The following is a 51098-nucleotide window of genomic DNA, read 5'->3' on the forward strand; positions in this document are numbered from 1 at the left end:
GCCGGCGGCGAGCGCCTCCGGCGTCGCCGCGGCGACGCCGCCCGCCGCCGCGCCGGGCGCGACGCGCAGCGTCGACGGCGTGACCTGGCGCTGGCCGGCCGACGGTCCCCTGCTGTCGCGCTTCCAGAGCGGCGATCCGACGCGGCAGGGCATCGACATCGCCGGCAAGTCCGGCGATGCGGTGCGCGCGGCCGCCGACGGCGTCGTGGTCTACAGCGGCAACGGCCTGATCGGCTACGGCGAGCTGATCATCGTCAAGCACTCGGACAGCTACCTGTCCGCCTACGGCCACAACCGGCGGCGGCTGGTCAAGGAGGGCGACCGCGTCGTCGCCGGGCAGCAGATCGCCGAGATGGGCGCCAGCGGCGCGCCGCGCGACGAGCTGCACTTCGAGGTGCGCCGCGACGGCAAGCCGGTCGACCCGCTCGGCTTCCTGCCGCCGCGCTGAGCGCGGCGCTCAGCCGGCGCCGGTTTCCAGGATGAACGCCGCCACCACGCGGCGGCCCTCGCCGGCCAGCACGTTGTAGGTGCGGCTGGCGGCGGCGTTGTCCATCACCTCGATGCCGACGCGGCGCTGCAGGAACGCCGCCATCACCGCCGCGGCGGGAAAGCGCTGGCGCGCGCCGGTGCCGAGCAGCACCACTTCCGGCCGCAGGGCGAGGATGGCCTCGATGTGCGCCTCGGCGATGGCGCCGACGTCCGCTACCGGCCAATCCTCGAGCAGGGTTTCGCGCGCCAGCACGAAACTGCGCGTCAGCACGCGGTCGACCACGGTGACGCTGCGCGCGTCGCCGCGGCGCACGAACAGGTAGTCGCCCGGGCGTTCGAGGTTCAGTTCCATCGCCAGGCTTCCGTCAGCGCGGCAGCGCCAGCTTCGGCTCGTCGGCGTTGCGGCGGTAGAGGCAGGCGATGTGGCCGATCTGCTGCACCAGCTCGGCGCCGCTGCCCGCGAGCAGCGCCTGCACCTGTGCCGCGCGCGCGGCGCGGTCTTCGCCGGCCAGCTTGACCTTGATCAGCTCGTGATGATCGAGCGCGAGCGAAAGTTCCTTCAGCACCGCCTCGCTGACGCCTTTGGCGCCGAGCAGGATCACCGGCTTGAGCGGATGGGCGAGGCCGCGCAGGTAGCGGCGCTGGGTCGGGGAGAGCGGCATCGTTCAGGTTCGCGATCGCGGCGGCGAAGACGAAAAGGGTATCATGCGGCCGTCCATTCCCGTACGCGTACGTGCGCCCGCCGATCCCATCATGCCGCGCAGCAAGAGCAGCGCCCGCTGGCTGCGGGAGCATTTCGACGACGTCTACGTCAAGCGCGCGCAGGCGCAGGGCCTGCGTTCGCGCGCGGCGTTCAAGCTCGAGGAGCTGATCGAGCGCGACCGTCTGCTGAAGCCGGGCATCACCGTGGTCGACCTCGGCGCCGCGCCCGGCGGCTGGTCGCAGGTGGTGCGCGAGCGGCTCGGCGATCGCGGCCGGGTGATCGCGCTGGACATCCTGCCGATGCAGGGCATCGCCGGCGTGGAATTCCTGCAGGGCGACTTCCGCGAAGACGCCGTGCTGAAACGGCTGGAAGGCCTGCTCGGCGGGCAGAAAGTCGACCTTGTCCTGTCGGACATGGCCCCCAATATGACGGGTGTGGCCGTGGCCGACCAGGCGCGGGCGATGGATCTGGCCGAACTGGCCCTGGACTTTGCCCGCGCCTGGCTGAAGCCGGGCGGGGCGTTCCTGGTGAAGCTGTTCCAGGGGACGGGTTTCGACGATTACCTGCGCAGGTTGCGCGCCGACTTCGAGCGGGTGACCATGCGCAAACCGAAGGCCTCGCGCGCGCGTTCGCGCGAGGTCTACGCGCTGGCGACCGGCCGCCGCGGCTGAATCGCCGGCCTGGAGAGTGAGAGTCCGATGAACGACATGGCCAAGAACGTGCTGCTCTGGTTGATCATCGCGGTCGTGCTGTTGACCGTGTTCCAGAGCTTCAACCCGCGCGGCAGCGCGGCGCAGGACATGCCGTACTCGGAGTTCAAGCAGCAGGTGCAGAACAACAACGTGCAGAGCGTGACGCTGAGCGCCAGCCTGCCGACCACGGTGACCGGCAAGCTGAAGGACGGCACGCCGCTGCGCAGCGTGATCCCGGTCTCCGGCGACGACGAGCTGCAGCCGCTGCTCGACAAGCACGACGTGCAGGTGCGCCAGGAGCCGTCCGACAACGGCGTCTCGCTGCTGCGCATCCTGCTCGACTGGGTGCCGTTCCTGATCTTCATCGGCCTGCTGATCTGGTTCATGCGGCAGATGCAGTCCGGCGCCGGCGGCCGCGGCGCGATGGCGTTCGGCCGCTCGCGCGCGCGCCTGCAGGGCGAGGACCAGGTCAAGGTGACGTTCGCCGACGTGGCCGGTTGCGAGGAGGCCAAGGAGGACGTCAAGGAGCTGGTCGACTTCCTGCGCGATCCGGGCAAGTTCCAGAAGCTCGGCGGCAAGATTCCGCGCGGCGTGCTGATGGTCGGCCCGCCGGGCACCGGCAAGACGCTGCTGGCCAAGGCCATCGCCGGCGAGGCCAAGGTGCCGTTCTTCACCATCTCCGGTTCCGACTTCGTCGAGATGTTCGTCGGCGTCGGCGCCGCGCGCGTGCGCGACATGTTCGAGCAGGCGAAGAAGCACGCGCCCTGCATCATCTTCATCGACGAGATCGACGCCGTCGGCCGGCACCGCGGCGCCGGCCTGGGCGGCGGCCACGACGAGCGCGAGCAGACGCTGAACCAGCTACTGGTCGAGATGGACGGCTTCGAGGGCAGCGAGGGCATCATCGTGATCGCCGCCACCAACCGTCCGGACGTGCTCGACCCGGCGCTGCTGCGCCCGGGCCGTTTCGACCGCCAGGTGGTGGTCGGCCTGCCCGACGTGCGCGGCCGCGAGCAGATCCTCAAGGTGCACATGCGCAAGGTGCCGGTCGCCGCCGACGTCGAGCCGATGGTGATCGCGCGCGGCACGCCGGGCTTCTCCGGCGCGGATCTCGCCAACCTGGTCAACGAGGCGGCGCTGTTCGCCGCGCGCGAGAACGCGCGCGAGGTCGGCATGAGCCACTTCGAGCGCGCCAAGGACAAGATCATGATGGGCGCCGAGCGGCGCTCGCTGGCGATGAGCGAGGAGGAGAAGCGCCTCACCGCCTACCACGAAGCCGGCCACGCCATCGTCGGCCTGTCGGTGCCCGACCACGACCCGGTGCACAAGGTCACCATCATCCCGCGCGGCCGCGCGCTGGGCGTGACCATGTTCCTGCCGGAAAACGACCGCTACAGCCTCAGCAAGACGGCGATCGAGAGCCAGCTCTGCTCGCTGTACGGCGGCCGCGTCGCCGAGGAGCTGATCTTCGGGCCGGAAAAGGTCACCACCGGCGCCTCCAACGACATCGAGCGCGCCACCCGCATGGCGCGCAACATGGTCACCAAGTGGGGCCTGTCCGACGCGATGGGTCCGGTGACCTACGGCGAACAGGACGAGGAGGTGTTCCTCGGCCGCTCGGTGACGCAGCACAAGAACGTCGCCGACGAGACCGCGCGCAAGATCGACGAGGTGGTGCGCGAAATCCTCGACAGCGCCTACCGGCGCACGCGCGAGATCCTCACGCGCGAGATCGGCAAGCTGCACGCGATGGCGCAGGCGCTGCTGCAGTACGAGACCATCGACCGCGAGCAGATCGACGCGATCATGGCCGGCCGCGAGCCCGGCCCGCCGCGCGACTGGCGCGCGCCCAGCGGCGGCGCGGGCAGCGGTAACGGCGGCGCCGCCGGGCGCGAAGCCGGCGGCACGGTCGGCGCTCCCGCCGGACAGCACTGAGCCCGCGCGGCGTCCGCGCAGCCGCGGGCGCCGCCTTCCCCGCGCCGCGCCTCGCCGCATGTTCGACACCACGCCGACCCTCGACTGCGCCGGCCGCCCGCTGGCGCTGGACCGCCCGCGCATCTGCGGCATCCTCAACGTCACTCCCGATTCGTTCTCCGACGGCGGCCGCTATCTCGATCCGGCGCGCGCGCTGGAGCACGCGCTGCGCATGGTCGAGGAGGGCGCCGACCTGATCGACGTCGGCGGCGAGTCCACGCGCCCGGGCGCGGAGGCGGTCGACGCCGCCGCCGAGATCGCGCGCGTGGTGCCGGTGATCGAGGCGGTCGCCGCGCGCGTCGCCGTGCCGGTCGCCGTCGACACCTCCAAGCCGGAGGTGATGCGCGCCGCGGTGGCCGCGGGCGCCGGTCTGATCAACGACGTGTACGCGCTGCGCCGCGAGGGCGCGCTGGATGCCGTGGCGGAGTTGAAGGTGCCGGTGTGCGTGATGCACATGCAGGGCGAGCCGCGCACCATGCAGGAGGCGCCGCGCTACGACGACGTGGTCGCCGAAGTGCACCGCTTCCTGACCGAGCGCCTGTTCGCCTGCGAGATGGCCGGCATCGAGCGCCGGCGCGTGCTGGTCGATCCCGGCTTCGGTTTCGGCAAGACCCTCGAGCACAACCTGGCGCTGCTGCGCGCGCTGGAGCGCTTCCGCGATCTCGGCGCCGGCCTGCTGGTCGGCCTGTCACGCAAGTCGATGATCGGCGCGCTGACCGGCCGTGCCGCGCCGGAACAGCGCGCCGCCGGCTCGGCCGCGGCGGCACTGATCGCGGCGCAGCGCGGCGCCCGCATCGTGCGCGTGCACGACGTCGCCGCCACCCGCGATGCGCTGGCGGTGTGGCAGGCCGTGGCGTCGGGCGAGGCCGCGCCGGCGCGCGCGCCGGCGCCGGCCAAACCGCGCTGGGACGACGACGACTGAGAGGCTGTGAAAAAACGGCCTCTCAGGCGAGCCATGGACGGCTCGCCGCGAAGCGAGCGCGTAAGCGCTTGTTTCGCGGGAGTGAGTCCGGGCATGTGCCGGACACACGACTGAAAAAACTCACAGGACGTGAGTTTTTTCACAAGCGCCGAGCCCGGCTTCGGCCGCGGGGGGGCGCGGCCCGGCCGGCTTGCGCTATCGCGGCCGAAGTCGCCCGCACAAGCGCTATGCTGTTGCACCGGCCCCAGCACCCAAGCCTCGAATCAGCGACCCCATGCCCGAGTCCCGAGTCCCGAATCCCGAGTCCCGCAAATACTTCGGCACCGACGGCATCCGCGGCCGCGTCGGCGAATGGCCGATCACCGCCGAGTTCATGCTGAAGCTGGGCCGCGCCGCGGGCGCCGTGCTGGGCGGCGACGACGGCCGCGCGACCGTGCTGATCGGCAAGGACACGCGCGTATCCGGCTACATGTTCGAATCCGCGCTGGAGGCCGGCCTGGTCGCCGCCGGCGCCGACGTGCGCCTGCTCGGCCCGATGCCGACGCCGGCGGTGGCCTACCTGACCCGCTCGCTGCGCGCCAGCGCCGGCATCGTCATCAGCGCCTCGCACAATCCGCACCAGGACAACGGCATCAAGTTCTTTTCCGCGCAGGGCGAGAAACTGGACGATGCGGTCGAGACGGCGATCGAGCGCGAGGTCGACGCGCCGTTCGTCACCGTGCCGTCCGAGCGCCTCGGCAAGGCGCTGCGCGTGGCCGACGCGCCGGCGCGCTACGTCGAGTACTGCAAGGCCACGGTGCCCGCGGGTTTCAGCCTGCGCGGCACGAAGCTGGTGCTCGACTGCGCGCACGGCGCCACCTACCAGGTGGCGCCGCGCGTGTTCGCCGAACTGGGCGCCGAAGTGACGACGATCGGCTGCGCGCCGGACGGCTTCAACATCAACCGCGACGTCGGTTCGACCCGCCCGAGCGCGCTGATGCGCGCGGTGCGCGAGCAGGGCGCCGACCTCGGCATCGCCTTCGACGGCGACGGCGACCGCGTGCAGATGGTCGACCACGCCGGCGCGCTCGCCGACGGCGACGACCTGCTGTACGTGCTCGCCTGCGACTGGCATGCGCGCGGCCTGCTGCGCGGTCCGCTGGTCGGCACGCTGATGAGCAACTACGGCCTGGAGCGCGCGCTGGCGCGCATGGGCGTGCCGTTCCTGCGCGCCAAGGTCGGCGACCGCTACGTGCTGCAGCTGCTGCGCGAGCACGGCGGCGTGCTCGGCGGCGAAACCTCGGGCCACATCCTCTGCCTCGACCGCGCCAGCACCGGCGACGGCATCGTCAGCGCGCTGGCGGTGCTCGACGCGCTGCAACGCGGCGGGCGCACGCTGGCGGAGGCGCGCGAGGGCCTGCGCAAGCTGCCGCAGACCACGGTCAACGTCGCCGCCGCCGGCGGCGCGGCGCTGGTGGCGGACGTCGGGGTGCAGCAGGCGCTGGGCGAGGCGCAGCGCGCGCTGGAGGGGCGCGGCCGCGTCGTGCTGCGCCCGTCCGGCACCGAGCCGGTGGTGCGCGTCACCGTCGAGGCGACGGACGCGGAGGAAGTGCGGCAACTGGTCGCCAGGCTCGCGGACGCCGTCCGCAGCGCGGCGCGTGCGCAGGCGCAGACGGCATGAGCATGCGGCAGGTCCCGACCCTCGACATCCGCCGCTACGACGGCGACCGCGCGGCCTTCGTCGCCGAGCTCGGCGCCGCCTACCGCGAGTTCGGCTTCTGCTGCATCAGCGGGCACGGCATCCCGGCCGCGCTGATCGACGGCGCCTACGACGCCTTCAAGCGCTTCTTCGCGCTGCCCGTCGACGTGAAGATGAAGTACCACGTGCCCGGCGGCGGCGGCGCGCGCGGCTACACGCCGTTCGGCGTGGAGACGGCCAAGGACAGCCGCTATCCCGACCTCAAGGAGTTCTGGCACATCGGCCGCGAGATCCCGCGCGATTCGCGCTACGCCGGCATCATGGCGCCCAACCTGTGGCCGGCGGAAGTGCCCGGCTTCCGCGAGCACGGCTACGGCCTGTACCAGGCGCTGGACCGGCTCGGCTCGCGCGTGCTGCGCGCGCTGGCCCTGCACATCGGCCTGCCGGAACGCTGGTTCGACGACAAGACCGACTTCGGCAACTCCATCCTGCGCCCGATCCACTACCCGCCGATCGAACGGGGCGACGTGCCCAACGTGCGCGCCGGCGCGCACGAGGACATCAACCTGATCACGCTGCTGGTCGGCGCCAGTGCGGAAGGGCTCGAGGTGCTGACCCGCGAGGGCCGCTGGCTGCCGATCACCACGCAGGGCGACGCCATCGTGGTCAACATCGGCGACATGCTGCAGCGCCTGACCAACCACGTGTACCCGTCGACCACGCATCGCGTGGTCAACCCGCCGGGCGACGGCGCGCGCAAGCCGCGCTATTCGGTGCCGTTCTTCCTGCATCCGAACCCGGACTTCGTGATCGACGTGCTGCCGTCCTGCGTCAGCGCGGACAACCCCAGCCGCTATCCCGAGCCGATTACCGCGCACGGCTACCTGCAGCAGCGCCTGCGCGAGATCCGCCTGATCTGAGGCGGGATCAGTCGAGCACGCGGAAATCGCGCGAGCGGCGCGCGATCAGCTTAAGCGCGAGATCGTCGGGCAGCAGCTTGAACAGCGTCTTGATCGCGCGGTTGACGCGGCCGTTGACGTACACGACGTCGCCGCGTTCGACCGCATCCAGCCCCTGCGCGGCGACCGTATCGGCGTCCATCCACATGTAGCGCGGCATCTTCGACACCAGCGCGCGGGCGCCGGTGACGTCGTGGAACTCGCTGTAGGTGAAACCGGGGCAGAGCGCGCAGACGTGCACGCCGCGCGCACGGTTCTCCAGCGCCAGCGACTGCGAGAACCGGATCAGGTAGGCCTTCGACGCCGCATAGAGCGTGTGGCCGGTCGAACCGGGCAGGTGGCCGGCCAGCGAGGCGACGTTGACGATGCGGCCGTAGCCGCGCGCGCGCATGCCGGGCAGCAGGCGGTGCGCCAGTTCGGTGGGCGCGGTGATCAGCACCTGGATGAAATCGGCGTGGCGCTGCCAGGGGCTGGCCTCGAACGTGCCCGGCACGCCGTAGCCGGCGTTGTTGATCAGCACGTCGATCGGCAGATCGCGGCGCTGCAGTTCCGCGAGCAGCCGCGCCGGCGCCTGCGGATCGGCCAGGTCGGCGGGCAGCGCGACGGCGTCGATGCCGTGACGTTCGCGCAGCTCCGCGGCCAGCGCGTCGAGGCGCTCGGCGCGGCGCGCGGTCAGCACCAGCGCGTGGCCGCGCGCGGCGAGCGCGCGGGCGAAGGCCGCGCCGATGCCGGCGGAGGCGCCGGTGACGAGGGCGCGGCGCGGCGGCGAAGCCGCCGTCCGCGGCGCCGCGCCGCGGTCCGTCTGCGTTGCGTGCCGCGGCGGCGCGCCGTTATCCTCTGCGGTCTTTGCCAAGCCGGATGCCCTCGATGCGCAGGAAATTCGTCGCCGGGAACTGGAAGATGCACGGCTCGCGCAAGCAGGCCGCCGCGCTGGTCGCGGAGATCCTGGCGGGCATGCCGGACGGTCCCGAGATCGCGGTGTTCCCGCCGTTCCCCTATCTTGCGGAGCTGGCTGCGGCCTGTGCAAGCCGCGGGCTCGGCTTCGGCGGCCAGGACGTCAGCGAACACGCGGGGCAGGGCGCCTACACCGGCGAGGTGGCGGCGGCGATGCTCGCCGACGTCGGCTGCGCCTACGCGCTGGCCGGGCACTCCGAGCGCCGCCAGTATCACGGCGAAAGCGATGCGCGGGTGGCCGCCAAGGTCGAGGCGGCGCTGGGCGCCGGCCTGGTGCCGGTGCTGTGCGTCGGCGAGACGCTGGAGGAACGCGAAGCGGGCCGCACGGAGGCGGTGGTCGCACGCCAGCTCGCCGCGGCGGTGGAGCGCTGCGGCATCGCCGCGTTCGAGCGCGTCGTGGTGGCCTACGAGCCGGTATGGGCGATCGGCACCGGCCGCACCGCGAGCCCCGCGCAGGCGCAGGAGGTGCATGCCTTCGTCCGTAGCCAATTGGCGAAAGCCGATGCTAGAATTTCGAAGCTGACCCGCATCCTCTACGGCGGCAGCGTCAAGCCCGCGAATGCCGCGGACCTGTTCGCGCAGCCCGACGTGGATGGCGGCCTGATCGGCGGCGCCTCGCTGGCGGCGGCCGATTTCCTTGCGATCTGTCAGGCTGCGCGCTGAACGCGCGACCGGCAGGGAAGAACATGATCACCATCTTCAGCGTCTTCTACATCCTGATCGCCGCGGCGATGATCGTGCTGATCCTGATCCAGCGCGGCGCCGGGGCGGACGCGGGTTCCGGTTTCGGCGGCGGCGCCTCGGCCACCGTGTTCGGCGCGCGCGGTTCCACCAATTTCCTCACCCGCACGACGTGGGTGCTGGCGGGTTTGTTCTTGCTGCTCAGCCTCGGCATGGGCATCTACGTCGGCCGTACGGGCGTCAGCAAGCCCGCCGACGACCTCGGCGTGATGTCCGGCGCGGCGACGCCTTCCGCTCCGGCCAAGCCGGCCGCGCCGGCGGCGGGCGGCAGCGAGGTGCCGCAGGCGACGGCGCCGCCGGCGGCCAATGCCGGCGTGCCCGCGCCGCAGGCGGCGCCGGCCGCGTCCGCGGCGGGCAAGCCCGGTGCAAGCGGGCCCGCGAAGAACGATTGATCGAGTGACCATGCCCAGGTGGCGGAATTGGTAGACGCACTACCTTGAGGTGGTAGCGACGCAAGTCGTGGAGGTTCGAGTCCTCTCCTGGGCACCACTGCTGCAATCGGCCGCGCGAGCGGCCGCTGATGCGCCCCGCGGCGCGGAGGTTCGCTGAGCCGTGCTAGCCGAATACTGGCCTGTCCTGCTGTTTCTGCTCGTCGCCACCGGCATCGGCGTCGCGCTGCTGATCGCCGGCAGCCTGCTCGGGCCGAAACGCCCGGATGCCGAGAAGCTCTCGCCCTACGAGTGCGGCTTCGAGGCGTTCGAGGACGCGCGCATGAAGTTCGACGTGCGCTACTACCTGATCGCGATCCTGTTCATCATCTTCGATCTCGAGATCGCGTTCCTGTTCCCGTGGGCGGTCGTGTTCACCAAGATCGGCCTGATCGCGCTGATCGAGATGGCGCTGTTCCTCGCCCTGCTGGTGGTCGGCTTCGTCTACATCTGGAAGAAGGGAGCGCTCGAATGGGAGTGATCTCCAGGCTCGATCGGGTGATGCACAACCCGATGCCGCTGGAGCAGGTGGACGACATCCTGCGTCCGGCCGGCGACAACCCGGTGATCGAGCGCGGCTTCGTCACCACCCAGCTCGACGCGCTGATCAACTGGGCACGCACCGGCTCGATGTGGCCGGTGACCTTCGGCCTGGCCTGCTGCGCGGTCGAGATGATGCACGCCAGCGCGGCGCGTCTGGACCTCGACCGCTACGGCGTGATCTACCGCCCCTCGCCGCGCCAGTCCGACGTGATGATCGTGGCCGGCACGCTGGTCAACAAGATGGCGCCGGCGTTGCGCAAGGTCTACGACCAGATGCCCGAGCCGAAGTGGGTGATCTCGATGGGCTCGTGCGCGAACGGCGGCGGCTACTACCACTATTCCTATTCGGTGGTGCGCGGCTGCGACCGCATCGTGCCGGTGGACGTGTACGTGCCGGGCTGCCCGCCGACGGCGGAAGCGCTGATCCACGGCATCCTGCAGCTGCAGAAGAAGATCCGCCGCACCAACACCATCGCGCGCTGAGTGACCCGCCATGAGTGAAGCCACGCCCGCCCCCGCGGCGCCGAGCATCCTGGCCGAGCGCCTCGCCGCGCGCTTCGGCGGCCGCATCGCCGGCATCGTCACCCGCCTCGGCGAGACCACCATCGAGGTCGCCGCCGACGACCTCGTCGGCATCGCCACCGCGCTGCGCGACGATCCCGATTTTCGTTTCGAGCAGCTCGTCGACCTCTGCGGCGTCGACTACCTCGGCTACGGCGAGGACGAGTGGCGCACTTCGCAGGAGACCACCGGCACCGGCTTCTCCCGCGGCGTCGAGGGGCAAGGTCCCGGGCGCTTCAAGTGGGACGAGCGGCCGCGCGACGTCGCCATCCCGCGCCGCTTCGCGGTGGTGGTGCACCTGCTGTCGATCAGCCACAACCGCCGTCTGCGCGTGCGCTGCTTCTGCCCGGACGACGCGCTGCCGGTGGTGCCCTCGCTGACCGGCGTCTGGCCCGGCGCCAACTGGTTCGAGCGCGAAGCGTTCGACCTGTTCGGCATCGTCTTCGAGGGGCACCCGGACCTGCGCCGCATCCTCACCGACTACGGTTTCGTCGGTCATCCGTTCCGCAAGGACTTCCCGCTGATCGGCAACGTCGAGGTGCGCTATGACCCCGAGCAGAAGCGCGTGGTCTACCAGCCGGTGTCGATCGAGCCGCGCGTCAACGTCGCCCGCGTGATCCGCGAGGACGCGCGCTGGGCGCAGGCGCGCGCCGAGGAAGCGGACCAGTGGCAGGAGAACTGAGCATGGCCGGCGGGGAGATCCGCAACTACACGATGAACTTCGGCCCGCAGCATCCGGCCGCGCACGGCGTGCTGCGCCTGGTGCTGGAGCTGGACGGCGAGGTAGTGGTGCGCGCCGACCCGCACGTCGGCCTGCTGCATCGCGCCACCGAGAAGCTGGCGGAGTCCAAGCCGTACAACCAGTCGATCGGCTACATGGACCGCCTCGACTACGTCTCGATGATGTGCAACGAACACGGCTACGTGCGCGCCATCGAGAAGCTGATGGGCATCGAGGCGCCGATCCGCGCGCAGTACATCCGCACGATGTTCGACGAGATCACGCGCATCCTGAACCACCTGATGTGGATCGGGTCGAACGCGCTCGACCTCGGCGCGATGGCGGTGTTCCTGTACGCGTTCCGCGAACGCGAGGAGCTGATGGACTGCTACGAGGCGGTCTCCGGCGCGCGCATGCACGCGACCTACTACCGTCCGGGCGGCGTCTACCGCGACCTGCCGGACCGCATGCCGCAGTACCGCGAGTCACCGTGGCACAAGGGCAAGGACCTGAAGCGCCTGAATGCCTGGCGCGAGGGCTCCATGCTCGACTTCCTCGACGCCTTCACCGACGACTTCCCGCGCCGCGTCGACGAGTACGAGGAGCTGCTCACCACCAATCGCATCTGGAAGCAGCGCACGGTCGGCATCGGCGTGGTCAGCCCGGAGCAGGCGCTGGCCTGGAGCATGTCCGGGCCGATGCTGCGCGGCTCCGGCATCGAGTGGGACCTGCGCAAGAAGCAGCCGTACGCGGCCTACGCCGACGTCGACTTCGACATCCCGGTCGGCGCCAACGGCGACTGCTACGACCGCTACCTGGTGCGCGTCGAGGAGATGCGCCAGTCCAACCGCATCATCAAGCAGTGCGTCGCCTGGCTGCGGCAGAACCCGGGCCCGGTGATCGTCGACAACTTCAAGGTGGCGCCGCCGCCGCGCGCCGAGATGAAGCGCGACATGGAAGCGCTGATCCACCACTTCAAGCTGTTCACCGAAGGCTACTGCGTCCCGGCGGGCGAGGCCTACGCCGCCGTCGAGGCGCCGAAGGGCGAGTTCGGCGTGTACCTGGTCTCGGACGGCGCCAACAAGCCGTTCCGCCTGAAGGTGCGCGCGCCGGGCTTCCCGCACCTGTCTTCGATCGACGAGATCGTGAAGGGGCACATGCTGCCCGACGTCGTGGCGATGATCGGCACCTACGACATCGTGTTCGGAGAGATAGACCGATGAAGGCCACCGGCAATTTCGACAAGGTCAAGGACGTCGACCCGCAGGCCGTCCTCACCGAGCAGACGCGCCGGCACATCGAGCACTGGCTGGCGAAGTTCCCGCCGGACCGGCGCCGCTCGGCGGTGATCCAGGGCCTGATGGCCGCGCAGGAGCAGAACGGCGGCTCGCTGACCGACGAGCTGATCGCCGCGGTGGCGAAGTACATCGGCATCCCGCCGCTGTGGGCCTACGAGGTGGCGACGTTCTATTCGATGTTCGAGCTGGCGCCGGTCGGCCGCCACAACGTGGCGATCTGCACCAACATCTCGTGCTGGCTGAACGGCGCCGACGGGATCGTCCGCCATTGCGAGAAGAAGCTCGGCATCAAGCTCGGCGAGTCGACGCCGGACGGCCGCATCTACCTCAAGAAGGAAGAGGAATGCCTGGCCGCCTGCTGCGGCGCGCCGATGATGGTGGTGGACGGGCATTACCACGAGAAGCTGACCCCCGAGCAGGTGGACCGGATTCTCGACGAACTGGAATAGGTGCCTGCCGCGGCGAACGCGCCGCGCCGGTTCTGCTCCGTTGAACGATGCGGTCGCGGCCGAGGCCGCTCCGGCAGAGAGTGACTACGCATATGGCATACGGCCCTGCGCCCAAGGAACACCAGGTCGTCTACACCACGCTGCACTTCGACGTGCCGTGGGCGTTCGACAACTACGTGAAGACCGGCGGCTACGAGGCCTGGAAGAAGATCCTCGCCGAGAAGCCGGATCCGGCGTCGATCATCGAAGAGGTGAAGAAGAGCGCGCTGCGCGGCCGCGGCGGCGCCGGCTTCCCGACCGGCCTGAAGTGGTCGTTCATGCCGCGCAACGCGCCGGGCCAGAAGTACATCCTGTGCAATTCGGACGAGTCCGAGCCGGGCACCTGCAAGGACCGCGACATCCTGCGCTTCAACCCGCACGCGGTGATCGAGGGCATGGCGATCGCCTGCTACGCCACCGGTTCCACCGTCGCCTACAACTACCTGCGCGGCGAGTTCCACCACGAGCCGTTCGAGCGCTTCGAGCAGGCGCTGCAGGAGGCCTACGCGGCCGGCCTGCTCGGCAAGAACATCCAGGGCTCGGGCATCGACGTGGACATCCACGCGGCGCTCGGCGCCGGCGCCTACATCTGCGGCGAGGAAACCGCGCTGATGGAGTCGCTGGAGGGCAAGAAGGGCTGGCCGCGCTACAAGCCGCCGTTTCCGGCCAACTTCGGCCTGTTCGGCCGTCCGACCACGATCAACAACACCGAGACCTACGCCTCGGTGCCGGCGATCATCCGCAACGGCGCCGACTGGTTCCTCAACCTCGGCAAGCCGAACAACGGCGGCCCGAAGATCTTCTCGGTGTCCGGCCACGTCAACCGCCCGGGCAACTACGAGATCCGCCTCGGCACGCCGTTCGCCGAGCTGCTGGAGATGGCCGGCGGCGTGCGCAACGGCCACAAGCTGAAGGCGGTGATCCCGGGCGGCTCGTCGATGCCGGTGCTGCCGGGCGAGACGATGATGGCCTGCACGATGGACTACGACTCGCTGCAGAAGGCCGGCTCCGGCCTCGGCTCGGGCGCGGTGATCGTGATGGACGAGACCACCTGCATGGTGCGCGCCTGCGAGCGCATCAGCCAGTTCTACCACATGGAATCCTGCGGCCAGTGCACGCCGTGCCGCGAGGGCACCGGCTGGATGCACCGCGTGCTGACGCGCATCGTCGCCGGCCAGGGCAGCCTCGACGACCTGCACCGCCTGAAGGCGGTCGCCGGGCAGATCGAGGGCCACACCATCTGCGCGTTCGGCGAGGCCGCCGCGTGGCCGGTGCAAGGCTTCCTGCGCCACTTCTGGCACGAATTCGAGTACTACGTCGAGCACGGGCGCTCGATGGTCGAGGACAAGCTTGGAGTCGCCGCATGAGCGCGCAGCCGACCCAGAACGCCGCGCCGGATCTGGTCAACATCGAGGTCGACGGCAAGCCGATCCAGGTACCGAAGGGCTCGATGATCATCGAGGCCACCGACAAGGCCGGCATCCCGATTCCGCGCTTCTGCTACCACCGCAAGCTGCCGATCGCGGCGAGCTGCCGGCAGTGCCTGGTCGAGGTGGAGAAAATGCCCAAGCCGACGCCGGCCTGCGCCACGCCGGTGATGGAGGGCATGAAGGTCTTCACGCGCTCGGAAAAGGCGCTGAAGGCGCAGCGCAACGTGATGGAGTTCCTGCTGATCAACCATCCGCTCGACTGCCCGATCTGCGACCAGGGCGGCGAGTGCGAACTGCAGGACCTGGCGATGGGCTACGGCCGCTCGGTCAGCCGCTTCACCGAGCGCAAGCGCGTGGTCGCCGACGAAGACATCGGCCCGCTGGTGGCGACCGAGATGACGCGCTGCATCCACTGCACGCGCTGCGTCCGCTTCGTCGGCGAGATCGCCGGCACCCACGAGCTGGGCAGCATGGACCGCGGCGACCGCCACGTGATCGGCACCTACATCGGCAAGAGCATCGACAGCGAGCTGAGCGGCAACATCATCGACGTCTGCCCGGTCGGCGCGCTGACCGACAAGGTGTTCCGCTTCAAGGCGCGCGCCTGGGAAATGGTCGCGCGGCCGTCCGGCGCCTACCACGACGCGCTCGGCTCCAACCTGTGGCTGCACACGCGCCGCGGCGAGGTGCTGCGCGTGGTGCCGCGCGACAACGAGGCGGTCAACGAGTGCTGGCTGTCCGACCGCGACCGCTACAGCCACCAGGGCCTCGGCGCGGCGGACCGCGCGACGAAGCCGATGGTCCGCCGCGACGGCCGCTGGCTCGAGACCGACTGGGAAGACGCGCTGGGCACGGTCGCCGCGCGGCTCGGCGCGTTCACCGGCGCCGACATCGGCGCCCTGGTGCAGCCGTCCACCTCCAGCGAGGAAGGCGCGCTGATCGCCCGCCTGATGCGCGCGCTGGGCAGCGTCCACTTCGACCATCGCCTGCGCACGCTGGACTTCGCCGGCGCCGCCGGCGGTGTCGCGTTCGAGCTGCCGGTCGCGCAGATGGAGCGCGTCGGCGCGGCGCTGCTGGTCGGCTCCGACCTGCGCCACGAGGTGCCGCTGCTGAACCACCGCCTGCGCCAGGCGTGGAAGCGCGGCGCCAAGGTCTACGCGGTCAATCCCGCGCGCTTCGATTTCAATTACGAACTCGCCGGCCAGTTCATCGCGCCGCCGCAGAAGCTGGTCGACGAGCTGCTGGTGCTGGCCAAGGCCGCGGCCGAACTGGGCGCGGCGCCGGCCGACCGCGCGCTCGCCGACGCGCTCGCCGCGGTGCAGGCCAGCGACGCCGCGCGCGCCGCGGTGAAGGCGCTGAAGGACGCCTCCAGCGCGCTGGTGCTGCTGGGCGACGCCGGCGCGCGCCATCCCGAGGCATCCTGGCTGCGCGCCATCGCGCGCTACATCGCCACCGCCACCGGCAGCGCGCTGAACGTGCTGCCCGACGGCGCCAACGGCGTCGGCCTGGCCCGCGTCGGCGTGCTGCCGGGGCAGGGCGGGCTGGACGCGCAGGCGATGCTGGCGCAGCCGCGCCGCGCCTACCTGCTGTACGGCGCCGAGCCGCCGCACGACTTCGCCGACGGCGCCGCCGCCGGTCTGGCGCTGCAGCAGGCCGAGTTCGTGGTCGCGTTCTCCGCCTACGCGGACGAGGCGCTGAAGCGCATCGCCCACGTGATCCTGCCGATCGGCCTGACGCCGGAGATCGACGCCACGCTGGTCAACGTCGACGGCACCGCGCAGGCCTTCGCCGCCGGCGCCCGCCTGCCGGGCGACGCGCGCCCGGGTTGGAAGGTGCTGCGCGCGCTGGGCGGCCTGTTGAAGGCGCCGGGCTTCGAGTTCGTCACGCTGGCCGAGCTGCGCGCGGAGATCGCGCCGGCGCTGGCGCGGGCGCCGCAGGCGATCGCGCCCCCGCTGGCCGCGCGTCGCGCCGGCGCGGCGCTGGCGCGGCTGGCGACCGTGCCGATCTACCGCGCCGACGCCGTGCTGCGCCGTTGCGCCGCGCTGAACGCGCATCCGCTGGCGCGGTCGGTCGCGGTGCGGCTGAACGCCGCCGATGCGGCGGCGCGCGGTCTCGCCGACGGCGACCGCGCGCGGCTCGCCGACGGCAGCACGCTGCCGGTGGCGATCGACGCGTCGGTGCCGGCGGGCGCCGCCTGGATCGAGGCCGCGCACGCCGAAACCGCCGCGCTGCCGCCCTACGGCGCGGCCATCGAACTGACCAAGGCATAACGACATGCACGCCGATCTGCTGCTTGCCGCGTGGACCCTGGCCAAGATCCTGGCCATCTCGGTGCCGCTGATCATCGCCGTGGCGATGTACTCCTACTGGGAGCGCAAGGTCATCGGCTGGATGCACGTGCGCATGGGACCGAACAAGATCGGTCCGTGGGGCCTGCTGCAGGCCTTCGCCGACGTCTTCAAGCTGCTGTTCAAGGAAATCGTCGTCCCGGCCAACGCCGACAAGCCGCTGTTCTACCTGGCGCCCGTGCTGGCGGTGGCGCCGGCGTTCGCCGCCTGGGCGGTGATCCCGTTCGACCAGGGCGTGGTGCTGGCCAACCTCAACGTCGGCCTGCTGTACCTGCTGGCGATGACCTCGATGGGCGTGTACGGCATCATCCTCGCCGGCTGGGCCTCCAACTCGCGCTACGCACTGCTCGGCGCGATGCGCTCGGCCGCGCAGGTGGTGTCCTACGAGATCGCGATGGGCATGGCGCTGGTGTGCGTACTGGTGCTCGCCGGCAGCCTCAACCTCACCGACATCGTCAACGCGCAGGCCGGCGGCAAGGGCCTGCTGGACTGGTTCTGGCTGCCGCTGCTGCCGGTGTTCGTCATCTACTTCGTGGCGGGCGTCGCCGAGACCAACCGCGCGCCGTTCGACGTCGCCGAGGGCGAGTCGGAAATCGTCGCCGGCTTCCACGTCGAGTACTCGGGCTCCGCGTTCGCGGTGTTCTTCCTCGCCGAGTACGCGAACATGATCCTGATCAGCTTCCTCGCCTCGGTGATGTTCCTGGGCGGCTGGCTGTCGCCGTTCCCGGCCTCGTGGGGCCTGATCGGCCAAGGCAGCTGGATCTGGCTGTTCGCCAAGGCCTTCGCATTCGCCTTCATGTACCTGTGGTTCCGCGCCACCTTCCCGCGCTACCGCTACGACCAGATCATGCGCCTGGGCTGGAAGGTGTTCATTCCGATCACGATCGTGTGGGTGCTGGTGGCCGGGTGCATGAAGTACTTCGGCTGGATCACCGCGGGCGCCTGAGGCAAGACCATGACGAGCGTCGTCAACTATTTCCGCAGCCTGCTGCTCGGCGAACTGCTGCAGGGCATGGGCCTGACCATGCGCTACATGTTCAGGCCGAAGTACACGATGCGCTACCCGATGGAGCACATCCCGAAGTCGAACCGCTTCCGCGGCCTGCACGCGCTGCGCCGTTACCCCAACGGCGAGGAGCGCTGCATCGCCTGCAAGCTGTGCGAGGCGGTGTGCCCTGCGCTGGCGATCACCATCGATTCGGCGCCGCGCGAGGACGGTTCGCGCCGCACCACGCGCTACGACATCGACCTGTTCAAGTGCATCTACTGCGGCTTCTGCGAGGAGAGCTGCCCGGTCGACTCGATCGTGGAGACGCACGTGCACGAGTACCACTTCGAGCATCGCGGCGAGAACGTCGTCACCAAGCCGCAGCTGCTGGCGATCGGCGACCGCTTCGAGGCCGAGATCGCCGCCGCCCGCGCGCAGGACGCGCCGTACCGCTGAGAGCGCAGGGGACCCGCCGATGACCTTCCAACTGCTCTGCTTCTACGCCTTCGCGGCGGTGACCACGCTGGCCGCGCTCGGCGTGATCACGCTGCGCAACTCCGTGCACGCGGTGCTGTGCCTGGTGCTGACCTTCTTCAGCACCGCGGCGATCTGGCTGCTGGCCGAGGCCGAATTCCTGGCCGTCGCGCTGGTGGTGGTGTACGTGGGCGCGGTGATGGTGCTGTTCCTGTTCGTGGTGATGATGCTCGACATCAAGCAGGAGCCGCTGCGCGAGGGCTTCATCCGCTATCTGCCGGTCGGCATCGCCGTCGCCGCGGTGATGTTGGCGGAAATGCTGGCGCTGATCGGCGTGCGCGCGATGGCGCAGGTGCCGGCGCCGGCCAACCCGGCCGGCGACTCCAACATCGCCTGGCTGGGCGAGACGCTGTTCACCCGCTTCCTGTTGCCGTTCGAGATCGCCGCGCTGATCCTCACCGTCGGCATCATCGCCGCGGTGGCGCTGACCCTGCGCCGTCGCGAAGGCGTGCGCCACCAGGATCCGGCGCGCCAGGTGGCGGTGGATCCGCGCACGCGCGTGCGCGTCGTCAAGATGGCCGCCGAGCGCGGCCAGGAGCCCGCGGCATGATCACGCTCTCGCACTACATCGTGCTCGGCACGATCCTGTTCTGCCTGTCGGTGGCGGGCGTCTTCATCAACCGCAAGAACGTGATCGTGCTGCTGATGGCGATCGAGCTGATGCTGCTCGCCGTCAACGTCAATTTCGTCGCCTTCTCGCGCTTCCTCGGCGATGCCTCGGGGCAGGTGTTCGTGTTCTTCATCCTCACCGTGGCGGCCGCCGAATCCGCCATCGGCCTGGCGATCCTGACCCTGCTGTTCCGCAACCGCAGCACGATCAACGTCGCCGAAATCGATTCGATGAAAGGCTGAGGAGCGCCCGCCGATGACGCTTTCCCAAGGAATCCTGCTGACCATCGTGCTGGCGCCGCTGGCCGGCTCGCTGCTGGCCGGCCTGTTCGGGCGCCAGATCGGCCGCGCGGGCGCGCACACCGTCACCATCCTCGGCGTGGCGCTGTCCTGCGCGCTGTCGTGCTACGTGCTTTACCAGCTGGTGTGGGGCGGGGCGCCGACCTACGACCAGAACGTCTACACCTGGTTCGAGGTCGGGCAGCTCAGCGCCCACGTCGGCTTTCTGGTCGACCGCCTGACCGCGATGATGATGGTGGTGGTCACCTTCGTCTCGCTGATGGTGCACGTCTACACCATCGGCTACATGGCCGACGACGACGGCTACCAGCGCTTCTTCAGCTACATCGCCCTGTTCACCTTCTCGATGCTCATGCTGGTCATGAGCAACAACTTCCTGCAGCTGTTCTTCGGCTGGGAGGCGGTCGGCCTGGTGTCCTACCTGCTGATCGGCTTCTGGTACAAGCGGCCGAGCGCGATCTACGCCAACCTGAAGGCGTTCCTGGTCAACCGCGTCGGCGACTTCGGCTTCATCCTCGGCATCGCCGCGGTGCTGTACTGGCTGGGTTCGCTGGACTACGCGCAGGCGTTCCAGCAGGCCGGCCGCCTCGAAGACCTGACGCTGACCCTGGTTCCCGGCCATCCGTGGCACGCGGCGACGGTGATCGGCGTGCTGCTGTTCATCGGCGCGATGGGCAAGTCGGCGCAGGTGCCGCTGCACGTGTGGCTGCCCGATTCGATGGAAGGCCCGACGCCGATCTCCGCGCTGATCCACGCGGCGACCATGGTCACCGCCGGCATCTTCATGGTCGCGCGCATGTCGCCGCTGTACGAGCTGTCGGAGACGGCGCTCAGCTTCGTGCTGGTGATCGGCGCCACCACCGCGCTGTTCACCGGCCTGATCGGCATCGTGCAGAACGACATCAAGCGCGTGGTCGCCTACTCGACGCTGTCGCAGCTCGGCTACATGACCGTGGCGCTGGGCGTGTCGGCGTATTCCGGCGCGGTGTACCACCTGATGACGCACGCCTTCTTCAAGGCGCTGCTGTTCCTCGGCGCCGGCTCGGTGATCATCGCCATGCACCACGAGCAGGACATGCGCTACATGGGCGGCCTGCGCAAGTACATGCCGGTCACCTACATCACCATGTGGATCGGCTCGCTGGCGCTGGCCGGCATGCCGGGCTTCGCCGGCTTCTTCTCCAAGGACGCGATCATCGAGGCGGTGGGCGCGTCGCAGCGCGCCGGTTCCGGCTACGCCTACTTCTGCGTGATGGCCGGCGTGTTCGTCACCGCGCTGTACAGCTTCCGCCTGCTGTACCTGACCTTCCACGGCAAGGAGCGCTTCACCGTCAAGGCCGGCCACGGCGCGCACCACGACGACCATCACCACGAACCGGGCGTGCTGGCGCATCCGCCGCACGAGTCGCCGTGGGTGGTGACGTTGCCGCTGGTGATGCTGGCGATCCCCTCGCTGCTGATCGGCTGGCCGACGATCGGGCCGATGCTGTTCGGCGACTACTTCGGACGCTCGATCGTGGTTGGCGAGGCCCACGACGTGCTCGGCGAGCTGGGCGCCGAGTTCCACGGCCCGTTGGCGATGGTGCTGCACGGCTTCACGCAGTGGCCGTTCTGGATCGCCTTCGCCGGTTTCGCCGTGGCGACCTACGTCTACCTGATCGATCCGGCCGCCGCCGACCGCGTCAGGCGCGCGCTGAAGCCGGTCCACGAACTGCTGTCGCACAAGTACTGGATCGACGAGCTGTACTACGCCGTGTTCGCCAAGGGCGGCGTCCGGCTGGGCCGGGCGTTCTGGCGCGGCGGCGACGCGGCGGTGATCGACGGCGCGATCGACGGCAGCGCGGCGCTGGTCGCGCGCGCGGCGGCGACGCTGCGCGGCCTGCAGTCCGGATTCCTGTACCACTACGCCTTCGCGATGATCTTCGGCCTGGTCCTGCTGCTGGCCGGGTTCTGGCTGTTCGGCCACGTCTGAGTCCCAGGGAAGCGAGCCCCCACGATGTCGAATCTGCCCTTGCTGAGCCTGCTGATCTGGGTGCCGATCGTCGGCGCGGTGCCGGTGCTGCTGGCCGGCGCCGGCCGTCCCAACGCCGCGCGCTGGCTGGCGCTGCTGGTGTCGGTCGCGGCTTTCGTGCTGAGCCTGCTGGCGCTGCCGGCGTACGACGCCGCCAGCCCGGCGATGCAGCTGGTCGAGAACCACCCCTGGATCGAGACGCTGCGGGTGAACTACCACCTCGGCGCCGACGGCATCTCGCTGGCGCTGATCCTGCTGACCACCTTCACCACGATCCTGGTGGTCGTCGGCGCCTGGGAGGTGATCCAGGACAAGGTCCACCAGTACATGGCCGCGATGCTGGTGCTGGAAGGGCTGATGGTCGGCGTGTTCTGCGCGATGGACGCGCTGCTGTTCTACGTGTTCTTCGAGGGCATGCTGATCCCGATGTTCATCATCATCGGCATGTGGGGCGGCCCGCGGCGCGTGTACGCCACCCTGAAGTTCTTCATCTACACCTTCCTCGGCTCGATCTTCATGCTGGTCGGGCTGATCTACCTGTACTTCAAGGCCGGCACCTTCGACTTGGCGACGCTGGCCTCGCTGCCGCTCGGCATGCGCGAGCAGACCTGGCTGTTCTTCGCCTTCCTGATCGCCTTCGCGATCAAGGTGCCGATGGTGCCGGTGCACACCTGGCTGCCGGATGCGCACGTCGAGGCGCCGACCGGCGGCTCGGTGGTGCTGGCCGCGGTGATGCTGAAGGTGGGCGGATACGGCTTCCTGCGCTTCTCGCTGCCGATCGTGCCGGACGCCTCGCAGGCGTATGCCTGGGTGGTGATCGCGCTGTCGCTGATCGCGATCGTCTACATCGGCTACGTGGCGCTGGTGCAGGAGGACATGAAGAAGCTGATCGCGTACTCCTCGGTCGCGCACATGGGCTTCGTCACCCTCGGCACCTTCATCGCCTTCGCGCTGGTGCGCGAGGCCAACGACGTGCAGATGGCCAAGCTGGGCATGCAGGGCGCGATGGTGCAGATGATCTCGCACGGCTTCGTCTCCGGCGCGATGTTCACCTGCATCGGCGTGATGTACGACCGCCTGCACACGCGCATGATCAAGGATTACGGCGGCCTGGTGAACGTGATGCCGTGGTTCGCCGCCTTCATGGTGCTGTTCGCCATGGCCAACTGCGGCCTGCCGGGCACCTCCGGTTTCGTCGGCGAGTTCATGGTGATCCTGGCGAGCTTCGCGGCGAATGCGTGGATCGCGCTGTTCGCCGCCTTCACCCTGATCATCGGCGCCGGCTACACGCTGTGGCTGGTCAAGCGCGTGATCTGGGGCGACGTCGCCAATCCCCACGTGGCCGAGATGAAGGACATCAACGCGCGCGAGGCCTTCGTGCTCGGCGCGTTCGCGCTGGCGGTACTGGCGCTGGGCGTGTGGCCGTGGCCGCTGACCCATCTGATGGACGCCTCGATCGGGCAGCTGGTCGAGAAGCTCGTGGTGACCAAGGTCTGAGGAACGCGCATGCCGACCCTGAACGACATCCTGACCCTGTTGCCGGAGCTGTACCTGACCGGCGCGGTGTGCATGCTGCTGCTGATCGACGTGTTCCTGCAGGCGGACCAGCGCTGGGTCACGCACTGGCTGGCGGTCCTGGTGCTGGCGGTGACCGGCTGGCTGGTGGTCAGCGGGCAGCCGACGGCGCCGACGACGGCGTTCGGCGGCATGTTCGTGCGCGACGGCGTCGCCGAGGTGCTGAAGGTGTTCGCGCTGCTGGCCAGCGGCATCGTGCTGGTGCTGTCGCGCCCGTACCTGCGCGACCGCGAGCTGCACCTCGGCGAGTTCTACACGCTGATCCTGTTCGCCACGCTCGGCATCATGCTGCTGGTCTCGGCCGGCAGCCTGGTGATGATCTACCTCGGCCTCGAGCTGCTGACGTTGTCTTCCTACGCATTGGTCGCGCTGAACCGCGACTCGCGGCTGTCCTCGGAGGCGGCGATCAAGTACTTCGTGCTGGGCGCGCTGGCCTCGGGCATGTTGCTGTACGGCATGTCGATGATCTACGGCGCCACCGGTACGCTCGACCTCGGCTCGATCCGCGCCGCTTCCGCCACCAGCGCGCATCCGACCCTGCTGCTGTTCGGCCTGGTGTTCCTGATCGTCGGCATCGGCTTCAAGTTCGGCGCCGCGCCGTTCCACATGTGGCTGCCGGACGTCTACCAGGGCGCACCCACCGCGGTGACCACATTCATCGGCTCGGCGCCCAAGCTGGCCGCGTTCGGCATGGCCTACCGTCTGCTCGATTCGGGCATGGGCGGGCTGCTCGTGCACTGGCAGGAAATGCTGGCCGTGCTGGCGGTGCTGTCGCTGGCGATCGGCAACATCGTCGCCATCGCGCAGAAGAACCTGAAGCGCATGCTGGCCTACTCGACCATCTCGCACATGGGCTACCTGTTCCTCGGCCTGGCCAACGGCACGCCGGCGGGTTACTCGGCGGCGATGTTCTACGCGATCTGCTACGCGCTGATGGCCACCGCCTCCTTCGGCATCATCCTGGCGCTGGCGCGCACCGGCTTCGAGGCGGAGGAGATCGCCGATCTCAAGGGCTTGAACCAGCGCTCGCCGTGGTTCGCCGGCCTGATGGCGCTGGCGATGTTCTCGCTGGCCGGCGTGCCGCCGCTGTTCGGCTTCTTCGCCAAGGTGCTGGTGCTGAAGGCGGCCATCGACGCCGGCATGCTGTGGCTCGCCATCGTGGCGATCCTCGCCGCCATCGTCGGCCTGTACTACTACCTGCAAGTCGTCAAGGTGATGTACTTCGACAAGCCGGAAGGCGAGCCGCTGCGCGCGCAGGTCGACCCGTCGCTGCGCGTGGTGCTGTCGGCCAATGCCCTGGCCCTGCTGGTGCTGGGGCTGTGGTGGGGGCCGCTGCTGGCGTGGTGCCAGCGCGCATTCGCCGGCTGACGAGGCTTGCACAAAGCCGGCTAGGCCGGTATATTTCACGGACTCTGTTGCGGGGTGGAGCAGTCTGGCAGCTCGTCGGGCTCATAACCCGAAGGTCGCAGGTTCGAATCCTGCCCCCGCTACCAGATTCCTTTCTGACAAGAAAGCCTCCTCGTGAGGCTTTTTTGTTGGCCGCAGGGAAGCGGGCTGGCGCCGGCGTCGGGACGCGACACAACGGCGACGATGGAATGGGCCGGCTGCGCCCATTTTTTGTTTGCAGGTACCGTATCGACTTGGACACGCACGCGCTCACCGCCCGACTCGCCCCGGCGCTGGCCGATCTCGGCCTGGAATGCCTGGGCGTGGAATGGAACCCCGGCCGCGGGGAGAGCCTGCTGCGCGTCTACATCGACGCCTCCGACCATGCGGTGACGCTGGACGACTGCGAGGCGGCCAGCCGCGAGATTTCCGCGCTGCTGGACGTCGAGGACCCGATTCCGGGCCGCTACGTGCTCGAGGTGTCCTCGCCCGGCGTGGACCGGCCGCTGTTCAGCGCCGCGCAGTTCGCGCGTCACGTCGGCGCCGAGGCGCGCATCACGCTGAAGCTGCCGCTGACCGGCGGGCGCCGTCGCCTGCGCGGCAGGATCGTCGCGGTCGAGGGCGATCGCGTGACCGTCGAGCACGACGGCGCGCGCACCGTCCTCGAGCACGCCAACATCGAAGGCGCGCGCCTGGTGCCGGACTGGGAGGCGCTGGGCATCGGCCCGGCGCCGAAGCCCGGCAAGGGCAAGGCGAAGCCCGGCAAGGGCAGAATCAAGCAGTGAATCGACGATCCGGGGCGGGAGCGCGCCCGGAGGAGCATCAGGCCATGAGCAAAGAACTTCTGCTGGTCGTGGACGCGGTGGCGAACGAGAAGGGCGTGCCGCGCGGAGTGATCTTCGAGGCGATGGAGGCGGCGCTCGCTTCCGCGGCGAAGAAGCGCTACCCCGATCAGGACGTGTCGATCCGCGTCTCCATCGACCGCGATACCGGCGAATACGAGACCTTCCGCCGCTGGGAGGTGGTCGCCGACGACGTCGAGATGGAGTCGCCGGACCGCCAGATCCGCCTGATGGACGCGGTCGACGAGCGCGCGGACGCGCAGGTCGGCGAATACATCGAGCAGCAGATCGAGAACGCCGAATTCGGCCGCATCGCCGCCCAGGCCGCCAAGCAGGTGATCGTGCAGCGCGTGCGCGAGGCCGAGCGCGCGCTGGTGGTCGACGCGTTCAAGGACCGCGTCGGCGAGCTGGTCACCGGCATCGTCAAGCGCGTCGAGCGCGGCAACATCTATCTCGACCTCGGCAGCAACGCCGAGGCGTTCGTGCCGCGCGACCGCGCCATCCCGCGCGAGGCCGTGCGCGTCGGCGACCGCCTGCGCGGCTACCTGTACGACGTGCGTTCGGAAGTGCGCGGTCCGCAATTGTTCGTCTCGCGCACGGCGCCGGAGTTCATGATCGAGCTGTTCAAGCTCGAGGTACCGGAAGTCGGCCAGGGCCTGGTCGAGATCAAGGCCTGCGCGCGCGATCCGGGCGACCGCGCCAAGATCGCCGTGCTGGCGCACGACAGCCGCACCGACCCGATCGGCGCCTGCATCGGCATGCGCGGTTCGCGCGTGCAGGCGGTGTCGAACGAACTGAACGGCGAGCGCATCGACATCGTGCTGTGGAACGACAACCCGGCGCAGTTCGTGATCAACGCGATGGCGCCGGCGGAAGTGCAGTCCATCATCATGGACGAGGAAAAGCACTCCATGGACATCGCGGTGGCCGAAGACAAGCTGTCGCAGGCGATCGGCCGCGGCGGCCAGAACGTGCGCCTGGCCAGCAAGCTGACCGGCTGGCAGCTCAACGTGATGACCCAGGACCAGGTGCAGGCGAAGAGCGAGGCCGAGCAGGAGGCCGCGCGCCAGCTGTTCATGGACAAACTCGAGGTCGACCAGGAAATCGCCAACATCCTCGTGCAGGAGGGTTTCTCCACGGTCGAGGAAATCGCCTACGTGCCGAGCGCGGAGCTGCTGGCGGTCGAAGGCTTCGACGAGGACATCGTCGAGGAACTGCGCGCCCGCGCCCGCGACGCGCTGCTGACCGAGGCGCTGGCGGTCGAGGAGGAACTCGACGAGCACAAGCCCAGCGAGGAGCTGCTCGCCCTGGAGGGCATGGACGAGGCCACCGCCTACGCGCTGGCCGAACGCGGCGTGACCACGGTGGACGATCTCGCCGACCTCGCGGTCGACGACCTGATCGACATCGAGGGCATGGACGAGGAGCGCGCCGGCCAGTTGATCATGGCGGCGCGGGCGCCGCTGATCGAGCGGCTGGAGCAGGGCGGCTGATAAGGTACGGTGAGGCGCGGCCGTCGCGGCCGCGCGGGGAAGCCGGGAGGCTTCCCGCCACGGACGGCAGGTGAGCCCGGATCGCAGCGTGACGCGCGGCGGGCGAAGGCGGAGCGCAGGAACGGCGGAGTACGAGAACGATGTCGGACGTGACGATCAAACAATTGGCCAGTGTCCTCGGCATGACGCCGGACAAGCTGCTCGCGCAGTTGGCCGAGGCGGGGATGAAGTTTTCCAGCCCCGATCAGGTGATCAGCAGCACCGAGAAGGTGAAGCTGCTGGGCTTCCTGCGCCGCACGCACGGCAAGGGCGCCGCCGCCGAGCCCGAGGAAGCCGCGCCGCGACAGATCACGTTGAAGCGCCGCAAGGTCAGCGAGATCACCGTCGCCACCGGAGCGCGCGGTGCGGCCGCCAAGACGGTCAACGTCGAAGTGCGCGCCAAGCGCACCTACGTCAAGCGCAGCGTGATCGCCGAGGAGGCCGCGGCCGACCAGAGCCGCGAGGAAGCGCTGCGCAAGCTGCAGGAATCGCAGCTCAAGCGCGAGGCCGAAGAACTCGAGCGTCAGGAGCAGGAGCGCCGCCGCCTCGAAGAGGAGGCGAAGCTGCGCGCCGCCGAAGAGGAGCGCCGCCGCGCCGAGGAAGAGCGCGCGCGCGCCGAGGCCGAGGCCGCGCGCCTCGCCGCCGAGGAGCGGCGCGGCGCGCGCGAGCCGGAGGCCGTGGCGGCGGCGCCGGCCGCCCACGAACGGCCCGCGCACAAGGCGAAGGAGGAGCGCGCGCGGCGCGAAGAACCGGCGCCGCATCCGGCGCGCCACGCGCGCGGCTCGCACCGCATGCGCGACGAGGGCGGCGAGGATTTCGCCGGCCGCTACGTCGGCGGCGAGCTGCACCTGACCGCGGAGGAGCGCGCGCGCCGTTCCAGCCGCAAGAAGGCCAAGCCCAAGGTCGCCGAGATCTCGCGCATCGCCGAGCGTCACGGCTTCTCCAAGCCCACCGCGCCGGTCGTGCGCGAGGTGGCGATCGGCGACAGCATCAGCGTCTCCGACCTGGCGCAGAAGATGGCGGTGAAGGGCGCCGAGGTGGTCAAGGCGCTGTTCAAGATGGGCGTGATGGCGACCATCAACCAGGTGATCGACCACGACACCGCGGCGCTGGTGGTCGAGGAGCTCGGCCACAGGGCCGTGCGCGCCGAGGACAAGGGCGCCGAGACGGCGCTGCTGGCGCGCACCGCCGCCGCCGCCGAGGGCGAGCAGGAACCGCGGCCGCCGGTGGTCACGATCATGGGCCACGTCGACCACGGCAAGACCTCGCTGCTCGACTACATCCGCCGCACCAAGGTGGCGGCGGGCGAGGCGGGCGGCATCACCCAGCACATCGGCGCCTACCACGTGACCACGCCGAAGGGCGTGATCACCTTCCTCGACACGCCGGGCCACGCCGCGTTCACCTCGATGCGCGCGCGCGGCGCGCAGTCGACCGATATCGTCGTGCTGGTGGTGGCGGCCGACGACGGCGTGATGCCGCAGACCGTGGAAGCGGTGCAGCACGCGCGCGCCGCCAACGTGCCGATCATCGTCGCCGTCAACAAGATGGACAAGCCGGAAGCCAATCCGGACAACGTCAAGCAGGGTCTGGTGCAGCACGAGGTCGTGCCCGAGGAGTGGGGCGGCGACGTGCAGTTCGTGCCGGTATCGGCGAAGACCGGCGACGGCGTCGACGCGCTGCTCGACGCGATCTCGGTGCAGGCCGAGGTGATGGAGCTGAAGGCCGTGAAGAGCGGCCGCGCCGCCGGCGTGGTGATCGAATCCAGCCTGGACAAGGGGCGCGGTCCGGTGGCGACCGTGCTGGTGCAGCAGGGCACGCTCAAGCGCGGCGACTTCATCGTCTGCGGCGTCGAGTACGGCCGCGTGCGCGCCATGTTCGACGAGACCGGCAGCCAGGTGCAGGAAGCCGGCCCGTCCATTCCCGTGCAGGTGCTCGGCCTGTCCGGCGTGCCGGACGCGGGCGACGAATTCGTCGTCGTCGCCGACGAGCGCCTGGCCAAGGACGTCGCCCAGGAACGGCAGCAGAAGCGCCGCGAGACGCGCCTGGTCAGCAAGACCAACCGCCTCGAGGACATCATGGCGCAGATGGGCCAGGGCGGCGAGCAGCAGACGCTCAACCTGGTGGTCAAGGCCGACGTGCAGGGTTCGGTCGAGGCGCTGCGCGACGCGCTGGTCAAGCTGTCCAACGACCTGGTGAAGGTCAACGTGGTCGCGTCCGGCGTCGGCGGCATCACCGAGTCGGACGCCACGCTGGCCGCCGCCTCGAAGGCGCTGATCATCGGCTTCAACGTGCGCGCCGACGCTTCTGCGCGCAAGGTGATCGACGCCAACGGCCTGGACGTGCGCTACTTCTCGATCATCTACGACGTGATCGACCAGGTGAAGCAGGCGGCGAGCGGCCTGCTCGGCACCGAGGTGCGCGAGGAGATCATCGGCGTCGCCCAGGTGCGCGAGGTGTTCCGCAGCTCCAAGTTCGGCGCCGTCGCCGGCTGCATGGTGGTGGAGGGCGTGGTCAAGCGCCACAAGCCGATCCGCGTGCTGCGCGACAACACGGTGATCTTCCAGGGCGAACTGGAGTCGCTGCGCCGCTTCAAGGACGCCGTCGAGGAAGTGCGCAACGGCATGGAGTGCGGCATCGCCGTCAAGCAGTACAACGACGTCAAGCCCGGCGACCAGATCGAGTGCTTCGAGCGCATCGAGGTGGCCAGAACGCTGTGATGGTTGGCGGGACCCGGGACTCGGAAAGCACGAGGCGGCAAGCGTCCGGCTTGCGTTTTTTCCGACTCTAAGTCCCGCGTCCCGCAAGAAACGGAACCCGCATGCCTTCCGCCGACTTCAAACGCACCGACCGCATCGCCGCCGAGCTGCGGCGCCTGCTCGGCAGCATGGTGCATGCCGCGGTGCGCGACCATGCGCTGCCCTCGGTCAGCGTGTCCGACGTGGAAGTGACGCGCGATCTCGACGTCGCCACGGTCTGGGTCACCGCGCTGCTGCCGGAGCAGTCCCGCGACGCGGTGAAGGCGCTGAACGACCTCGCCAAGGAGTTCCGCCGCGAACTGTCGCGCGAGATGCGCATCCGCCGCGTGCCGGAGCTGCGCTTCAAATACGACGACTCCGTCGACCGCGGCGAGCGCATCGAATCGTTGCTGCGCCAGGAAAAGGACAAGGGGCGGCTGTAGCCGCGCGGCTTTCGGTCGCTCCGCGGGGCTGGCGCCGAGCGCCGCCTGGAGCCCCTTCGCCGTTGTTTCGGCGCAAGCCGGAGCTCGAAGCGTCGCGTGCGAGGCACGCGAAGATGCTGGCGCGAGACCGGTGCGGCGAAGCGCTGGATTCCGGCTTGCGCCGGAATGACGGCGAAACCCATACGCTCTTCCCGAGTCCCGAGTCCCGAGTCCCGAGTCCAGTCTCCCCATGCCCCCTCATCCCCTCCGCCCCGTGCACGGCATCCTGCTGCTCGACAAGCCGGCGGGGATGAGCTCGAACCAGGCGCTGCAGGCGGTGCGGCGGCTGTACGGCGCGGAGAAGGCGGGACACACGGGCAGCCTCGATCCGCTGGCGACCGGCCTGCTGCCGCTGTGCTTCGGCGAGGCGACCAAGATCGCCGGCCTGCTGCTCGGCGCGCGCAAAGCCTACGCGGCGGAATGCCTGCTGGGCGCGACCACGACGACGGCGGACAGCGAGGGCGCGGTGCTGCAGCGCCGCCCGGTGCCGCCGCTGGACCCGGACGTGTTGCGGCAGGCGCTGGCCGGCCTCACCGGACGCATCGTCCAGATCCCGCCGGCGCACTCGGCCATCAAGCAGGGCGGCGAACCGCTGTACCGCCGCGCCCGGCGCGGCGAGGCCGTGGACGTGCCGCCGCGCGAGGTCGAGGTGCACCGCTTCGAGTGCCTTGGCCAGGAGGGGCCGAAACTGCGGCTGTACGTCGAATGCGGCGCGGGCACCTACGTACGCAGCCTGGTGCGCGATCTCGGCGAGCGGCTCGGCTGCGGCGCCCATCTGACCGCGCTGCGTCGGCTGTGGGTGGAGCCGTTCCGCGATCCGGCCATGTTCGGCCTGGACGCGCTGCGCGAGCGCCACGCGCAGGGCGGGGCGGCGGCGCTGGACCCCCTGCTGTTGCCGCTCGACGCCGGCCTGGCGGCGCTGCCGGCGGTGCGGCTGGATGCCCGCGGCGCCGCCGCGCTCGCCCACGGCCGCGCCGTGCCGGTCGCCGCGGCCCCGGGGCGCTGCCGGGCTTATGCGCCGGATGGGCGGCTGCTGGCGCTGGGCGAAGTCGGCGTGGACGGCGTGCTGCGCGTGCTGCGCGGCCTGAGCCTGCCGCCCGCCGCCTGAAAACCCTTGTTGCGGCGCCGTCTTGGCCGCTAAAATAGCGCGCTTACCGCACGAACCAGAACCAAACCCGGCGGGGCTTGCGAAGCGCCATCGGCGCCGGTGCCGTTTCGCAAGTCTCGCATACGCTTTCGAGGACCCGAACACATGTCGCTTTCCGTCGAACAGACCAGCAAGATCATCGCGGACTACCGCCGCGCGCCGAACGACACCGGCTCGCCGGAGGTGCAGGTCGCGCTGCTTTCCGCGCGCATCGACCATCTGACCCAGCACTTCAAGGTGCATGCGCAGGACCACCACTCCCGCCGCGGCCTGCTCAAGCTGGTCAACCAGCGCCGCCGCCTGCTGGATTACCTGAAGAAGAACGACGGCGAGCGCTACCAGTCGCTGATCGATCGCCTCGGCCTGCGCCGCTGACGGGTCGGGGAGAACACAACGTGGCGAAAGTAACCAAGTCGTTCCAGTACGGTCACCGCCAGGTCACGCTGGAGACGGGCGAAATCGCCCGCCAGGCGTCCGGCGCGGTCAAGGTGGAAATGGACGGCACCGTGGTGCTGGTCACCGCGGTCGCGGCGCCGAAGGCGCGCGAGGGACAGGACTTCTTCCCGCTCACCGTCGACTACCAGGAAAAGTTCTATTCCGCCGGCCGCATCCCCGGCGGTTTCTTCAAGCGCGAGGGCCGTCCCACCGAGAAGGAGACCCTGACTTCGCGCCTGATCGATCGGCCGATCCGCCCGCTGTTCCCCGAGGAGTTCAAGAACGAGGTGCAGGTGATCGCCACCGTGCTCTCGATGAACCCCGAGGTCGACGGTGACATCCCGGCGATGATCGGCGCCTCGGCCGCGCTGATGTTGTCCGGCATTCCCTTCAAGGGCCCGATCGGCGCCGCCCGCGTCGGCTACGCCGACGGCCAGTACCTGCTGAACCCGACCGCGACCGAACTGAAGACCTCCGATCTCGATCTGGTCGTGGCCGGCACCGCCAACGCGGTGCTGATGGTGGAATCCGAGGCCAAGCTGCTCGGCGAGGAGACGATGCTGGGCGCGGTGATGTTCGGCCACCGCGAGATGCAGAAGGCGATCGCGGCGATCAACGACTTCGTGGCCGAGGCCGGCCGCAAGCCGTTCAAGTGGGAGGCGCCGCCGCGCAACGACGCGCTGTTCGCCGCCATCCGCGGCGTGCTGGGCAACCGCCTGGCCGAGGCCTTCCAGATCCGCGACAAGCTCGAGCGCCGCGACGCCATCGCCGCGCTGAAGAGCGAAGTGAAGACCGCGATCGCCGCGGAAGCCGCCGAGAAGGGTTGGAGCGACCTCGAGATCGCCGCCGCGTTCGGCGAGATCGAATACCGCACCATGCGCGACGGCGTGCTGAAGACCAAGGTGCGCATCGACGGCCGCAAGCTCGACGAGATCCGCCCGATCACCGTGCGCGTCGGCGTGCTGCCGCGCACCCACGGCTCGGCGCTGTTCACCCGCGGCGAGACGCAGGCGCTGGTCACCGTCACCCTGGGCACCACCAAGGACGCGCAGATCATCGACGCGCCCGAGGGCGAGTCCAAGGACACCTTCCTGTTCCACTACAACTTCCCGCCGTTCTCGGTGGGCGAGACCGGCCGCATGGCCGGCCCGAAGCGCCGCGAGATCGGCCACGGCCGCCTCGCCAAGCGCGGCGTGCAGGCGGTCAAGCCGACGATGGAGCAGTTCCCGTACGTGCTGCGCGTGGTCTCCGAGATCACCGAGTCGAACGGCTCCTCGTCGATGGCCTCGGTGTGCGGCTCCTCGCTGGCGATGATGGATGCCGGCGTGCCGCTGAAGGCGCCGGTGGCCGGCATCGCCATGGGCCTGGTCAAGGAAGGCGACGACTTCGTCGTGCTCTCCGACATCCTCGGCGACGAGGACCATCTCGGCGACATGGACTTCAAGGTCGCCGGCACCGCCGACGGCGTGTCCGCGCTGCAGATGGACATCAAGATCGACGGCATCACCGAGGAAATCATGCGCACGGCGCTGGAGCAGGCCAAGCGCGGCCGTCTGCACATCCTCGGCGAGATGGGCAAGGTGATCAGCGCGCCGCGCCCGGAGATGAGCGAGTTCGCGCCGCGCCTGCTGACCATGCGCATCCACCCCGACAAGATCCGCGAGGTGATCGGCAAGGGCGGTTCGGTGATCCGCGCGATCACCGAGGAGACCGGCACCACCATCGACATCAACGACGACGGCACGGTGGTGATCGCCTCGGTCAACCGCGACGCCGCCGAGGCGGCGAAGAGCCGCATCGAGCAGATCGTCTCCGACGTCGAGCCGGGCCGCATCTACGAGGGCAAGGTCGCCAAGCTGATGGACTTCGGCGCCTTCGTCACCATCCTGCCCGGCAAGGACGGCCTGGTGCACGTGTCGCAGATCTCCAACGAGCGCGTCGAGAAGGTGTCCGACAAGCTCAAGGAAGGCGACATCGTCAAGGTCAAGGTGCTGGAGGTCGACAAGCAGGGCCGCATCCGCCTGTCGATGAAGGCCGTGCTGGAAGACGCCAAGGCCTGAGCCCCGGCCATGGCCGTGTTCGCCTGACGCCCGGCGGCGCAAGCTGCCGGGCGTCGTCGTTTGTTGTGGTGCAACATGACGCGCGCTAGCATCGCCGCGGTGCGTGGAGGTGGACATGACCGGACCCGACGGCGGTTTCTTCAAGGACTACGAAGCCCTGGCGCGGCAGTCCTGGGATGCCTGGAGCGAGTACCTGCGTTCGGCGGCCGGCGCCGACGGCAACGGCGGCAGCGCGACGGTCGAGCAGATCCTCGCCGGCCTGAAGGGCTATTTCGCCTGGCTGGAAACCGTGGCCGCCGCCACGGCGGGGCCGGATGCAGGCGCATGGCGTGATGGACTGGCGAATGCGCTCGGCGGAGCGGCGTCGCTGCAGCAGGCGTTCGCCGGGCTCGACGGCGCCGGCGCGCAGGGCTTCGAGGCGATGCTGCAGCGCCTGCAGGAGGCGGCGGCGCCGTGGCGGAACGAACTCTCGTCCTGGCTGCGCACGCCCGCCTTCGGTTTCGCGCGCGAGCACCAGGAACGCCGGCAGAAGCTGGCGCAGGCCTGGCTGGACTGCCAGACGCAGCTCGGCCGCTACCAGGCGCTGATCGCCCGCGCCAACCGCCTCGGCGCCGAGCGGCTGGAGGCGAAGCTGGTCGAACGCACGGAGCCCGGCCGCCAGGTCGATTCGCTGCGCGCCCTCTACGACCTGTGGGTCGACGCCGCCGAGGAGGCCTACGCCGAGATCGCGCTGTCGCCCGAGTTCGGCGAGGTCTACGGCGCGCTGGTCGACGCGCAGATGCGCGCGCGCGCGCTGCTGCAGCGCGAAACCGAGGAGGTCGCGCGCCAGCTCGGCATGCCCACCCGCAGCGAGGTGAACGCGATCGGCCGGCGGCTGCAGGAAATGCGCCGCGAATGGCGGCGGCGTTCCGACGGCGCGATCGCCGAGGAAGTGGCGGCGCTGCGCGCCGAGGTGGCCGAACTGCGCGCGCGGATCGGCAAGGCGCCGGGCACGCGCAAGACGTCCGCGGCGAGGGCGCCGTCCGCGCGCAAGCCGAAGCCGCGCAAGTCGTGAAGGAGCCCCGCATGTACGCGCCGCTGCGCATCGATCCGCACAAGGCCCTCGAGGAAATCGCCACGTTCCAGCGCAAGCTGGCGGCCGGTCTGAAGACCCTGCGCGAGCTGCAGGAAGTCCGCTTCGGCGCCACGCCCAAGGAGCCGGTATACCGCGAGGACAAGCTGGTGCTGTACCGCTTCCGCGGCGAGCGCGCGCCGACGGCGAAGACGCCGCTGCTGATCTGCTACGCGCTGGTCAACACGCCGTACATGGTCGACCTGCAGGCCGACCGCTCGCTGGTGCGCAACCTGCTGGCGCAGGGCGAGGACGTCTACCTGATCGACTGGGGCTACCCCGACGGCGCCGACCGCTGGCTGACGCTGGAGGACTACATCGAAGGCTACCTCGGCCGCTGCGTCGACGTGCTGCGCGAGCGCCACGGCGTGGAGGCGATCAACCTGCTCGGCATCTGCCAGGGCGGCGCATTCTCGCTGTGCTACAGCGCGCTCAACCCGCAGAAGATCCGCAACCTGATCACCATGGTCACGCCGGTCGATTTCCACACGCCGGACAACATGCTGGCGCACTGGACGCGCGCGATGGACGTCGACCTGTTCGTCGACACGCTGGGCAACGTGCCCGCCGACCTGATGAACTGGTGCTATCTGACGCTGAAGCCGCTGCGCCTGAACCAGCAGAAGTACGTCGGCCTGGTCGACATCCTCGACGATCCTGCCGAGGTCGAGAACTTCCTGCGCATGGAGAAGTGGATCTTCGACTCGCCGGACCAAGCCGGCGAGGCGTTCCGCCAGTTCGTCAAGGCGTTCTATCAGGAGAACCGGCTGGTGCGCGGCGGTTTGCACATCGGCGGCCGCGAGGTGAGCCTGAAGCACGTGACCATGCCGGTGCTGAACATCTACGCCGAGCAGGACCACCTGGTGCCGCCGTCGGCCTCGCGGCCGCTGCGCGAGCACGTCGGCACGCGCGACTACACCGAATTGAGCTTCAAGGGCGGGCACATCGGCATCTACGTGTCCTCGCGCGCGCAGCGCGAGGTGCCGCCGGCGATCCACGGATGGCTGCGCGAACGCTCGGCATGAACCGGCCGAAAGGCTGCGGCAAGCACGTTCGTGCCAGCATCGCGGCGCGGTGCGCGCAGGCCGGCATGACGGCATGACATCGCTTCCACCGACGATTCCTGGCATGGACTACGCACGTTACGACCGCATCCGCGCCGTGCAATGGCGCGACGATCACCTGCGCCTGCTCGACCAGCGTCGGCTGCCGTTCGAGGAAGCGTGGATCGACTGCGCCGATGCGGCGGCGGTGGCGCAGGCGATCCGCGACCTCGCCGTGCGCGGCGCGCCGGCGATCGGCATCGCCGCGGCCTGGGGCGTGGTGCTGGCGATGCGGCGCGGCGCCGATCTCGACGTGGTGCTGGCGACGCTGCGCGCGGCGCGTCCCACCGCGGTCAACCTGATGTGGGCGCTGGACCGCATGAAGGCGCGCATCGCCGCGGGCGCGGACGCCGCCGCGCTGGTCGCGGAAGCGCAGGCGATCCAGGACGAGGACCTCGCCGCCAACCGGCGCATGGGCGCGCTGGGCGCGGCGCTGATCGCGCCCGGCAGCGGCGTGCTGACCCACTGCAACACCGGCTCGCTGGCCACCGCCGGCTTCGGCACGGCGCTGGGCGTGATCCGCGCCGGCGTGGCCGAAGGCCGCATCGCGCGCGTGTACGCGGGCGAGACGCGGCCCTGGCTGCAGGGCGCGCGCCTGACCATGTGGGAGCTGGTGCGCGACGGCATCCCGGCACGGCTGATCGCCGATTCGGCGGCGGCGCACCTGATGAAGAGCGGCGCCGTGCAGTGGGTGATCGTCGGCGCCGACCGCATCGCCGCCAACGGCGACACCGCCAACAAGATCGGCACCTACCAGCTCGCCATCGCCGCGCGCCATCACGGCGTGGGGTTCATGGTGGTGGCGCCGTCCTCCACCGTGGACATGGCGACGCCCGGCGGCGACGCCATCGAGATCGAGCTGCGCGATCCGGCCGAACTGCTCGAGGTCGCCGGCCGCCGCATGGTGGCGGAAGGCGCGCAAGCCTGGAATCCGGTGTTCGACGTGACGCCCGCCGCGTTGATCGATGCGCTGGTGACCGAGCGCGGCGTGATCGAGCGCCCCGACGCGGCATCGATGCGCGCGGCGTTCGGCTGAGCGCATGCGCCGGCAGATCCTGCACTTCTTCCTCGCCGGCTGCATCGGCTTCGTGGTCGACGCTGGCGGGGTGCAGCTGCTGGTCAGCGTGTTCGACGCCAACCCCTATCTGGCGCGGCTGCTGTCGTTCCTCTGCGCGGCCAACGCCACCTGGCTGTACAACCGCAGCGTGACCTTCGTCGGCCGCGGCAGCTTCGCCCTGGTCGGCGAATGGACGCGCTGGATGCTGGCGATGAGCGCCGGCTTCGCCCTCAACTACGTCACCTACGCGGCCCTGGTCTTCCATTTCCCCACCGTGCGCGCCTGGCCCGTGCTGGGGGTGGCGGCGGGCTCTACGCTGGGCGCGATCGCCAACTTCCTGAGCGCCCACCACTGGGTTTACGGCGGCCCTGCGAACGGCCTGAAATCGCGCCCGTAAATCCTCATCCCGAAAGGGATTTTTCGCCCATTCCATGGGCGGCCTGTGGTATGATTCGAAGGTTGTTCCGCACCCGCCAGGACGCCCCTCGGGGCGCGACCGGCATCACGTCCTCCGCTCCAGGGAAGATGCTCGATGGCTGAACTCGCCAAAGAAGTCATTCGCGTCAACATCGAAGACGAAATGCGGCAGAACTACCTCGATTACGCCATGAGCGTGATCGTGGGGCGCGCCCTGCCGGACGTGCGCGACGGTCTGAAGCCGGTGCATCGCCGTGTGCTGTACGCGATGAACGAACTCGGCAACGCCTGGAACAAGCCCTACAAGAAATCGGCCCGCGTGGTCGGCGACGTGATCGGTAAGTACCACCCGCACGGCGACGCTTCGGTATACGACGCGATCGTGCGCATGGCGCAGCCGTTCTCGCTGCGTTACATGCTGGTCGACGGCCAGGGCAACTTCGGCTCGATCGACGGCGACAACGCCGCGGCGATGCGCTACACCGAAGTGCGCATGGCGAAGCTCACCCACGAGCTGCTCGCCGACATCGACAAGGAAACCGTCGACTTTGGCCCCAACTACGACGAGAGCGAGCAGGAACCGCTGGTCCTGCCGACGCGCGTGCCCAACCTGCTGATCAACGGCTCGGCCGGCATCGCGGTGGGCATGGCGACCAACATCCCGCCGCACAACCTGCGCGAAGTGATCGACGCCACCGTCGCCTTGATCGACGATCCGACGCTCGGCGTCGACGCGCTGATGCAGTACATCCCCGGCCCGGATTTCCCCACCGCCGGCATCATCAACGGCGCCGCCGGCATCGTCGAGGCCTACCGCACCGGCCGCGGCCGCATCCTGGTGCGCGCCAAGGCCGAGATCGAGACCGACGAGAACGGCCGCGAGGCGATCATCGTCACCGAGCTGCCGTACCAGGTGAACAAGGCGCGGCTGATCGAGAAGATCGCCGAGCTGGTCAAGGAAAAGAAGATCGAAGGCATCGCCGAACTGCGCGACGAGTCCGACAAGGACGGCATGCGCGTGGTGATCGAGATCCGCCGCGACGCCATGGCCGACGTCGTGCTGAACAATCTCTACCAGCAGACGCAGCTGCAGAGCGTGTTCGGCATCAACATGGTGGCGCTGGTCGACGGCCAGCCGAAGCTGCTCACGCTGAAGGAGTTCATCGAGGCGTTCGTCCGCCATCGCCGCGAGGTGGTGACGCGGCGGACGATCTTCGACCTGCGCAAGGCGCGCGCCCGCGCCCACATCCTGGAAGGTCTCACCGTCGCGCTCGCCAACATCGATGCGATGATCGAGCTGATCAAGAGCTCCGAGTCGCCGCAGGTGGCGCGCGAGCGCATGCTGGCGCGCGTGTGGGAACCGGGGCTGGTGCGCGCGCTGCTGTCCGCCGCCGGCGCCGACGCCTCGCGTCCGGAGGACCTCGACCCGGCGGTCGGGCTGAAGGCGGAGGGCTACCAGCTCTCCGAGGCGCAGGCCAAGGAGATCCTCGAGATGCGCCTGCACCGCCTGACCGGGCTGGAGCAGGAGAAGCTGACCGACGAATACCGCCAGTTGCTGGACACCATCCGCGGCCTGATCGAGATCCTGGAGAAGCCGGAGCGCCTGCTGGCGGTGATCCGCGAGGAGCTGGTGGCGATCCGCCAGGAGTACGGCGACGAGCGCCGCACGCTGATCCAGCACTCGCAGGAAGACCTCGACGTGCTCGACCTGATCGCGCCCGAGGACATGGTGGTGACGCTGTCGCACGCGGGCTACTGCAAACGCCAGCCGGTGAACCTCTACCGCGCGCAGCGCCGCGGCGGCAAAGGCCGCTCGGCGACGGCGATGAAGGAAGAGGATTTCGTCGAACAGCTCTGGGTGGTCAACACCCACGACACGCTGCTGACCTTCACCAGCGCCGGCCGCGTGTTCTGGCTGCGCGTGTACCAGATCCCCGAGGCCGGCCCCGGCGCGCGCGGCAAGCCGATCGTCAACCTGCTGCCGCTGGAGGAGGGCGAGAAGGTGCAGGCGGTGCTGCCGGTGCGCGAGTTCGACGACCAGCACTACGTGCTGTTCGCCACCCGCAACGGCACGGTGAAGAAGACGCCGCTCACCGAGTACGCCTATCGCCTGCAGCGCGGCAAGATCGCGATCAATCTCGACGACGGCGACGCGCTGGTCGACGTGCAGCTCACCGACGGACATCGCGACGTGATGCTGTTCGCCTCCAACGGCAAAGCCGTGCGCTTCGCCGAGGACGAGGTGCGCCCGATGGGCCGCACCGCCACCGGCGTGCGCGGCATGAAGCTGGCCGAGGGCGAGCACGTGGTCAGCCTGGTCGTCACCGAGGGCGACGGCGACATCCTCACCGCCACCGCGCGCGGCTACGGCAAGCGCACGCCGCTGGCCGAGTATCCGCGCAAGGGCCGCGGCACGCAGGGCGTGATCGCCATCCAGTGCTCGGAACGCAACGGCGCGTTGGTCGCCGCCGTGCAGGTCGACGGCGCGCACGAGCTGATGCTGATCTCCAACCTCGGCACGCTGGTGCGCACGCGCGTCGCCGAGGTCTCGCAGCTCGGCCGCAACACCCAGGGCGTGACCCTGATCCGTCTGCCGGCCGAGGAGAGCCTGGTCGGCGCGGTGCGCGTCGAACAGCTCGAGGACGACGAGGCGGGCGAGGGGGACGCCTCGCAGCCGGCCGCGGGCGCCGAGGCGGGCCCGGCGGGCTGAGCGGCTCGCCGCTTGCGGAAGGCGAAGCCCCGGGGCGACCGGGGCTTCCCGCCAGCGCCGCGGCCGCGTTCAGCCCAGCGCCGCCAGCATCGCCTCGGCGGACGACACCTTGAACTCGCCCGGGGCCTCCACCTGCAGCAGCTTCACCACGCCGTCCTCGGCATACAGCGCGAAGCGCTGCGAGCGCAGGCCCATGCCGAAGCCGCTGGCGTCCAGCACCAGGCCGAGCGCCTTGGCGAAAGCGCCGTTGCCGTCGGCCAGCATGTGCAGGCCTGCAGGCACGTCCTGCGCCTTGGCCCAGGCGGCCATGACGAAGGCGTCGTTGACCGCCGTGCAGGCGACCTCGATGCCGCGCTCGCGAAAGGCCTCGTAGTGTTGCACGTAGCCCGGCAGGTGCTTGGCCGAGCAGGTGGGCGTGAACGCGCCGGGCACGGAGAACAACACCACCTTCTTGCCCTTGAAGATCTCGTCCGTGGTCACCGCCTGCACGCCGTCGCGCAGCACGTTGAGGGTGGCCTGGGGGATGCGATCGCCGACCTTGATGCTCATGGGAACCTCCTGCGGATTCGGACGGCCATCCTAGCGGCTTCCGCGGGCCGGCGCAGGCTTGAAAGGGCGGCCGCGTACCCCATTTTCGGGGCAACGGCCACGGCCGAACCCGATTCGAGGAGCGCATCATGAGCATCACCCGCTACACCCCCTGGCAGCCGGCATCGGCCTTGCAGGCGGAGATGAAGCAGATCTTCGACCGCTTCTTCAACGACGAGGAAAGCGATCAGTCCAACGTGGTCACCAGCCAATGGGCGCCGCGCGTGGACATCAAGGAGGAGGACAAGCGCTTCGTGATCTTCGCCGACATTCCCGGTGTCGATCCCAAGGACATCGAGGTGAGCATGGACAAGGGCATCCTGTCCATCAAGGGCGAGCGCAAGAGCGAGACGAAGGAAGGCAACGGCAAGTTCACCCGCATCGAACGCTCGCACGGCGTGTTCTATCGCCGCTTCGCGCTGCCGGACAGCGCCGACGCCGACGGCATCACCGCGTCCGGCAAGCACGGCGTGCTGGAAATCTCGATCCCGAAGAAGCCCGAAACCACGCCGCGCCGCATTACCATCGCGCCGGGCGACTGAGCGCCGCAGCGCGGCAGTCCGGGCCTGCGGCGGCGCCGGCCGCCGCAGGCCCTTTCGTTCGCGCGCAACCCGGGGAAGGGGACGCATGGAGTTCAAGGACTACTACCAGATCCTCGGCGTCGAGCCCAAGGCGACGGAGGCGGAGATCAAGGCCGCCTACCGCAAGCTCGCGCGCAAGTACCACCCCGACGTGAGCAAGGAGGCCGGTGCCGAGGACAAGTTCAAGGCGGTCAACGAGGCCTACGAGGTGCTGCGCGACGCGCAGAAACGCCGGGCCTACGACCAGCTGCGCACGCACGGCTACCGGCCGGGCGAAGAGTTCCGGCCGCCGCCGGACTGGGGCGACGACTACGGCTTCGATTTCGGCGGGGCCGGCGGCGCCACCGGTTTCAGCGACTTCTTCGAAAGCCTGTTCGGCCGCGCCGCGGGCGCGCGCGCGGCCGGGCCGCGCCGCGGCCGCGATGTGCAGGCGCGCATCGAGATCGACCTCGCCACCGCCTATGCCGGCGGACGCACGCGCGTGGCGCTGCACGACGGCGGCGGCGAGCGCGTGCTGGAAGTGAAGATCCCGCCGGGCGTGCTGCCCGGACAGACCATCCGCCTGGCCGGCCAGGGCCACGCGGGCCATCACGGCGGCCGCGCCGGCGACCTGCTGCTCGAGGTGGCGGTGCGCGAGGATCCGCACTACACCCTGGACGGCCGCAACGTGCTGTCGACCCTGGCGGTGACGCCGTGGGAAGCGGCGCTGGGCGCCAGCGTGTCGGTGCCGACGCTGGGCGGCCCGGTGGAGCTGCATATTCCGAAGGGGTCGCAGAGCGGGCGCAAGCTGCGCCTCAAGGGGCGCGGCATGCCCGGGCAGCCGCCCGGCGATCAGCTGGTGACGCTGGCGATCCACGCGCCGCCGGCGCACGACGAGGCGGCGGAACGCGCCTACGCGGCGTTCCGGCAAGCTTTTGCGGATTTCGATCCGCGCCGCCGGCACTGACGCCGGCCGGCGCCGCGCGGCGCGGCGATCGCAGCTAGCCGCCGATCAGTTCCTTCAGCGTGCGCGTCAGTTCCGCCTCGTCGACGGGCTTGGTCATGTAGGCCTTGGCGCCCTGGCGCATGCCCCAGACCTTGTCGGTCTCCTGGTCCTTGGTGGTCACCAGCACGATCGGGATGTGCGCGGTGTCCGGGTCCTTGGAGATGGTGCGCGTGGCCTGGAAGCCGTTGAGGTTCGGCATCACCACGTCCATCAGGATCAGGTCGGGCTTCTCGCGGCGCGCCGCCTCGACGCCGGCCGCGCCGTCCTCGGCCGTCACCACCTGATGGCCCAGCTTCTCCACCAGGCGCTTGATGCCGAGCAGTTGGGATGGCGAATCGTCGACGATCAGGATGCGCGCCATGGGCAAACCTCAGGGGAGGACGTCCGCATTCTACGGGTCGGGGTGGGCGCTTCCAACCGCTGCGGCACGACGGACGGGGCGCGGACGAAAAACCGCGAAATCAGCCACATTGCGGCGACAGCGCAAGTCGATTCGATCAGCCCGCGCCGCCCAGGACGACGAGCGTGCGGCCGAAGGAGCCGCCGCCCAGCATGGTGTCGAACACCGCGGGCACCTCTTCCAGCGCGACCTCGCGCGTGCAGACGGCGTCCAGCCGCGCCGGTTTCCAGTCCGTCGCGAGATGCGCCCACACCTGTTCGCGCTGGTCGCGCGCGGTGCCCGCCGAGGCGATGCCGAGCAGGCTGACGCCGCGGATGATGAAGGGCATCACCGTGGTCGCCAGTTCCGCGCTCGCCGCGAGGCCGCAGGCGGCGACGTTGCCGTAGGGCTGCACCAGCGGCAGCAGGCCGGCCAGCATCGCGCCGCCGACGTTGTCCAGCGCGCCGCCGTAGCGCGCCGATTCGAGCGGGCGCCTGCCGAGTTCCAGCGTGCGGCGGTCCAGCACCGCGCTCGCGCCCAGCGCCTTCAGCGCCTCGGCGCGCTCGGGCTTGCCGCTGATCGCGTGCACCTCGTAGCCGGCGCGGCTGAAGATCGCCGTGGCCAGCATGCCGACGCCGCCGCTGGCGCCGGTGACCGCGATCGGCCCTAGCTCGGGGCGCTGGCGGTTGTCCCGCATGCGCAGCAGGGCGAGGCCGGCGGTGAAGCCGGCGGTGCCGAGGATCATGCTCTCGCGCAGCGACAGTCCGGTCGGCAGCGGAATCGTCCACGCCGACTGCAGCCGCACGTATTCGGCGTAGCCGCCGTCGCGCGTCTCCGACAAGCCGCAGCCGGTGCACAGCACCGCGTCGCCCTCGCGGAACGCCGGATCGGTCGAGGCGACCACGTGGCCGGCGACGTCGATGCCGCCGACCAGCGGGAAGCGGCGCAGGATCTTGCCCTTGCCGGTGCCGGCCAGCGCGTCTTTGTAGTTGACCGACGAGTAGGCCGCCTTGACCACGACCTCGCCGGGACTGAGGTCGTCCAGGCGCAACGTCTCGATGCCGGCGCGATGGCCGGCGCCGTCGCCGTGGATGCGGAAGGCGCGGAAGGAGGCGGGCACGCTCATCGTGGGCTCCCGGATCGTGGGCGGTTCAGGCGGCTTCCAGCAGGACGATGCCGGACATGCGGCGAAATTCCTCGCGCCGCCGCCGCGGCTGCAGCCGGCCCAGCAGCGACCACAGCCAGGCGCCGCGCATGGTGCGCTTCAGGCGCACCGCTTCGTCCCAGGTGGAGCGGAATTCGGCCTCGCGCCAGCCGTGCGGCGCGAAGAACGCGGTGCCTTCGGCGGGACCGAAGCGGAACGGCGCGTTGCCGGCGCGCAGCCGCGGCGCCCAGCGCTTCTCCAGCATCTTCAACAGGCGCGGCGAGGCGAGGTCGGTCAGCCACCATTTCGCCCGCGCGACGTCGTGCAGCGCGCGGGCGAGGTCGGCGACCTGCGCGGCTTCGAGGTAGACCAGCAGGCCTTCGGTGATCGCCAGCACCGGCCCGTGCGCGGCGGCGCGCGAGAACACCTCGCGCCGCGCGTCCGCGTCGCGCAGGTCGGCGGCGACGAATTCCAGCGCGCAACGCGGCGTCTCGCCGGCCATCTGCTCGCGGAAGTAGTCGACCATCGCCGGCATGTCGACGTGGTACCAGCGCAGCGAGGCCGGCAGGTCGAGGCGGTAGGGGCGCGCGTCCAGGCCGGCGGCGAGATCGAGCACCGTGGCGGCGCCGTCGCGCACGCAGCGCAGCACGATCTCGTCCATCACCGCGGTGCGCACGATCATCGGCCAGGCCGAGGCCGCGCCGCGCGGCATCGCGCGCACGATCGCCTCGCCGCGCGCGCCGCCGAGGCGGCGCGCGTAGGGATCGCGGAACAGCGCGTCCGCGCGCTCGCTTTCCATGGCGCGGTAGATCGCCACCCACGACGCGGTGTCGGAGACGTTGCGGATCGGCGTGTCCCGGCCCATGGCGCGAGCCCTCGCAGATGCTCAGCCGAAGCGGTGGATCGCCCGCTTGTCGACGGCCATCGCCGCCTCGTGCACGGCTTCCGACAGGGTCGGATGCGCGTGGACGATGCGCGCCAAGTCCTCGGCCGAGCCCTTGAACTCCATCGCCACCACCGCCTCGGCGATCAGCTCGGAGACGTTCGGGCCGACCATGTGCACGCCGAGGATGCGGTCGGTCTCGGCGTGCGCGATCACCTTCACCGTGCCGGCGGTCTCGTTCATCGCCACCGCGCGGCCGACGGCCGCGAACGGGAAGTGGCCGGTCTTGTACGGGAGGTTCTCGGCCTTGCACTGCGCCTCGGTCTTGCCGACCCAGGCGATCTCGGGTTCGGTGTAGATCACCCAGGGGATAGTGTCCATGTTGACGTGGCCCGCCTTGCCGGCGATGGTTTCGGCCACGGCGATGCCTTCCTCGAAGCCCTTGTGCGCCAGCATCGGGCCGCGCACGCAATCGCCGATGCCCCACACGCCGGGCACGCCGGTCCAGCAGTGCTCGTCGACCACCACGCGGCCGCGCTCGTCGACCTCGACGCCGGTGCCTTCGCCGAGCAGGCCCTCGCTGTAGGCGCGGCGACCGACGGCGACCAGCAGCTTGTCGAACACGATCGCGTGCTCGCCGTCCTTGTCGGCGTAGGTGACGTGCACCTCGTTCTTCTTCACCTCGGCCTTGCCGACCTTGGCGCCGAGCTTGATCTCGAGGCCCTGCTTCTTGAACTCGCGCGCGGCGATCTTGGCGATGTCGGCGTCGGCGGCGGCGAGGAAGTCGGGCAGCGCTTCCAGCACCACGACCTCGGAACCGAGACGCTTCCACACGCTGCCCAGCTCGAGGCCGATCACGCCGGCGCCGATCACGCCGAGGCGCTTCGGCACGGCGTCGAAGTCCAGCGCGCCGGCGTTGTCGACGATGGTCTTGCCGTCGAACTTGGCGAACGGCAGCTCGATCGGCACCGAACCGGAGGCGAGGATGACGTTGGCCGCCGCGATCGTCTCGGTCTTGCCGTCCGGCGCGGTGATCTCGACGCGGTTGCCCTTGAGCAGCTTGCCCTTGCCGAAGTACGAGGCGACCTTGTTCGCCTTGAACAGCGTCGCCACGCCGCCGGTGAACTGCTTCACGATCTTATCCTTGCGGCCGACCATCGTCTTCACGTCGATGGCCGCGCCCTTGGTCGTGATGCCGTGCACCTCGAGGTGGTGCGTCAGGTTGTAGAACTGCTTCGACGAATCCAGCATCGCCTTCGACGGGATGCAGCCGACGTTGAGGCAGGTGCCGCCCAGCGCCTGCTTGCCGTCCTTGCCGGCGTAGTTGTCCACGCACGCGGTCTTCAGGCCGAGCTGCGCGGCGCGGATCGCGGCGTGATAGCCGGCGGGGCCGCCGCCGATGACGATGACGTCGAATTGTTCAGACATGGCTATTTGGGAGTCCTTGGATCGGGACTCGGGATCCGGGACTCGGGACTCGGAAAAGCATGGGCTTTACCGCGTCCGGATTCCCACTCTGACAGCTTTCTGGCCGAGTCCCGAGTCCCGAGTCCCGAGTCCCGGCGTCCGCCTTACAGCCCCAGCAGCATGCGATGCGGATTCTCGAGCTGGTTCTTGATGTCGACCAGGAACAGCACCGCGTCCTTGCCGTCGATGATGCGGTGGTCGTAGGAGATCGCGAGGTACATCATCGGCGCGGCGACGACCTGGCCGTTCTCGACCACGGCGCGGTCCTTGATCGTGTGCATGCCGAGGATCGCGCTCTGCGGCGGGTTGACGATCGGCGTCGACAGCAGCGAGCCGAACACGCCGCCGTTGGTGATGGTGAAGGTGCCGCCCTGCAGGTCCTCGAGGGCGAGGCCGCCCTCGCGCGCCTTCTTCGCATAGGTGGCGATCGCCTTCTCGATGTCGGCGAAGCTCATGTCCTGCGCATCGCGCAGCACCGGCGTCACCAGGCCCTTGTCGGTCGCCACCGCGATCGAGATGTCCTGGTAGCCGTGGTAGATGATGTCGTTGCCGTCGACCGAGGCGTTGACGATCGGGTGGCGCTTCAGCGCCTCGCACGCGGCCTTGACGAAGAAGCTCATCAGGCCGAGCTTGATGCCGTGCTCCTTCTCGAAGGCCTCGCCGAGCGACTTGCGCATCGCCATCACCTTGCCGAGGTTGACCTCGTTGAACGAGGTCAGCATGGCGATCGAGTTCTTCGATTGCATCATGCGCTCGGCGATGCGCGCGCGGATGCGCGTCATCGGCACGCGCTCCTCGGGGCGCGCGCCGGGCGTCGGCTTCGCCGCCGGCGCCGCGGGCGCGGCGGCGCCCTTGGCGTAGTTCACCAGGTCTTCCTTGGTGACGCGGCCGTCGCGGCCGGTGCCGGCCACCTTGGACGGGTCGATCTTCTCCTCGGTGGCGACGCGGCGGCCGGCGGGCGAGAGCTCGCCGACACCCTTCGGCGCGGCGGCCGCCGCCGGCTTCGGCGCCTCGGCGGGCGCGGCCGGCTTCGCCTCGGCGGGCGCGGCCGCGGCGACGGCGCCTTCCTCGATCACCGCGATCACTTCCTGGCTGGTGACGGTGTCGCCGGTGTTCTTGACGATGCTCTTCAGCACGCCGTCGACGGGCGAGGGCACCTCCAGCACCACCTTGTCGGTCTCGAGATCGACCAGGTTCTCGTCGCGCTTCACCGCGGCGCCCGCCTGCTTGTGCCAGGTGGCGATGGTGGCGTCGGAGACGGATTCGGGCAGGACCGGTACTTTGACTTCGATGGCCATGAGGTGCGTCCTTTGGAGGGCGTTCGTCGGTTGCGTCGGGCAGGTTCAGTCCGCGGCGTAGGCTTCGCCGACCGGGGCGACCAGCGCCTGCTCGACCAGCGCCGCCTGCTCGGCGACGTGGGTGCTGTAGTGGCCGCAGGCCGGCGCGGGCGAGCCCGTGCGGCCGGCGTAGGACAGGCTGTGCCCGTCGCCGATGCAGGCCTGCAGGTGATGGCGGATCTGGAACCAGGCCCCCTGGTTCCTCGGCTCCTCCTGGCACCAGACCACTTCCTTGGCGGCCGGATATTTCGCCAGCTCGGCGGAAACCTCGATGCGCGGGAACGGATAGAGCTGCTCGACACGCACCAGGGCGACGTCCTTCAGCCCGCGCTTGTCGGCTTCCTCGAGCAGGTCGTAGTAGACCTTGCCCGAGCACAGCACCACGCGCTTGACCTTCTTCGCGTTGACGCCGCGCTGGTCGCCGATCACCAGCCGGAAGCCGCCCTCGGCCAGCTCGTCCAGCGTCGACACGGCGAGCTTGTGGCGCAGCAGCGACTTCGGCGTCATCACCACCAGCGGCTTGCGCGCGCGGCGCAACATCTGCCGGCGGATCATGTGGAAGGCCTGCGCCGGCGTGGTCGGCACGCACACCTGCATGTTGTTCAGCGCGCACAGCTGCAGGTAGCGCTCCAGGCGCGCGGAGGAATGCTCGGGGCCCTGGCCCTCGTAGCCGTGCGGCAGGAACAGCGTCAGGCCGCACAGGCGGCCCCACTTGGCCTCGCCCGAACTGATGAACTGGTCGATCACCACCTGCGCGCCGTTGGCGAAGTCGCCGAACTGCGCTTCCCAGATCACCAGCGTTTGCGGATCGGCGGTGGCGTAGCCGTATTCGAACGCCATCACCGCCTCCTCGGACAGCACCGAGTCGATCACCGCGACCGGCGCGCCTTCGCGCACGCGCGCCAGCGGCAGCGTGGTCGCGCCGCTGGCCTGGTCGTGCAGCACGGCGTGGCGGTGGAAGAACGTGCCGCGGCCGGAGTCCTGGCCGACCAGGCGCAGGCCGTAGCCGTCGCGGATCAGCGTGGCGTAGGCGAGGTTCTCGGCGAAGCCCCAGTCCAGCGGCAGCTCGCCGGCCGCCATCTTGCGGCGGTCGTCGTAGATCTTGGCCACGCGCGGGTGCAGCCTGACCGCGCCGGTGTCGAGGATCACGTCGAGCAGCGCGGCCATCGTCTTGCGCTCGACGCCGGTCGCCACGGCCTCGTCGAGGCGGCCGTCCGCGTGCGGCGTCCAGTCGACGGCGAACGCGTCCCTGGCGTCGCGGTCGAGCTCGGTCACGGGCTCGCCGGCCTCCAGCTTGTTGCGGTAGGCATCGACCAGCTTCTGCGCGTCGGCGGCGGCGATGACACCCTGCCCGGCGAGCCGCTTGGCGTAGAGTTCGCGCGTCGTCGGGCGCGCGCGGATCACCTGGTACATCAGCGGCTGCGTCGCCGCCGGCTCGTCGGCCTCGTTGTGGCCGTGGCGGCGGTAGCAGACCAGGTCGATCACCACGTCCTTCTTGAACGTGCGGCGGAAGTCGTAGGCGAGGCGGGTGACCAGCAGCACCGCCTCCGGATCGTCGCCGTTCACGTGGAACACCGGCGCATTGACCATCTTGGCGACGTCGGTGCAGTACTGCGCCGAACGCGCGTCGCGCGGGTCCGAGGTGGTGAAGCCGACCTGGTTGTTGATGACGATGTGCAGCGTGCCGCCGACGGCGAAGCCGCGCGCCTGCGACATGTTGAACAGTTCCATCACCACGCCCTGGCCGGTGAACGCGGCGTCGCCGTGGACCAGCACCGGCAGCACCTGCTCGTGGGCCTCGTCGCGGCGGCGCGTCTGCCGCGCGCGCACCGAGCCGACGACCACCGGGTCGACGATCTCGAGGTGCGAGGGATTGAACGCCAGCGCGAGGTGCACGCTGCCGCCCGGCGTGCGCACGTCGGCGCTGAAGCCCATGTGGTACTTGACGTCGCCGGAATGGGCCGGGTCGGCCGGATGGTCGAACTTGCCCTCGAACTCGTCGAACAGCTTGTGCGGCGGCTTGCCCAGCGTGTTGACCAGCACGTTGAGGCGGCCGCGGTGGGCCATGCCGATCACCAGATCCTTGACGCCGGTCGCGCCGCCGCGACGCACGATCTCGTCCAGCATCGGGATCAGGCTGTCGCCGCCTTCCAGCGAGAAGCGCTTCTGGCCGACGTACTTGGTGTGCAGGTAGCGCTCCAGCCCCTCGGCCGCGGTCAGGCGCTCGAGCACGCGCAGTTGCTCGTCCTTGCCGAGGCCGGCGTTGCCGTTGGCCTGCTCGAGCCGGGTGTAGATCCAGCGACGCTGATCGGCGTCGGCGATGTGCATGAACTCGGCGCCGATCGTCGCCGTGTAGGTGGCCTTCAACCGTGCGACCAGCTCGCGCAACTTCAGGCGCGTGCCGCCGGCGTAGGTGCCGGTGTCGAATTCGGTGTCGAGATCGGCGTTGCCGAGGCCGTGGAAGGCCAGCTCCAGATCCGGCGCCGGCAGCTTCTGCGCCAGCCCCAGCGGATCGAGGTCGGCGGCGAGATGGCCGCGCGAGCGGAACGCGGTCAGCAGGCGCAGCACGCCCGCCTGCTTCTGCGCGTGGGCGTCGCCGACCGGCAGCGCGACCGCGCGATGGTTCAGGCGCTGCGCCGCCTCGATGCGGGCGATGGCCTCGGAATGCGGCAGGTCGCCGGCCTGGCGGCCCTTGAAGGCCTCGAAATAGCCGCGCCATTCGGCCGGCACCGCCTCGGGCGTGCGCAGCCAGGTCTCGTACAGGGCCTCGATGTAGGCGGCATTGCCGCCGCCAAGCTGGGAAGACTCGGAGAACGCTTGCAGTAGGTTCACGCTGTCACCGCAGAAAGACGAAAGGGCGCGCTTGGGCGCGCCCGACGAGTCGCCCGCCGCCCTTGCGCGGGTCGAAAGCCCGCGAATTATAACGGCTTGTTGCTGCGCTGCGGCAAGCGACGACTCGGGGCGCGGACGCGCGCGTCAGCTGGGCGTCATAGTCCGAGCAGACGCAGTTCGGTGCAGGGCGCGGAGCGCTCCCACACCTGATCGAAGTAGGCGGCGAACTGCGCCTGGCGACCCGGCGCGTAGGTCGAGCCCTCGCCCTCCCAGCGGCTGGCCAGCGTGCGGCAGAGATAGCCACCGGCGTCGTTGAGCAGGAATGCGGAGGCGTAGTCGCGATCGCCGGGTTCGAGCGGGCTGCGCAGCTGGAACACGCTCGGCAGGCGCTGCGCCAGCGGCAGCAGGCGGTGGCCGTCCTGCTGCGCCGGGCGCAGGTCGTGGACCAGGATGCGCACGCTGGCGCCGCGGCCGGAGATGGCCAGCCGGCGCAGCGCTTCCACGCAGGCTTCGGCGTCGAGCAGGCCGGGGTCGAGGTCGCGGGTGTAGATGCGCGCCTCGCGGCGGGCGGCGCCGAGCAAGTCGAGTGCGGCGGCGAGCGCCTGCTCGCGGGTCTCGCAGACGAGCGCGCGGGCTTCGGGACGCGGGGACGACGGATTCATCGGGCGGCCCTCCGGCGCGCGCGCTGCAGGCCGAGGTGGCCGGCGTTGACGAGATCGAGCGCGACCGCACGCGCGGCGGCGCCGCGCAGCTCCGCGGCATCGGCGGCGAACGGCGCCGGCTCGCACAGCCGCCGCGCCAGCGCGGCCGGGCAGGGCAGCGCTTCGCCGGCGACGTACAGCGTCGCCGCGCGCCCGTGCCGCGTCCAGGCGAAGCGCGACCAGGGGTGACGCAGCAGCCGCGCGCCCGCCGCCAGCGCGCGTTCGAACTGCGCGG

The 51098-nt window shown here is 70.0% G+C and carries 48 protein-coding genes and 2 tRNA genes; 38 read left to right on the top strand and 12 right to left on the bottom strand.

The features are described from left to right. Positions 1 to 448, top strand: a 448-nt coding sequence (locus MBSD_RS09790) for a murein hydrolase activator EnvC family protein (RefSeq protein ID WP_148667859.1), incomplete at its 5' end; no start/stop codon positions are given. A gap of 9 nt (positions 449 to 457) precedes the next feature. Here MBSD_RS09790 and MBSD_RS09795 read toward each other — a convergent pair. After that, complete coding sequence (locus MBSD_RS09795; protein WP_062537162.1) at positions 458 to 841, bottom strand: Mth938-like domain-containing protein; 384 nt, start codon at positions 839 to 841, stop codon at positions 458 to 460. Between the two features lie 13 nt (positions 842 to 854). Next, on the bottom strand, positions 855 to 1151 hold the full coding sequence (yhbY, locus tag MBSD_RS09800) for a ribosome assembly RNA-binding protein YhbY (protein ID WP_062537163.1): 297 nt from the start codon (positions 1149 to 1151) through the stop codon (positions 855 to 857). 91 nt (positions 1152 to 1242) lie between these two features. On the opposite strand from yhbY, the gene rlmE reads away from it, so the two are divergent. The 5 genes from rlmE to MBSD_RS09825 all read left to right on the top strand — a co-directional run bounded on the left by rlmE (position 1243) and on the right by MBSD_RS09825 (position 7378). Next, the gene (rlmE, locus tag MBSD_RS09805; protein WP_062537164.1) at positions 1243 to 1863 is read left to right on the top strand and encodes a 23S rRNA (uridine(2552)-2'-O)-methyltransferase RlmE; all 621 of its coding nucleotides are present in this window, start codon (positions 1243 to 1245) and stop codon (positions 1861 to 1863) included. A gap of 27 nt (positions 1864 to 1890) precedes the next feature. Continuing rightward, complete coding sequence (ftsH, locus tag MBSD_RS09810) at positions 1891 to 3819, top strand: ATP-dependent zinc metalloprotease FtsH (protein WP_062537165.1); 1929 nt, start codon at positions 1891 to 1893, stop codon at positions 3817 to 3819. A gap of 58 nt (positions 3820 to 3877) precedes the next feature. Next, the gene (gene folP / locus MBSD_RS09815) at positions 3878 to 4780 is read left to right on the top strand and encodes a dihydropteroate synthase (protein WP_062537166.1); all 903 of its coding nucleotides are present in this window, start codon (positions 3878 to 3880) and stop codon (positions 4778 to 4780) included. A 274-nt stretch (positions 4781 to 5054) separates the two neighbouring features. Next, positions 5055 to 6440 (top strand): phosphoglucosamine mutase, encoded by a 1386-nt coding sequence (glmM, locus tag MBSD_RS09820; protein WP_062537167.1) that lies wholly within the window; start codon positions 5055 to 5057, stop codon positions 6438 to 6440. A 2-nt stretch (positions 6441 to 6442) separates the two neighbouring features. Then, complete coding sequence (locus MBSD_RS09825) at positions 6443 to 7378, top strand: isopenicillin N synthase family dioxygenase (protein ID WP_062537168.1); 936 nt, start codon at positions 6443 to 6445, stop codon at positions 7376 to 7378. Positions 7379 to 7385: 7 nt separating this feature from the next. On the opposite strand, the gene MBSD_RS09830 is transcribed toward MBSD_RS09825, so the two are convergent. Beyond that, positions 7386 to 8270 carry an SDR family NAD(P)-dependent oxidoreductase gene (locus MBSD_RS09830; RefSeq protein WP_082306594.1) on the bottom strand — a complete coding sequence of 295 codons (885 nt, stop codon included), beginning with the start codon at positions 8268 to 8270 and terminating at the stop codon, positions 7386 to 7388. Positions 8271 to 8284: 14 nt separating this feature from the next. Here MBSD_RS09830 and tpiA point away from each other — a divergent pair, with 14 nt between their 5' ends. From tpiA to gyrA, 30 genes are all read left to right on the top strand, one after another. Continuing rightward, positions 8285 to 9034: a triose-phosphate isomerase gene (tpiA, locus tag MBSD_RS09835; protein WP_062537169.1), complete on the top strand. Its 750-nt coding sequence runs from the start codon at positions 8285 to 8287 to the stop codon at positions 9032 to 9034. A 23-nt stretch (positions 9035 to 9057) separates the two neighbouring features. Further along, positions 9058 to 9504, top strand: a complete 447-nt coding sequence (gene secG / locus MBSD_RS09840; RefSeq protein ID WP_062537170.1) for a preprotein translocase subunit SecG — start codon at positions 9058 to 9060, stop codon at positions 9502 to 9504. 12 nt (positions 9505 to 9516) lie between these two features. Next, positions 9517 to 9601, top strand: a tRNA-Leu gene (locus MBSD_RS09845). Between the two features lie 63 nt (positions 9602 to 9664). After that, entirely contained in the window at positions 9665 to 10021 is a 357-nt protein-coding gene (locus MBSD_RS09850) for an NADH-quinone oxidoreductase subunit A (RefSeq protein WP_062537171.1), read from the top strand. Then, positions 10012 to 10566: a NuoB/complex I 20 kDa subunit family protein gene (locus MBSD_RS09855; protein ID WP_062537172.1), complete on the top strand. Its 555-nt coding sequence runs from the start codon at positions 10012 to 10014 to the stop codon at positions 10564 to 10566. Before MBSD_RS09850 ends, MBSD_RS09855 begins: the two co-directional genes overlap by 10 nt. Positions 10567 to 10576: 10 nt before the next feature. Continuing rightward, positions 10577 to 11326 (top strand): NADH-quinone oxidoreductase subunit C, encoded by a 750-nt coding sequence (locus MBSD_RS09860; RefSeq protein ID WP_062537173.1) that lies wholly within the window; start codon positions 10577 to 10579, stop codon positions 11324 to 11326. A 2-nt stretch (positions 11327 to 11328) separates the two neighbouring features. Then, a complete protein-coding gene (locus MBSD_RS09865; RefSeq protein ID WP_062537174.1) occupies positions 11329 to 12588 on the top strand; it encodes an NADH-quinone oxidoreductase subunit D in 1260 nt (419 codons plus the stop codon). Next, positions 12585 to 13112 carry an NADH-quinone oxidoreductase subunit NuoE gene (gene nuoE / locus MBSD_RS09870; RefSeq protein WP_062537175.1) on the top strand — a complete coding sequence of 176 codons (528 nt, stop codon included), beginning with the start codon at positions 12585 to 12587 and terminating at the stop codon, positions 13110 to 13112. The genes MBSD_RS09865 and nuoE overlap by 4 nt, the downstream gene beginning before the upstream one ends. A gap of 92 nt (positions 13113 to 13204) precedes the next feature. Further along, on the top strand, positions 13205 to 14518 hold the full coding sequence (gene nuoF, locus MBSD_RS09875) for an NADH-quinone oxidoreductase subunit NuoF (protein ID WP_062537176.1): 1314 nt from the start codon (positions 13205 to 13207) through the stop codon (positions 14516 to 14518). Further along, positions 14515 to 16851, top strand: a complete 2337-nt coding sequence (gene nuoG, locus MBSD_RS09880; protein ID WP_062537177.1) for an NADH-quinone oxidoreductase subunit NuoG — start codon at positions 14515 to 14517, stop codon at positions 16849 to 16851. Before nuoF ends, nuoG begins: the two co-directional genes overlap by 4 nt. 4 nt (positions 16852 to 16855) lie before the next feature. Continuing rightward, the gene (gene nuoH, locus MBSD_RS09885; RefSeq protein WP_062537178.1) at positions 16856 to 17875 is read left to right on the top strand and encodes an NADH-quinone oxidoreductase subunit NuoH; all 1020 of its coding nucleotides are present in this window, start codon (positions 16856 to 16858) and stop codon (positions 17873 to 17875) included. A gap of 9 nt (positions 17876 to 17884) precedes the next feature. Further along, positions 17885 to 18373, top strand: coding sequence for an NADH-quinone oxidoreductase subunit NuoI (gene nuoI / locus MBSD_RS09890; protein ID WP_062537179.1), 489 nt, complete (start codon positions 17885 to 17887; stop codon positions 18371 to 18373). A gap of 19 nt (positions 18374 to 18392) precedes the next feature. Next, positions 18393 to 19001, top strand: coding sequence for an NADH-quinone oxidoreductase subunit J (locus tag MBSD_RS09895; RefSeq protein ID WP_062537180.1), 609 nt, complete (start codon positions 18393 to 18395; stop codon positions 18999 to 19001). Next, the gene (gene nuoK, locus MBSD_RS09900) at positions 18998 to 19303 is read left to right on the top strand and encodes an NADH-quinone oxidoreductase subunit NuoK (RefSeq protein WP_062537181.1); all 306 of its coding nucleotides are present in this window, start codon (positions 18998 to 19000) and stop codon (positions 19301 to 19303) included. The genes MBSD_RS09895 and nuoK overlap by 4 nt, the downstream gene beginning before the upstream one ends. Positions 19304 to 19316: 13 nt before the next feature. Continuing rightward, complete coding sequence (gene nuoL, locus MBSD_RS09905; RefSeq protein ID WP_062537182.1) at positions 19317 to 21332, top strand: NADH-quinone oxidoreductase subunit L; 2016 nt, start codon at positions 19317 to 19319, stop codon at positions 21330 to 21332. Positions 21333 to 21356: 24 nt separating this feature from the next. Further along, positions 21357 to 22868 (top strand): NADH-quinone oxidoreductase subunit M, encoded by a 1512-nt coding sequence (locus MBSD_RS09910; RefSeq protein WP_062537183.1) that lies wholly within the window; start codon positions 21357 to 21359, stop codon positions 22866 to 22868. Between the two features lie 9 nt (positions 22869 to 22877). Beyond that, on the top strand, positions 22878 to 24314 hold the full coding sequence (nuoN, locus tag MBSD_RS09915) for an NADH-quinone oxidoreductase subunit NuoN (protein WP_062537184.1): 1437 nt from the start codon (positions 22878 to 22880) through the stop codon (positions 24312 to 24314). Positions 24315 to 24362: 48 nt separating this feature from the next. Continuing rightward, positions 24363 to 24439: transfer RNA gene (locus MBSD_RS09920), tRNA-Met, on the top strand. A 147-nt stretch (positions 24440 to 24586) separates the two neighbouring features. Next, positions 24587 to 25117, top strand: coding sequence for a ribosome maturation factor RimP (locus tag MBSD_RS09925; protein ID WP_062537185.1), 531 nt, complete (start codon positions 24587 to 24589; stop codon positions 25115 to 25117). 44 nt (positions 25118 to 25161) lie between these two features. Then, complete coding sequence (nusA, locus tag MBSD_RS09930; RefSeq protein ID WP_062537186.1) at positions 25162 to 26667, top strand: transcription termination factor NusA; 1506 nt, start codon at positions 25162 to 25164, stop codon at positions 26665 to 26667. Between the two features lie 140 nt (positions 26668 to 26807). Beyond that, positions 26808 to 29426, top strand: a complete 2619-nt coding sequence (gene infB / locus MBSD_RS09935; protein WP_062537187.1) for a translation initiation factor IF-2 — start codon at positions 26808 to 26810, stop codon at positions 29424 to 29426. A 101-nt stretch (positions 29427 to 29527) separates the two neighbouring features. Then, positions 29528 to 29887 (top strand): 30S ribosome-binding factor RbfA, encoded by a 360-nt coding sequence (gene rbfA, locus MBSD_RS09940; protein WP_062537188.1) that lies wholly within the window; start codon positions 29528 to 29530, stop codon positions 29885 to 29887. A gap of 229 nt (positions 29888 to 30116) precedes the next feature. Next, positions 30117 to 31034, top strand: a complete 918-nt coding sequence (gene truB, locus MBSD_RS09945) for a tRNA pseudouridine(55) synthase TruB (protein ID WP_062537189.1) — start codon at positions 30117 to 30119, stop codon at positions 31032 to 31034. Positions 31035 to 31178: 144 nt separating this feature from the next. Then, positions 31179 to 31448, top strand: coding sequence for a 30S ribosomal protein S15 (gene rpsO / locus MBSD_RS09950; RefSeq protein WP_062537190.1), 270 nt, complete (start codon positions 31179 to 31181; stop codon positions 31446 to 31448). 20 nt (positions 31449 to 31468) lie between these two features. Continuing rightward, complete coding sequence (gene pnp, locus MBSD_RS09955) at positions 31469 to 33568, top strand: polyribonucleotide nucleotidyltransferase (RefSeq protein WP_062537191.1); 2100 nt, start codon at positions 31469 to 31471, stop codon at positions 33566 to 33568. A 115-nt stretch (positions 33569 to 33683) separates the two neighbouring features. Further along, a complete protein-coding gene (phaE, locus tag MBSD_RS09960; protein WP_062537192.1) occupies positions 33684 to 34622 on the top strand; it encodes a class III poly(R)-hydroxyalkanoic acid synthase subunit PhaE in 939 nt (312 codons plus the stop codon). A gap of 11 nt (positions 34623 to 34633) precedes the next feature. Beyond that, positions 34634 to 35704, top strand: coding sequence for a class III poly(R)-hydroxyalkanoic acid synthase subunit PhaC (locus tag MBSD_RS09965; RefSeq protein ID WP_062537193.1), 1071 nt, complete (start codon positions 34634 to 34636; stop codon positions 35702 to 35704). Positions 35705 to 35807: 103 nt separating this feature from the next. Next, positions 35808 to 36818 (top strand): S-methyl-5-thioribose-1-phosphate isomerase, encoded by a 1011-nt coding sequence (gene mtnA / locus MBSD_RS09970; protein ID WP_062537194.1) that lies wholly within the window; start codon positions 35808 to 35810, stop codon positions 36816 to 36818. 4 nt (positions 36819 to 36822) lie between these two features. Continuing rightward, positions 36823 to 37236, top strand: coding sequence for a GtrA family protein (locus tag MBSD_RS09975; protein WP_062537195.1), 414 nt, complete (start codon positions 36823 to 36825; stop codon positions 37234 to 37236). A 135-nt stretch (positions 37237 to 37371) separates the two neighbouring features. Next, the gene (gene gyrA, locus MBSD_RS09980) at positions 37372 to 39966 is read left to right on the top strand and encodes a DNA gyrase subunit A (RefSeq protein WP_062537196.1); all 2595 of its coding nucleotides are present in this window, start codon (positions 37372 to 37374) and stop codon (positions 39964 to 39966) included. Between the two features lie 69 nt (positions 39967 to 40035). On the opposite strand, the gene MBSD_RS09985 is transcribed toward gyrA, so the two are convergent. Beyond that, positions 40036 to 40515 carry a peroxiredoxin gene (locus MBSD_RS09985; RefSeq protein ID WP_062537197.1) on the bottom strand — a complete coding sequence of 160 codons (480 nt, stop codon included), beginning with the start codon at positions 40513 to 40515 and terminating at the stop codon, positions 40036 to 40038. A gap of 128 nt (positions 40516 to 40643) precedes the next feature. On the opposite strand from MBSD_RS09985, the gene MBSD_RS09990 reads away from it, so the two are divergent. Then, complete coding sequence (locus MBSD_RS09990; protein WP_062537198.1) at positions 40644 to 41096, top strand: Hsp20/alpha crystallin family protein; 453 nt, start codon at positions 40644 to 40646, stop codon at positions 41094 to 41096. 85 nt (positions 41097 to 41181) lie between these two features. Further along, the gene (locus MBSD_RS09995; protein ID WP_062537199.1) at positions 41182 to 42081 is read left to right on the top strand and encodes a DnaJ C-terminal domain-containing protein; all 900 of its coding nucleotides are present in this window, start codon (positions 41182 to 41184) and stop codon (positions 42079 to 42081) included. A 34-nt stretch (positions 42082 to 42115) separates the two neighbouring features. Here MBSD_RS09995 and pilH read toward each other — a convergent pair whose 3' ends face one another. From pilH to MBSD_RS15455, 8 genes are all read right to left on the bottom strand, one after another. Further along, the gene (gene pilH / locus MBSD_RS10000; RefSeq protein ID WP_062537200.1) at positions 42116 to 42481 is read right to left on the bottom strand and encodes a twitching motility response regulator PilH; all 366 of its coding nucleotides are present in this window, start codon (positions 42479 to 42481) and stop codon (positions 42116 to 42118) included. A gap of 136 nt (positions 42482 to 42617) precedes the next feature. Then, positions 42618 to 43625, bottom strand: coding sequence for a YhdH/YhfP family quinone oxidoreductase (locus MBSD_RS10005; RefSeq protein WP_062537201.1), 1008 nt, complete (start codon positions 43623 to 43625; stop codon positions 42618 to 42620). 25 nt (positions 43626 to 43650) lie between these two features. After that, positions 43651 to 44508 (bottom strand): class I SAM-dependent methyltransferase, encoded by an 858-nt coding sequence (locus MBSD_RS10010; RefSeq protein ID WP_062537202.1) that lies wholly within the window; start codon positions 44506 to 44508, stop codon positions 43651 to 43653. A gap of 21 nt (positions 44509 to 44529) precedes the next feature. Then, positions 44530 to 45954, bottom strand: coding sequence for a dihydrolipoyl dehydrogenase (gene lpdA / locus MBSD_RS10015; RefSeq protein WP_062537203.1), 1425 nt, complete (start codon positions 45952 to 45954; stop codon positions 44530 to 44532). Positions 45955 to 46097: 143 nt separating this feature from the next. Next, complete coding sequence (gene odhB / locus MBSD_RS10020) at positions 46098 to 47291, bottom strand: 2-oxoglutarate dehydrogenase complex dihydrolipoyllysine-residue succinyltransferase (protein ID WP_062537204.1); 1194 nt, start codon at positions 47289 to 47291, stop codon at positions 46098 to 46100. A gap of 45 nt (positions 47292 to 47336) precedes the next feature. After that, on the bottom strand, positions 47337 to 50162 hold the full coding sequence (locus tag MBSD_RS10025) for a 2-oxoglutarate dehydrogenase E1 component (protein WP_062537205.1): 2826 nt from the start codon (positions 50160 to 50162) through the stop codon (positions 47337 to 47339). Positions 50163 to 50317: 155 nt separating this feature from the next. Continuing rightward, positions 50318 to 50824, bottom strand: coding sequence for a DUF7931 domain-containing protein (locus MBSD_RS10030; protein ID WP_062537206.1), 507 nt, complete (start codon positions 50822 to 50824; stop codon positions 50318 to 50320). Further along, positions 50821 to 51098, bottom strand: a 278-nt coding sequence (locus tag MBSD_RS15455) for a winged helix domain-containing protein (RefSeq protein WP_336603257.1), incomplete at its 5' end; no start/stop codon positions are given. The genes MBSD_RS15455 and MBSD_RS10030, both read right to left, overlap by 4 nt.

The organism is Mizugakiibacter sediminis, assembly GCF_000953855.2.
Taxonomy (GTDB): Bacteria; Pseudomonadota; Gammaproteobacteria; order Xanthomonadales; family Rhodanobacteraceae; genus Mizugakiibacter; species Mizugakiibacter sediminis.

Excerpts from the sequence above, each read along its gene's own strand:
- tpiA (WP_062537169.1), top strand. The coding sequence starts at position 8,285 with ATGCGCAGGAAATTCGTCGCCGGGAACTGGAAGATGCACGGCTCGCGC.
- nuoG (WP_062537177.1), top strand. The coding sequence starts at position 14,515 with ATGAGCGCGCAGCCGACCCAGAACGCCGCGCCGGATCTGGTCAACATC.
- nusA (WP_062537186.1), top strand. The coding sequence starts at position 25,162 with ATGAGCAAAGAACTTCTGCTGGTCGTGGACGCGGTGGCGAACGAGAAG.
- gyrA (WP_062537196.1), top strand. The coding sequence starts at position 37,372 with ATGGCTGAACTCGCCAAAGAAGTCATTCGCGTCAACATCGAAGACGAA.
- secG (WP_062537170.1), top strand. The coding sequence starts at position 9,058 with ATGATCACCATCTTCAGCGTCTTCTACATCCTGATCGCCGCGGCGATG.
- MBSD_RS09985 (WP_062537197.1), bottom strand. The coding sequence starts at position 40,515 with ATGAGCATCAAGGTCGGCGATCGCATCCCCCAGGCCACCCTCAACGTG.
- MBSD_RS09795 (WP_062537162.1), bottom strand. The coding sequence starts at position 841 with ATGGAACTGAACCTCGAACGCCCGGGCGACTACCTGTTCGTGCGCCGC.
- ftsH (WP_062537165.1), top strand. The coding sequence starts at position 1,891 with ATGAACGACATGGCCAAGAACGTGCTGCTCTGGTTGATCATCGCGGTC.
- nuoI (WP_062537179.1), top strand. The coding sequence starts at position 17,885 with ATGACGAGCGTCGTCAACTATTTCCGCAGCCTGCTGCTCGGCGAACTG.
- odhB (WP_062537204.1), bottom strand. The coding sequence starts at position 47,291 with ATGGCCATCGAAGTCAAAGTACCGGTCCTGCCCGAATCCGTCTCCGAC.
- MBSD_RS09990 (WP_062537198.1), top strand. The coding sequence starts at position 40,644 with ATGAGCATCACCCGCTACACCCCCTGGCAGCCGGCATCGGCCTTGCAG.
- MBSD_RS09975 (WP_062537195.1), top strand. The coding sequence starts at position 36,823 with ATGCGCCGGCAGATCCTGCACTTCTTCCTCGCCGGCTGCATCGGCTTC.
- infB (WP_062537187.1), top strand. The coding sequence starts at position 26,808 with ATGTCGGACGTGACGATCAAACAATTGGCCAGTGTCCTCGGCATGACG.
- MBSD_RS10010 (WP_062537202.1), bottom strand. The coding sequence starts at position 44,508 with ATGGGCCGGGACACGCCGATCCGCAACGTCTCCGACACCGCGTCGTGG.
- nuoK (WP_062537181.1), top strand. The coding sequence starts at position 18,998 with ATGATCACGCTCTCGCACTACATCGTGCTCGGCACGATCCTGTTCTGC.
- yhbY (WP_062537163.1), bottom strand. The coding sequence starts at position 1,151 with ATGCCGCTCTCCCCGACCCAGCGCCGCTACCTGCGCGGCCTCGCCCAT.
- MBSD_RS09855 (WP_062537172.1), top strand. The coding sequence starts at position 10,012 with ATGGGAGTGATCTCCAGGCTCGATCGGGTGATGCACAACCCGATGCCG.
- MBSD_RS10005 (WP_062537201.1), bottom strand. The coding sequence starts at position 43,625 with ATGAGCGTGCCCGCCTCCTTCCGCGCCTTCCGCATCCACGGCGACGGC.
- nuoF (WP_062537176.1), top strand. The coding sequence starts at position 13,205 with ATGGCATACGGCCCTGCGCCCAAGGAACACCAGGTCGTCTACACCACG.
- glmM (WP_062537167.1), top strand. The coding sequence starts at position 5,055 with ATGCCCGAGTCCCGAGTCCCGAATCCCGAGTCCCGCAAATACTTCGGC.
- pilH (WP_062537200.1), bottom strand. The coding sequence starts at position 42,481 with ATGGCGCGCATCCTGATCGTCGACGATTCGCCATCCCAACTGCTCGGC.
- MBSD_RS09895 (WP_062537180.1), top strand. The coding sequence starts at position 18,393 with ATGACCTTCCAACTGCTCTGCTTCTACGCCTTCGCGGCGGTGACCACG.
- lpdA (WP_062537203.1), bottom strand. The coding sequence starts at position 45,954 with ATGTCTGAACAATTCGACGTCATCGTCATCGGCGGCGGCCCCGCCGGC.
- phaE (WP_062537192.1), top strand. The coding sequence starts at position 33,684 with ATGACCGGACCCGACGGCGGTTTCTTCAAGGACTACGAAGCCCTGGCG.
- folP (WP_062537166.1), top strand. The coding sequence starts at position 3,878 with ATGTTCGACACCACGCCGACCCTCGACTGCGCCGGCCGCCCGCTGGCG.
- nuoL (WP_062537182.1), top strand. The coding sequence starts at position 19,317 with ATGACGCTTTCCCAAGGAATCCTGCTGACCATCGTGCTGGCGCCGCTG.
- MBSD_RS09825 (WP_062537168.1), top strand. The coding sequence starts at position 6,443 with ATGCGGCAGGTCCCGACCCTCGACATCCGCCGCTACGACGGCGACCGC.
- truB (WP_062537189.1), top strand. The coding sequence starts at position 30,117 with ATGCCCCCTCATCCCCTCCGCCCCGTGCACGGCATCCTGCTGCTCGAC.
- nuoN (WP_062537184.1), top strand. The coding sequence starts at position 22,878 with ATGCCGACCCTGAACGACATCCTGACCCTGTTGCCGGAGCTGTACCTG.
- mtnA (WP_062537194.1), top strand. The coding sequence starts at position 35,808 with ATGGACTACGCACGTTACGACCGCATCCGCGCCGTGCAATGGCGCGAC.
- MBSD_RS09860 (WP_062537173.1), top strand. The coding sequence starts at position 10,577 with ATGAGTGAAGCCACGCCCGCCCCCGCGGCGCCGAGCATCCTGGCCGAG.
- MBSD_RS09995 (WP_062537199.1), top strand. The coding sequence starts at position 41,182 with ATGGAGTTCAAGGACTACTACCAGATCCTCGGCGTCGAGCCCAAGGCG.
- MBSD_RS09865 (WP_062537174.1), top strand. The coding sequence starts at position 11,329 with ATGGCCGGCGGGGAGATCCGCAACTACACGATGAACTTCGGCCCGCAG.
- rlmE (WP_062537164.1), top strand. The coding sequence starts at position 1,243 with ATGCCGCGCAGCAAGAGCAGCGCCCGCTGGCTGCGGGAGCATTTCGAC.
- MBSD_RS09910 (WP_062537183.1), top strand. The coding sequence starts at position 21,357 with ATGTCGAATCTGCCCTTGCTGAGCCTGCTGATCTGGGTGCCGATCGTC.
- rbfA (WP_062537188.1), top strand. The coding sequence starts at position 29,528 with ATGCCTTCCGCCGACTTCAAACGCACCGACCGCATCGCCGCCGAGCTG.
- MBSD_RS10030 (WP_062537206.1), bottom strand. The coding sequence starts at position 50,824 with ATGAATCCGTCGTCCCCGCGTCCCGAAGCCCGCGCGCTCGTCTGCGAG.
- nuoH (WP_062537178.1), top strand. The coding sequence starts at position 16,856 with ATGCACGCCGATCTGCTGCTTGCCGCGTGGACCCTGGCCAAGATCCTG.
- nuoE (WP_062537175.1), top strand. The coding sequence starts at position 12,585 with ATGAAGGCCACCGGCAATTTCGACAAGGTCAAGGACGTCGACCCGCAG.
- MBSD_RS09965 (WP_062537193.1), top strand. The coding sequence starts at position 34,634 with ATGTACGCGCCGCTGCGCATCGATCCGCACAAGGCCCTCGAGGAAATC.
- rpsO (WP_062537190.1), top strand. The coding sequence starts at position 31,179 with ATGTCGCTTTCCGTCGAACAGACCAGCAAGATCATCGCGGACTACCGC.